This is a genomic window from Flavobacterium cryoconiti (assembly GCF_048158645.1).
Taxonomy (GTDB): domain Bacteria; phylum Bacteroidota; class Bacteroidia; order Flavobacteriales; family Flavobacteriaceae; genus Flavobacterium; species Flavobacterium cryoconiti.
The window spans coordinates 1-57671 of sequence record NZ_JBLNKW010000009.1; the positions used below are offsets into that span (position 1 = coordinate 1).

The 57671-nt window shown below is 33.3% G+C and carries 44 protein-coding genes (1 of these 44 running past the window's edge); 19 read left to right on the forward strand and 25 right to left on the reverse strand.

The window, feature by feature from the left end; all coding sequences use genetic code 11:
* Positions 1-1864: TonB-dependent receptor family protein (locus tag ACM55H_RS13310; protein WP_416836948.1), on the forward strand; the 1864-nt coding region annotated here is incomplete at its 5' end.
* A gap of 361 nt (positions 1865-2225) precedes the next feature.
* On the forward strand, positions 2226-4544 hold the full coding sequence (locus ACM55H_RS13315) for a TonB-dependent siderophore receptor (protein WP_416836949.1): 2319 nt from the start codon (positions 2226-2228) through the stop codon (positions 4542-4544).
* Positions 4545-4735: 191 nt separating this feature from the next.
* On the opposite strand, the gene ACM55H_RS13320 is transcribed toward ACM55H_RS13315, so the two are convergent.
* A complete protein-coding gene (locus tag ACM55H_RS13320; protein ID WP_416836950.1) occupies positions 4736-5113 on the reverse strand; it encodes a hypothetical protein in 378 nt (125 codons plus the stop codon).
* A gap of 276 nt (positions 5114-5389) precedes the next feature.
* Positions 5390-8023, reverse strand: a complete 2634-nt coding sequence (locus ACM55H_RS13325) for a valine--tRNA ligase (protein WP_416836951.1) — start codon at positions 8021-8023, stop codon at positions 5390-5392.
* Between the two features lie 217 nt (positions 8024-8240).
* Here ACM55H_RS13325 and ACM55H_RS13330 point away from each other — a divergent pair, with 217 nt between their 5' ends.
* Complete coding sequence (locus tag ACM55H_RS13330; RefSeq protein ID WP_416836952.1) at positions 8241-8630, forward strand: DUF1573 domain-containing protein; 390 nt, start codon at positions 8241-8243, stop codon at positions 8628-8630.
* Between the two features lie 59 nt (positions 8631-8689).
* Here the strand turns inward: ACM55H_RS13330 and ACM55H_RS13335 are convergent, their stop codons facing one another.
* Positions 8690-10024, reverse strand: a complete 1335-nt coding sequence (locus ACM55H_RS13335; RefSeq protein ID WP_416836953.1) for a retropepsin-like aspartic protease — start codon at positions 10022-10024, stop codon at positions 8690-8692.
* A gap of 126 nt (positions 10025-10150) precedes the next feature.
* Between ACM55H_RS13335 and ACM55H_RS13340 the strand changes: the two genes are divergently transcribed.
* The 5 genes from ACM55H_RS13340 to lgt all read left to right on the forward strand — a co-directional run bounded on the left by ACM55H_RS13340 (position 10151) and on the right by lgt (position 15204).
* Entirely contained in the window at positions 10151-11371 is a 1221-nt protein-coding gene (locus tag ACM55H_RS13340) for a pyridoxal phosphate-dependent aminotransferase (protein WP_416836954.1), read from the forward strand.
* A gap of 240 nt (positions 11372-11611) precedes the next feature.
* Positions 11612-12283, forward strand: coding sequence for a GTP cyclohydrolase I FolE (folE, locus tag ACM55H_RS13345; RefSeq protein ID WP_416836955.1), 672 nt, complete (start codon positions 11612-11614; stop codon positions 12281-12283).
* Positions 12284-12407: 124 nt separating this feature from the next.
* Positions 12408-13886: a cysteine--tRNA ligase gene (cysS, locus tag ACM55H_RS13350; RefSeq protein WP_416836956.1), complete on the forward strand. Its 1479-nt coding sequence runs from the start codon at positions 12408-12410 to the stop codon at positions 13884-13886.
* A 72-nt stretch (positions 13887-13958) separates the two neighbouring features.
* On the forward strand, positions 13959-14207 hold the full coding sequence (gene yidD, locus ACM55H_RS13355; protein ID WP_416836957.1) for a membrane protein insertion efficiency factor YidD: 249 nt from the start codon (positions 13959-13961) through the stop codon (positions 14205-14207).
* Positions 14208-14271: 64 nt separating this feature from the next.
* Positions 14272-15204: a prolipoprotein diacylglyceryl transferase gene (gene lgt, locus ACM55H_RS13360; RefSeq protein ID WP_416836958.1), complete on the forward strand. Its 933-nt coding sequence runs from the start codon at positions 14272-14274 to the stop codon at positions 15202-15204.
* 57 nt (positions 15205-15261) lie between these two features.
* Here the strand turns inward: lgt and ACM55H_RS13365 are convergent, their stop codons facing one another.
* The 12 genes from ACM55H_RS13365 to ACM55H_RS13420 form a co-directional block, all read right to left on the reverse strand.
* Positions 15262-17376: a T9SS type B sorting domain-containing protein gene (locus tag ACM55H_RS13365; protein ID WP_416836959.1), complete on the reverse strand. Its 2115-nt coding sequence runs from the start codon at positions 17374-17376 to the stop codon at positions 15262-15264.
* 82 nt (positions 17377-17458) lie between these two features.
* A complete protein-coding gene (locus tag ACM55H_RS13370) occupies positions 17459-18073 on the reverse strand; it encodes an acyloxyacyl hydrolase (RefSeq protein WP_416836960.1) in 615 nt (204 codons plus the stop codon).
* Between the two features lie 139 nt (positions 18074-18212).
* Positions 18213-21185 carry a protein translocase subunit SecDF gene (gene secDF, locus ACM55H_RS13375; protein WP_416836961.1) on the reverse strand — a complete coding sequence of 991 codons (2973 nt, stop codon included), beginning with the start codon at positions 21183-21185 and terminating at the stop codon, positions 18213-18215.
* A 226-nt stretch (positions 21186-21411) separates the two neighbouring features.
* Positions 21412-22347 (reverse strand): malate dehydrogenase, encoded by a 936-nt coding sequence (gene mdh, locus ACM55H_RS13380; RefSeq protein WP_416836962.1) that lies wholly within the window; start codon positions 22345-22347, stop codon positions 21412-21414.
* A gap of 79 nt (positions 22348-22426) precedes the next feature.
* Complete coding sequence (gene gyrB / locus ACM55H_RS13385; protein WP_416836963.1) at positions 22427-24370, reverse strand: DNA topoisomerase (ATP-hydrolyzing) subunit B; 1944 nt, start codon at positions 24368-24370, stop codon at positions 22427-22429.
* A 179-nt stretch (positions 24371-24549) separates the two neighbouring features.
* The gene (gene asnB, locus ACM55H_RS13390) at positions 24550-26166 is read right to left on the reverse strand and encodes an asparagine synthase B (protein ID WP_416836964.1); all 1617 of its coding nucleotides are present in this window, start codon (positions 26164-26166) and stop codon (positions 24550-24552) included.
* A 193-nt stretch (positions 26167-26359) separates the two neighbouring features.
* Complete coding sequence (locus ACM55H_RS13395) at positions 26360-27985, reverse strand: amidohydrolase (RefSeq protein ID WP_416836965.1); 1626 nt, start codon at positions 27983-27985, stop codon at positions 26360-26362.
* 184 nt (positions 27986-28169) lie between these two features.
* Positions 28170-29846: an asparagine synthase B gene (asnB, locus tag ACM55H_RS13400; RefSeq protein ID WP_416836966.1), complete on the reverse strand. Its 1677-nt coding sequence runs from the start codon at positions 29844-29846 to the stop codon at positions 28170-28172.
* Positions 29847-30084: 238 nt separating this feature from the next.
* The gene (locus ACM55H_RS13405; protein WP_416836967.1) at positions 30085-30534 is read right to left on the reverse strand and encodes a hypothetical protein; all 450 of its coding nucleotides are present in this window, start codon (positions 30532-30534) and stop codon (positions 30085-30087) included.
* Between the two features lie 105 nt (positions 30535-30639).
* The gene (locus tag ACM55H_RS13410) at positions 30640-32451 is read right to left on the reverse strand and encodes a TonB-dependent receptor (RefSeq protein WP_416836968.1); all 1812 of its coding nucleotides are present in this window, start codon (positions 32449-32451) and stop codon (positions 30640-30642) included.
* A 67-nt stretch (positions 32452-32518) separates the two neighbouring features.
* Positions 32519-33382 carry a PhzF family phenazine biosynthesis protein gene (locus ACM55H_RS13415; protein ID WP_416836969.1) on the reverse strand — a complete coding sequence of 288 codons (864 nt, stop codon included), beginning with the start codon at positions 33380-33382 and terminating at the stop codon, positions 32519-32521.
* 79 nt (positions 33383-33461) lie between these two features.
* Positions 33462-36476 carry a tetratricopeptide repeat protein gene (locus ACM55H_RS13420; protein ID WP_416836970.1) on the reverse strand — a complete coding sequence of 1005 codons (3015 nt, stop codon included), beginning with the start codon at positions 36474-36476 and terminating at the stop codon, positions 33462-33464.
* 248 nt (positions 36477-36724) lie between these two features.
* Here ACM55H_RS13420 and ACM55H_RS13425 point away from each other — a divergent pair, with 248 nt between their 5' ends.
* Together ACM55H_RS13425 and ACM55H_RS13430 are read left to right on the forward strand one after the other, a co-directional pair.
* A complete protein-coding gene (locus ACM55H_RS13425; RefSeq protein WP_416836971.1) occupies positions 36725-37411 on the forward strand; it encodes a cell division ATP-binding protein FtsE in 687 nt (228 codons plus the stop codon).
* Positions 37411-38301 (forward strand): glycosyltransferase, encoded by an 891-nt coding sequence (locus ACM55H_RS13430; protein WP_416836972.1) that lies wholly within the window; start codon positions 37411-37413, stop codon positions 38299-38301. Before ACM55H_RS13425 ends, ACM55H_RS13430 begins: the two co-directional genes overlap by 1 nt.
* On the opposite strand, the gene ACM55H_RS13435 is transcribed toward ACM55H_RS13430, so the two are convergent.
* Genes ACM55H_RS13435 through ACM55H_RS13445 form a run of 3 tightly spaced genes read right to left on the reverse strand, consistent with a single transcriptional unit; the run spans position 38302 to position 40891 of the window.
* Positions 38302-39387 carry a glycosyltransferase family 4 protein gene (locus ACM55H_RS13435; RefSeq protein ID WP_416836974.1) on the reverse strand — a complete coding sequence of 362 codons (1086 nt, stop codon included), beginning with the start codon at positions 39385-39387 and terminating at the stop codon, positions 38302-38304.
* A complete protein-coding gene (locus ACM55H_RS13440) occupies positions 39384-39788 on the reverse strand; it encodes a sugar 3,4-ketoisomerase (protein WP_416836976.1) in 405 nt (134 codons plus the stop codon). The genes ACM55H_RS13435 and ACM55H_RS13440 overlap by 4 nt, the downstream gene beginning before the upstream one ends.
* Before the next feature lie 8 nt (positions 39789-39796).
* Entirely contained in the window at positions 39797-40891 is a 1095-nt protein-coding gene (locus ACM55H_RS13445; RefSeq protein ID WP_416836977.1) for a glycosyltransferase, read from the reverse strand.
* Positions 40892-40943: 52 nt separating this feature from the next.
* Here ACM55H_RS13445 and ACM55H_RS13450 point away from each other — a divergent pair, with 52 nt between their 5' ends.
* Positions 40944-41840 carry a glycosyltransferase family 2 protein gene (locus ACM55H_RS13450; RefSeq protein WP_416836978.1) on the forward strand — a complete coding sequence of 299 codons (897 nt, stop codon included), beginning with the start codon at positions 40944-40946 and terminating at the stop codon, positions 41838-41840.
* 11 nt (positions 41841-41851) lie between these two features.
* On the opposite strand, the gene ACM55H_RS13455 is transcribed toward ACM55H_RS13450, so the two are convergent.
* From ACM55H_RS13455 to ACM55H_RS13470, 4 genes are read right to left on the reverse strand one after another with little or no spacing between them, the layout of a single operon-like run.
* Positions 41852-43126 carry an O-antigen translocase gene (locus tag ACM55H_RS13455; RefSeq protein ID WP_416836979.1) on the reverse strand — a complete coding sequence of 425 codons (1275 nt, stop codon included), beginning with the start codon at positions 43124-43126 and terminating at the stop codon, positions 41852-41854.
* A 1-nt stretch (position 43127) separates the two neighbouring features.
* Positions 43128-44270 (reverse strand): DegT/DnrJ/EryC1/StrS family aminotransferase, encoded by a 1143-nt coding sequence (locus ACM55H_RS13460; protein ID WP_416836980.1) that lies wholly within the window; start codon positions 44268-44270, stop codon positions 43128-43130.
* Positions 44267-45271: a GNAT family N-acetyltransferase gene (locus ACM55H_RS13465; RefSeq protein WP_416836981.1), complete on the reverse strand. Its 1005-nt coding sequence runs from the start codon at positions 45269-45271 to the stop codon at positions 44267-44269. The genes ACM55H_RS13460 and ACM55H_RS13465 overlap by 4 nt, the downstream gene beginning before the upstream one ends.
* A gap of 32 nt (positions 45272-45303) precedes the next feature.
* On the reverse strand, positions 45304-45906 hold the full coding sequence (locus ACM55H_RS13470) for a trimeric intracellular cation channel family protein (protein WP_416836982.1): 603 nt from the start codon (positions 45904-45906) through the stop codon (positions 45304-45306).
* A gap of 149 nt (positions 45907-46055) precedes the next feature.
* On the opposite strand from ACM55H_RS13470, the gene ACM55H_RS13475 reads away from it, so the two are divergent.
* The 7 genes from ACM55H_RS13475 (at position 46056) to ACM55H_RS13505 (ending at position 54207) form a co-directional block, all read left to right on the forward strand.
* Positions 46056-46841: a TrmH family RNA methyltransferase gene (locus ACM55H_RS13475; protein ID WP_416836983.1), complete on the forward strand. Its 786-nt coding sequence runs from the start codon at positions 46056-46058 to the stop codon at positions 46839-46841.
* 58 nt (positions 46842-46899) lie between these two features.
* Positions 46900-48447: a serine hydrolase gene (locus ACM55H_RS13480; RefSeq protein ID WP_416836985.1), complete on the forward strand. Its 1548-nt coding sequence runs from the start codon at positions 46900-46902 to the stop codon at positions 48445-48447.
* A gap of 99 nt (positions 48448-48546) precedes the next feature.
* Positions 48547-50769, forward strand: a complete 2223-nt coding sequence (locus ACM55H_RS13485; protein ID WP_416836986.1) for a RelA/SpoT family protein — start codon at positions 48547-48549, stop codon at positions 50767-50769.
* A 120-nt stretch (positions 50770-50889) separates the two neighbouring features.
* Positions 50890-51345, forward strand: coding sequence for a Fur family transcriptional regulator (locus tag ACM55H_RS13490; protein WP_035670620.1), 456 nt, complete (start codon positions 50890-50892; stop codon positions 51343-51345).
* A 58-nt stretch (positions 51346-51403) separates the two neighbouring features.
* The gene (locus ACM55H_RS13495; protein ID WP_416836987.1) at positions 51404-52675 is read left to right on the forward strand and encodes an adenylosuccinate synthase; all 1272 of its coding nucleotides are present in this window, start codon (positions 51404-51406) and stop codon (positions 52673-52675) included.
* 61 nt (positions 52676-52736) lie between these two features.
* Complete coding sequence (nudK, locus tag ACM55H_RS13500) at positions 52737-53318, forward strand: GDP-mannose pyrophosphatase NudK (protein WP_416836989.1); 582 nt, start codon at positions 52737-52739, stop codon at positions 53316-53318.
* Between the two features lie 7 nt (positions 53319-53325).
* On the forward strand, positions 53326-54207 hold the full coding sequence (locus ACM55H_RS13505) for a DMT family transporter (protein ID WP_416836990.1): 882 nt from the start codon (positions 53326-53328) through the stop codon (positions 54205-54207).
* 92 nt (positions 54208-54299) lie between these two features.
* On the opposite strand, the gene ACM55H_RS13510 is transcribed toward ACM55H_RS13505, so the two are convergent.
* From ACM55H_RS13510 to ACM55H_RS13520, 3 genes are all read right to left on the reverse strand, one after another.
* The gene (locus ACM55H_RS13510; RefSeq protein ID WP_416836991.1) at positions 54300-54938 is read right to left on the reverse strand and encodes a peroxiredoxin; all 639 of its coding nucleotides are present in this window, start codon (positions 54936-54938) and stop codon (positions 54300-54302) included.
* 278 nt (positions 54939-55216) lie between these two features.
* A complete protein-coding gene (locus ACM55H_RS13515) occupies positions 55217-56443 on the reverse strand; it encodes an MFS transporter (protein WP_416836992.1) in 1227 nt (408 codons plus the stop codon).
* A 27-nt stretch (positions 56444-56470) separates the two neighbouring features.
* Positions 56471-57382 (reverse strand): AEC family transporter, encoded by a 912-nt coding sequence (locus ACM55H_RS13520; protein WP_416836994.1) that lies wholly within the window; start codon positions 57380-57382, stop codon positions 56471-56473.
* A gap of 144 nt (positions 57383-57526) precedes the next feature.
* Here ACM55H_RS13520 and ACM55H_RS13525 point away from each other — a divergent pair, with 144 nt between their 5' ends.
* A protein-coding gene (locus ACM55H_RS13525) for an RrF2 family transcriptional regulator (protein WP_416836995.1) crosses the window boundary here: on the forward strand, positions 57527-57671 show its start. The gene runs 263 nt beyond the window's last position; the window shows 145 of its 408 coding nt (coding positions 1-145); the start codon lies at positions 57527-57529; its stop codon lies beyond the right edge, outside the window.

Below are 57671 nucleotides of genomic sequence, written 5' to 3' on the forward strand. Positions count from 1 at the left end.
ACGTGGGCTCAATCCATCCCAAAGTATCGAAATGAACACAAGACAAAACGGCTACAACATCAGTGCTGATATTTATGGTTATAATGAATCCTATTATATTCCACCAATGGAAGCCGTCAGTCGTATCGAAATGGTTAGAGGTGCAGCATCGTTGCAATTTGGATCACAGTTTGGTGGTTTAGTCAATTATGTTACTAAAGATGTTCCAAAAAATAAACCTTTTGAATTCACTACTTCACAAACCATAGGAAGTTATGGCTTATATAATTCCTTCAATTCTGTTGGCGGGAATTATAAAAAAATAAGCTACTATGGCTTTTTACAATACCGTAATATGGAAGGATACAGACCCAACAGCCAGCAATCACAAATTTCTGGATTTGGAAAAATACAATACAATCATTCCGACAAATTAAATTTTGGAGTTGAATATTCTTTACTTCGAAATAAAATAAAAATGCCGGGAGGATTAACCGATAGTTTATTCAATGCAAACCCAAAAACATCAACACGAGCAAGAAACTGGCTAAAAAGTCCATGGAATATCATAACGGCTTACGTCAATTATACGCCTTCGGAAAACAGCACTTTGAGCGTTAAGTCGACTTTTTTGTTTAGTAGCCGTTCTTTAGTTTGGAGAAATGAAGACGGTGGTGCAGCAGCTACTGACGACATTGATCTTACTACAAATACTTTTGTTCCCAGAGAAGTGGGAATCGAAAAAATGAATAACAGTACCACCGAAATACGTTTTTCACAAAATTATTCTTTAGGAAATCAAAAATCAACTTTTGCAGGCGGTGTTCGCCAGAGTTATGCTTGGTTTAAGCGTCAAGGTGGTGGAGAAGGAACGACAAATAGCGATTTTGATTTGTCAATTTCAGGAGATTGGGGATATGATTTGGATTTTGGCACCACAAATCTAGCTCCGTTTGTAGAAAACATTTTTAAACTCTCCAAAAACTTTACTGTTACCCCTGGCTTTCGATTTGAATATTTAAGAAGTACAGCCAAAGGACATAAAGAAGTAGAAGGCGACATTCAACTTACAGATGAAGTTAGAAATAGAACTTTTGCATTAGCAGGACTTGGATTGGAGTTAAAACCTGGAAAAAACACCAGTATCTATGCCAATATTAGTCAAGCTTATCGCCCTATAGATTACAGCCAATTAGAACCTTTTGGAATTAGCTCTAAAATTGACCCCAACCTAAAAGATTCAAAAGGATTTAACAGTGATTTAGGCTACAGAGGTACCATTAGAAACTACCTGAATTTTGACATTGGGGGATTTTATATGGCATATAACAAACGTATTGGCGTGACTTTAGCGACGGACCCTATCACTGGGGATTATTATTCTGTTAGAAAAAATATTGCCAACAGTGTACACCAAGGTATCGAAAGTTATATCGAGTTTAATATTCTAAAATACTTCAATTCACAATCTAATTTTGGTTTAAGTATTTTTAATTCCTTTGCCTATGTAGATGCAAAATATACCACAGGAGAATTTAAAGGGAAAAGAGTCGAAGCCGCCGCTAAAACCATAAATCGTGTGGGTTTAATTTTTAGCACTAATAAATTATCGACTACTTTACAGGTTAATTCTGTTGGAGATGCTTATGGAGACGCTTCAAATGCAACGAGCAGCGAAGATCCGGTTGCAGGTTATATTCCAGCTTACACTGTTTTAGACTGGAGTGCTTCCTACAAATTGAAAAATTTCGCAATTAAGTTAGGTGCCAATAATTTAACTGATAAATCATACTTTACCCGTAGAACAGATGAATATCCTGGGCCAGGGATAATCCCTGCGGTAGGAAGAAGTTTTTATTTAGGTTTTACAGCTAAATTTGAATAAATAATATTTATTTTTTCTTTTTTAAAGATAAAAATTCGTGACAAATTTACAGCTATTTTTTTTAGTATTCGTAACGAATAATCGTATAATAAAATTATCAAATCGCAACTTTTCATTAAACACATTTCATTTGGAGATGTGTTTTTTTTTGATAAAAAATATACCCTGAAAGATTAAATCAAAATAGTTTGGATTAATATCTAAATTATTTTTTGATTTTTAATTACTCATAAAAAACTAGTTATCAATAGTTTAAAATCATCTTTATTTTTTATCAATATTTAGTCTAAATAAGTTTTGATAAATCAAAAGCGGGTTATATATTTGCATTGTTATTTTTAATTATTCCAAATAAACAATCATGAAATATATTTTACTTCCTACATTAACCTTATTATTTAGCTTGAATAGCTTTGCGCAAGATATAGCTAGCACAGCGGAAAACACAAATACAACAGAAACATTTGATACCATTTCAGACACTATAAAAAACAAAAAAGGAGGAGTACTTAAAGAAGTTGTTGTTACAGTTAATAAAGAGAAAAAACCTGTATCTGTATTAAGATCAGGTTTAAAACCAATGGATGTACCACAAAGTGTACAGGTTATTGGTTCTGAAATTATTGAGCAACAACAAGCTATTCGTTTAAGTGATGTGATAAAAAATGCTAATGGTGTTTATGTAGGTTCTGCACGTGGTGGAGCTCAAGAGTCATTGTGGTCAAGGGGATATGACATGTCAGCCAACAATATGTTCAAAAATGGGTTTCGTTTTAATGCAGGTTCTATCCCAGAAGTATCTTCTTTAGAAAGAGTAGAGTTTCTAAAAGGAGGTTCAGCATTATTATTTGGAAACGTAACTCCTGGAGGAATCTTGAATTTGGTTACTAAAACCCCACAATTTACCCAAGGGGGTCAATTATCCATGCAAATGGGAAGCTATGCTTTTTACAAACCTGCGATTGATTTTTATGGACCAATAAACAAATCTATAGCCTATAGGTTTAATGCTTCCTACGAAAATTCAGAAAGTTTTAGAGATTTTGTAAAAAATGAGCGTATTTACATTAATCCTTCGGTTTTGTTTAAAATTTCAGACAAGACACAAATTACAGCACAAGGAGATTATTTAAGTGCTGATTGGACTCCTGATTTTGGTACAGGAATCTTTGGAAAAACCATTTTAGATATTCCAAGCAATAAATATTTTGGTGCACTTTGGTCAACAGGAAACACTAAATCATCTAGTGCATCGGTACTATTCAATCACGATTTTAACAGTAACTGGAAATTAGGTTTCAATTCTTCTTTTCAATCGTACCAGAGAACTCAAAAATCTACTGCACAGTTAAACACGATTGATGTTAATGGAAATTGGAAACGTGGTTTAACACAATCTGATGCTGCCGAAAAAATATTTGCAGATCAATTGAGTTTGCAAGGAACTTTCAAGACAGGAAGTATCAAGCACCAAATATTCACAGGAGTTGATTATGAAAATTCTTCCGCACCAAGTTATACTTATGGCTTTTATGCTACCCCAACAGGTACAACTGCTATCACTACCGAAAATACTGCTATAAATCTTTTTAATTACGATTATAGCACACAAAGTCTGAATGTGCCATACCCTACTAGAGCAACGCAACTAGCTACCACAGATACAGAACGTTTTGGTGTATATGCGCAAGATTTAATTTCGGTTAACAATTACATCAAAGTTCTTGCAGGACTGCGTTGGTCATGGCAAGAAAGTGATGTTACAACCTCCAAAGAAGTAATAGGAAAAATTAATGGAGTTGACACTATCACAACTACTCTTGAAAATGCAACTCCTACAACAGGAGTCAAAACTTTAAACAGAGCCTACTCTCCAAAAGCAGGATTGATAATTCAACCTAATAAAGATTTGTCTTTGTTTGCTAGTTACTCGAACTCGTTTACTCCTAATACAGGAACAACAGTAGATTTAAAACCATTAGACCCTTCTATCATAGACCAATATGAGGCTGGTATAAAAAAAGATTTCTGGAAAGGAATATTGAGCACCAATGTAACGGTATATCAAATCCAAAACAGCAATTTTGCTCAAACAGTTCAGTTTGGAGCAGATGGCATTTCGCCAAACGTAAACACCAATTTAAAAGAATTGGTTGGAGGAACAAAAGGAAAAGGAATTGAAGTAGATATTACTGCTAGACCAGTTTTAGGTTTGAACATCAATGCTGGATATAGCTTTAATGAAACCAAAATTTCAAAATCTTCAGGAACAAGCGGAAGCCTTGTAGTAGGAGATCTTTTAGCTAGAACTCCAAAGCATACAGCCAATTTAAGTTTTTTCTACAAATTACCAAGCGGCGCATTGAAAGGACTGACTTTTGGAGCTATCGGAAGTTATATTGGCGACCGTACAGGAGGTTGGAACGACCGTTATGTATGGACAGAAAACAAACCAGTAACTACTCCAAAAACATATACTGTTACTATTGAAGACCGAGATATTCCACTACAAGGTTACACCACCGTTGATGCTTCTGTAGGTTACGATTGGGAAAAAGTATCGATTTTGTGCAAAGTATCTAACATTACTGATGAATTGAACTATACCGTTCACGAAAATTACAGTGTGAACCCAATTGCACCGCGTCAAGTAATGGTAAGCTTAAAATACAAGTTATAGTTTAAAAATTTTAGTTTCATTTTTCTAAAAAATTTTCTGTCTCTTTCATTTTTTTAAAGCGGAAAAAAAAATTTGATTCTGTTTCGTTAAACAGCAACAACTTGCTATAAAAAATCCGTGTTGCCACGGATTTTTTATTTATACCAAAGATCTATTTATTAAAAAAAACAACAGTAAAACTGTAGAATATATTAATTGATTAGAATTCCATTTTCTTCAAGTATTTCAAAAAGGCTAATACTTAGATTTGGGTCGTATTTCTCAATACCACTTTGATACCATTTTTCTATCATATTAATTTGATGTGGAGTATACCCATCCGCTTCAAAAGGTAAGCCAAGTAAACCTGTAACAAGAAAATCTTCCAAAACTTTATCAGTAACAATACGTTGGGGAATTCCATTACTAATATATCCGTTCATTCGCTCATAATCTGATCTTCCGGAAGTAAATCCAGTAACAAAAGCTTCATTGTTTTTTACGCTGTTGAATTGCTGAAATGGATTCAAACCAACTGAATATCCTTTAAGATATTCTTGTCTATAAGCAGGACTAAATATTTTCTTCATTTTCTTATTAATGTAGTAATTGAGAATTCCGTCCCAAACATATTAACAATTTATCAGTAAATACGCAAAAATCGTTTAAAGGAAAAAATACCCTTTAAATCACATTTGCGATGACGTTCGTCGATAAAATATTATCGTGTAACTACCACCTAATTATTGACTTTCTCGGGCGTCTTGTCGTGACAAAAAACAAAATATTTAATTTTTCAAAAAAAAATCCCAATCCTGAAATTTCAGAATTGGGACTTTTGATTTTATAAATTGACTAATTAATCCTTATTTCAATCCAGCTAAACTATGTTCGATAGTTTCAATTTTAGATAAAGCATCTGCTTCTTTTTGTCTTTCATTTGCCAAAACTTTCTCGGGCGCACCAGCAACAAATTTCTCGTTCGCCAGCTTGTTTTGAACTGATTTCAAGAAACCTTGTGTATATACTAACTCCGCATTTAGTTTTGCAATTTCTTCTTCTACATTTATATTTCCTGTAATTGGAATGAAATATTCATTCGATTTTACACGGAAAGACAAAGCGCCATCCACTTTATCAGAAACATATTCTAACGAAGTGATGTTCCCTAATTTAGTGACTACCGAATCAAAATAAGTTGAAACTTTGTCATTATTCACCACTTTCAATTCAATAGTATCTTTGAACGGAATATTCTTGTCTTTACGAATCGTTCTAATTCCAGAAATCACTTCAATTGTATTTTCGAAATCAGCAATTAAACGGGCATTAAAAGACTTCATTTCTGGCCAAGTCGAAACAATCAACGCTTCCTCAGTAGTTCTCTCCGCAAGAATTTGCCAAATCTCCTCTGTCAAGAACGGCATAAACGGATGCAATAATTTCAAGTTATTTTCTAGCATTTCTATCGCTTTCGCAAAAGTCACGCTATCAATTGGCTGTTGGTATGATGGTTTTATCATTTCCAGAAACCAAGAACAGAAATCATCCCAAACCAATTTATAAATTCCCATCAAAGCATCGGAAATCCTGTATTTTTCAAAATTATCTTCAATTTCTAAAAGCGTTTGTTGTAATTTGGCTTCATACCATTCAATCGCTACTTTTGAAGATTCCGGTTGCGGTATTGCATCCGAAACTTCCCAGCCTTTTATTAGTTTGAACGCATTCCAAATTTTATTGGTAAATGCTTTTCCTTGATTACACAATTCTTCATCAAACATAATATCGTTTCCTGCAGAAGCGCTCAAAAGCAACCCTACACGAACCCCATCAGCACCAAATTTTTCGATTAAATCCAAAGGATCAGGAGAATTACCTAATGATTTAGACATTTTGCGTCTTTGTTTGTCACGAACCAAACCAGTCAAATACACATTAGTAAATGGTTTTTTTCCAGTATATTCATAACCTGCAATAATCATTCTCGCTACCCAGAAAAACAAAATATCCGGACCCGTTACTAAATCATTCGTTGGATAATAATATTTAAAATCTTCACTTTCCGGATCCATAATTCCTCCAAAAACGGACATTGGCCATAGCCAAGAAGAAAACCAAGTATCAAGAGCATCAACATCCTGGGTTAAGTCTGAAGTTGTAAGTTGTAAGTTGTTGGTTCTTTCTTTAGCCAAAACTAAAGCTTCTTCGATAGATTCAGCAACTACAAAATCCTCTTTTCCATCGCCATAGAAATAAGCCGGAATTTGTTGTCCCCACCACAATTGACGGGAAATATTCCAATCACGGATATTATTTAACCAATGAGCGTATGTATTATTAAAACGTGCTGGATGCAATTTAATTTCACCATCAACCAAAACAGATTTGATTGCCGGTTTAACCAAATCCTCCATTTTCAAGAACCATTGATCTGATAAACGAGGCTCAATTACTGCTTTGGTTCTTTCAGAAGTCCCTACTTTATTCAAATGAATTTCTGTTTTTGCTAAAGCACCAATCGTTTCTAATTCTTTGGCAATTGCCTCACGAACCACAAAACGGTCTTTTCCTTGATACTGCAATCCAAAACTATTCAAAGTAGCGTCTTCATTGAAAATATCAATAATTTCCAAATTATGCTTCTCCCCTAATGCTTTGTCATTCATATCGTGGGCAGGAGTTACTTTCAAACAACCTGTTCCAAATTCGATATCAACATATTCATCTTCTATAATAGGAATCACTCTTCCGCAAATAGGCACAATTGCTTTTTTGCCTTTCAAATGAGTAAAACGTTCGTCATTTGGATTAATACAAATTGCAGTATCTCCAAAAATAGTTTCCGGACGTGTTGTAGCTATCGTCAGAAAGTCTTCACTTCCTTCGATTTTATATTTTAGGAAATATAATTTCCCTTGTTGTTCTTCATAAATTACTTCCTCGTCAGACAAAGTAGTTTTAGCTTCAGGATCCCAGTTTACCATTCGGTATCCTCTATAAATCAAACCTTTGTTGTATAAATCTACAAAAGAACGAATTACAGATGCTGACATATCAGGATCCATAGTAAACTTAGTGCGTTCCCAATCACAAGAAGCACCTAATTTTTTCAATTGGTCCAGAATTACACCGCCATATTTGTCAGTCCATTCCCAAGCATGCGCCAAAAATTCTTCGCGTGTCAAATCGTTTTTATTGATTCCTTCTGCTTTTAATTTTGCAACAACTTTAGCTTCGGTAGCAATGGAAGCATGATCCGTTCCCGGAACCCAACAAGCGTTGAAACCTTTAAGACGCGCTCTCCTAATTAATACATCTTGAATGGTATTATTCAGCATATGTCCCATATGCAAAACCCCGGTAACATTAGGCGGTGGAATTACTATAGTATATGGCGTTCTATGGTCTGGCTCCGAGTGAAAATAATTATTCTTCATCCAGTAGTCATACCACTTATTCTCAATAGTTTTGGCGTCGAATTGTGCAGGAATTGTCATTTTATTGTGGATTCGTTTAATCGTTAAATTCGATTGTTTGTTTGTTCAGTTAAACAAATAACCAAATCAACAAATAACCTTTTAAAATTTGGTCTGATATTTGTAATTCTAATTGGGACAAAAGTAAATAATTAAGTACACTATAAAAAGAGAAATAAATATTTGTGCATTAATTAAAAGAAAGTACATTTACTTAACCGAATCAAAAAAAATTAAAATGAAAAAAATAATAACTTTAATAGCAATTGTATTTGCAAGCAGTGTAGGTTTTGCCCAATCTGGTGCTAAAATTGAATTTGCAGCTAAAGATAATACTATTGATTATGGTAGAATTTCCAAATCAAGCGATAATGGCATAAGAGCTTTTGAATTTACTAATACCGGAAATGCTCCATTAGTGATCACTTCGGTACAGTCGACTGCAAGCAGTACCATTTTATCGCAACCAAAAACAGCTATACAGCCCGGAAAAACAGGAAAAATTGAAGTAAAATACAATATGGCTCCAGGTCCTATCCGCAAAACAATTACTGTAGAATCTAACGCAGTGAATTACGAAGAAGGAAGGGTTGCTTTAAAAATTAAAGGAGAAGTAATACCTAATTAAGGTATTTTTAGATAAACTCAAAGCGCTTTTTGATACTCAATTTCAAGAAGCGTTTTTTTTTATAAAATATTTTGAAGCTGAAACCTAAATTTAAGAATTTTGCCATTTCGCTCAATTTCTAATACAATCCATTTTTCTTCTTCAGATTTAAAAAGAGAATTAATTTCCTGTAAAGAATATTTGTATCCAAAATTTTTATTTATTGAAACAATTACGTCTCCTTTTTGTAAACCACTATTTTCTGCAGGTGAATTTTTTCTAACATTAGCAATTTCATAAACTGGTTTTAAATTGAATTTATATTTAAAATCGCTGGTTTTCTTATCTGTTTTTGATGTAAAAGGATCATCCAAAACTACTGTAGGAACCGTCTGGAGGGCTACCGTTTCCTGCACCCATTGCAAACCATGATGCTGAATCTCAACACCACTTTTGTTATAATTAAAAGGAGAGTAATATTCTTTATTTTTCTTTAAATACAAAAATCCATTAGTATAGTCAAAAACAACTGCGAATCTTCTTAAAATTTCACCTCCCACAGAGCCAACTCTACCAGGAACCATTTTAACATTTCGCACTGAACTGGAATCTGGGAAAGCAACAATAGGATTATTAAATTCAAATTTCGACATTGTAAATTTTGAAATTTTTGCTCTTCTCCCTTCTACATCGCCGCTAAATCCTTTGCCCAAATAATCTTCAAAATTTTTAACAGGAACTTTTATCAATTTAGAGCGACTTTCAAAGAGCCAAAGTGCATCACTATTGCCAATATCTATTAATAATTTAGCAGGAAACGCAACAGAATCAATACTTATAGTATTTATGATGTATGGTTTTAGTTTTTCAATTGTAATAGCAACTTTCTCAAATTTTCTCTCTATTTTCTTTCTGTTTTTTTCAATGTCACTATGAACAATTATTCTTCTTTTTTCATAATCAATTTCTACCAAATTGTTTCTAAAAAACTGATATCCAATAATTCCGTTTACTGGAATTCCCACATGAGAAGACAAATTAAATTCCTGATCCAAAACAATGTATAACAAATGATTACTCGATTTCAATCCCCCTGCCTCTAAGACATTATTAGTCGATTTTAACCCTTCGATGGCATCTTCGCTTCCTAGACCGCGCAAAGTTATTTTTTCGACATTAGAAAATTCGATTTCTTTTTTATCTTCCAAACTAAACAAAATGGTTTCTTCAACACCAGAATCCAATAAAAAATTTAGCTCTACACCGTTGACCTTAATAGGAATGAAAATTAAATTATTAATAAATTTGAAAGGAATAGTCACTTTATCGACCTTTTTACTAAACTGAAAACCATCTTGTGCTAAAATAGTCAAGGTACTGAAAAGGAGAAAAAATAAAATAATTACCTTTTTCATTAAGAATTGTTTGTATAAAGTTACTAAAAATACAACATAATAGTGCGTTTTTGATACCAAATAGACTTATTAATTACAGTAAGTTTGAAAAAAAAATTGCAAATTTGCATTTCAATAATTTTAAACATGCCAAATATATCTAACAGAGGCAAACAAATGCCCGAATCACCAATACGAAAATTGGCTCCTTTTGCTGAAATGGCTAAAAAAAAGGGTCATAAAGTATACCATTTGAATATAGGTCAACCCGATATAAAAAGTCCAGAAGTCGCCATTAAAGCAATTAAAAATATTGATTTAAGTATTATTGAATACGGTCCTTCTGCTGGTTATGAAAGTTATAGAAAAAAATTAGCACAATTTTATACCAATCAGGATGTAAAAGTTTCTTTTGAAGACATCATGATAACTACTGGTGGGTCTGAGGCACTTTTATTTGCTTTAGGAAGTATTATGGATCAGGGAGATGAAATCATTATTCCAGAACCATTTTATGCTAATTACAGTGCTTTTTCGGCAGAATCCGGCGCTACAGTAGTTCCAGTAAATTCTGTTTTTGAAAGTGGTTTTACATTGCCTCCAATTGAAGAATTTGAAAAACTAATTACTCCAAAGACCAAAGCAATTTTAATTTGCAATCCAAGCAACCCTACCGGTTATTTGTATTCCGAATCAGAAATTTTGCAATTGGGTAAACTAGCTAAACAATACGATTTGTTCTTGATTGCTGATGAAGTATACCGAGAATTTATATATGATGAAGACATTCATTATTCTGTAATGAATCTTGAAGGACTGGAACAAAATGTCATCATGATCGATTCTGTATCTAAACGCTACAGCATGTGTGGAGCTCGAATTGGATGTATGGTTACAAAAAATAAAGAGGTAATTTCAGCAGCGATGAAATTTGCACAAGCACGTCTGTGCCCTCCAACAATTGAACAGATAGCTTGCGAAGCAGCCATCGATACTCCTCAAAGTTATTTTGATGAAGTAATTACAGAATATAAAGAACGTAGAGATACCTTAATTTCCGAATTAAATAAAATCGAAGGTGTAATCGTTACCAAACCTAAAGCTGCTTTTTATTGTATTGCACAACTTCCTGTTGACAATACAGATGATTTTGCACAATGGCTTTTAGAAAGCTATGATTTGAATGGTGAAACTGTTATGGTTGCTCCTGCTGCCGGTTTTTATTCGACTCCAGGAATGGGATTAAACCAAGTGCGTATTGCTTATGTTCTTAAAAAAGAAGATTTAATTAGCGCCGTTCGCATTCTAAAAGAAGCAATTCCAGTTTATAATTCAACTCGATTGAAAAAATTAATTGAAGTAGAATAATTACAAATCAAAAAAACATCTTTGTTATCGTATTGATAACCAAAAGATTTCAAATACTTTACAAAAGGCAGTAACCAAAAAGTTATTGCCTTTGTTTTTTTGAAGCAATTAGAAAATCCTACTTTGTCGATTATGGCTATAAAGTCATCATTAAATAGTATAAACGATAGAAATTCTTTAGTTTTTATTAATTATCTTTACCGCTTAAATTTACATACCCAATATAATAGTACCTTTTTGATGATAAATAACGAAGAATTTCAAGACGAGATAGGAAACAATCACATTAGTACCAGTGCAAAAAATCCATTAAGAGAAGATGCATTTGCTATTTCAGATGAAGAAAAAATAGAAAAAATTAAAAAAGACGTTGAAAATATTCTGATTACCCTTGGAATGGATTTGACGGATGACAGCATGAAAGGGACTCCAAATCGTGTTGCTAAAATGTTTGTAAAAGAAATCTTTGGAGGATTGAATCCTACTAAAAAGCCAAAAGCATCTACTTTTGACAACAATTACAAATACGGTGAAATGTTAGTCGAAAAAAACATTACTCTTTACTCTACTTGTGAACATCATTTATTACCCATTATAGGAAGAGCTCATGTGGCTTATATTTCTAATGGAAGAGTTATTGGGCTTTCTAAAATGAATAGAATTGTAGAATATTATTCCAAAAGACCGCAGGTACAAGAACGTTTGACAATGCAAATCGTTCAAGAATTACAAATGGCATTAGGTACTGAAGATGTAGCTTGTGTAATTGACGCTAAACACCTTTGCGTGAATTCAAGAGGAATCAGCGATATTGAAAGTAGCACAGTAACCTCAGAATTTGGAGGAAAATTTAAAGATGTTCAAACTAAGAGAGAGTTTTTGGATTATATTAAATTAGAGACAAAGTTCTAAAATACAAATAATTCTATTTAACCGATAAAGCCCTAGCCCTGATGGAAGCGGCATCCTTTTTATGGCTTTTTTAGCCATAAAAAGATATAGCGAACAGCGGGAAAAAGCTCCAAAAAAAATACAAATGCCATTATATAAAAGTCAAACTCTAAAAATATACAATTCTCTTTCGGGAGAAAAAGAAACATTTACACCTATTCATGAAGGCAATGTTGGAATGTATGTTTGCGGACCCACGGTTTACAGCAATGTACATCTGGGTAATGTGAGAACATTCATGTCTTTTGATGTCATATTTAGGTATTTTTTGCATTTGGATTATAAAGTTCGTTACGTTCGTAATATTACTGATGTAGGTCATATTGTGGATGATGTAGATGAAGGTGAGGATAAAATTGCTAAAAAAGCACGTTTGGAGCAATTGGAACCGATGGAAGTAGTACAGCGTTACACAGTTGATTTCCATGATATTTTGAATGCCTTTAACTTTTTGCCACCAAGTATTGAACCAACGGCAACAGGTCATATCATTGAACAAATCGAAATTATCAAGACTATTATTGACAAAGGAATTGGCTATGAAGCCAATGGATCTGTTTATTTTGATGTGGTAAAATTCAATGAAACCAACCATTATGGCAGATTAAGTGGTCGAAATATTGAAGACATGCTTGCTAACACCAGAGATCTTGACGGCCAAAGCGACAAAAGAAATCCGCAAGATTTTGCGCTTTGGAAAAAAGCTGAACCACAACATATTATGCGTTGGCCTTCGCCTTGGAGCGATGGTTTCCCAGGATGGCACCTTGAATGTACCGCTATGAGCACTAAATACTTAGGCAATCATTTTGATATTCACGGAGGTGGAATGGACTTAAAATTCCCACATCATGAATGTGAAATTGCTCAAAATGAAGCTTGTACCGGGCAAACTCCTGTAAATTATTGGATGCATGCCAATATGCTGACGCTAAACGGCAAAAAAATGGCTAAATCTACCGGGAATAATATTTTACCAAGAGAAATATTGACCGGAGAAAATACTATTTTAAGTAAAGCTTTTTCGGCATCAGTAGCGCGTTTCTTTATGCTTCAAGCCCATTATAGAAGTATTCTTGATTTCTCAGATGATGCTATTGTTGCAGCTGAAAAAGGATACAAGAGACTAATGGAGGCGATAGATGCTTCAAAAGATTTAAACGCCAGTCCAAACTCTACAATCGACATTGCTGCTTGGAAACAGTCCTGTTATGATGCTATGAATGATGATTTTAACACCCCTATTCTAATTGCACAATTATTTGAAGGCGTTCGTTTTATCAATTTATTAAAAGAAGGAAAAGAAACTCTAACTACCGAAGACTTAAAAACATTCACAGCTGCTATTAATGGTTTTGTATTTGATGTTCTAGGATTAGAGGATGAGAAAATTTCTGATAGTAATAATGATAAATTAGAAGGCACGGTAAATATGTTGATTGAAATGCGAAAACAAGCCAGAGACAATAAAAATTTCGCTTTATCTGACCAGATTCGGGACCAATTGATTGCTTTAGGTATTCAATTGAAAGATGGAAAAGAAGGAACTACATTTAGCATTTAAAAAACAGGTTCCAGAGTACAGATTAAAAAATTGATATTGAATGTTGAAGTTTTAAATCCGAAAACCAGAATCATGCTTTCAAGAATCCTAATTTTTCCATTTGTAGTTCTTGTTCGGTTTTATCAAACCGCAATATCTCCCTATACCCCTTCAGCCTGTAGATTTGAACCTACCTGTTCTTCTTATATGATTGGGGCACTACAAACACACGGATTACTTTATGGAGGTTTTTTAGGTATCAAAAGAATTTTAAGCTGCCATCCTTGGGGGAAAAGTGGTTACGATCCTGTTCCTGAAAAAAAATGCAATCATAAACATTAACTTTATATAAGTACTATTTTTACTTTAAATATATATTTTTACAATTCATAAAAAACAATATTAAATGACACACGCTTTGAACATAGTTTGGAATCCATCAGAAGGAATTGATTTAGGCTTTTTTGTAATACGCTATTATAGCCTGATGTTTGTAGTTGCTTTTGGATTAGGCTGGTACATCATGAAAAATATTTTTGAACGTGAAGGCGAATCCATAGAAAAATTGGATTCTCTTTTTATATGGACTGTTCTTGCAACATTGATTGGAGCGCGATTAGGTCATGTTTTATTTTATGATTGGGAATATTTTCGCAATCATTTACTGGAAATATTCTTACCATTTCGATTTTCCCCTAAATTTGAATTCACCGGTTTTCAGGGTTTAGCGAGTCACGGAGCTGCAATATCAATCATAATTGCTATGTATTTTTACAGCAAAAACATATTAAAAAGACCTCAATTGTGGATTTTAGATAGAGTAGTAGTCCCTGTTGCGAGTGGAGCAATATTTGTGAGACTAGGAAATTTTTTCAATTCGGAAATTGTAGGAAAAGAAACTACATCAGTATTTGGAATACGTTTTCTACGCGATAAATTTAGTCCTGCTGACGCAGTAAATGCAACTCAAATACCAAATCCAAAAGCTGCTTACCACGCTATAGCTACAGACCCAAAATTTTCAGCGTTGTTAGAACAAGTTCCCGCAAAGCATCCTACACAATTATATGAAGCGTTTTGTTATATTTTTGTATTTGCCATATTATTTTTCATGTATTGGAAAACAGAAGCAAGACTTAAATCCGGTTATTTATTTGGAATGTTTCTAGTGCTGCTATTTACAGTACGTATTGTTGTAGAATCTGTAAAAGAGAGTCAAGGCGGTTTTGAAAATGAACTGGGTTTACTTTCAACAGGACAATGGCTAAGCATTCCTTTTATCCTAATAGGATTGTATTTTGTTTTTACAGCCGAAAAGCCTGTTAAAGTAGAACATTAAGCCTTAAACAATATCACTAAAACAAAAAAGCTTCCAATATTTGGAAGCTTTTTTGTTTTATCTTTTTAAAGAAAAATGAGATTTAAATTTTTTAAGCACATCTTGTTCTGTGTATTCGACAGTAAACCAGTAATCATTCGCAGGCATTGGTTGTCCAATATAAGTTCCGTCCCAACCTAAACCATTTGGTCTTAATTCCTTCAAAAGTTTACCATAGCGATCAAATATTAGAATTTTAGAATTGGATTGATCTGCTAAGCTAAAAATATTCCAAGTGTCGTTATAGTTATCATTATTAGGAGTGAAAAATTTAGGATAATCAATTACCAAAACATTATTTCTTGTTATTGGAGGACTACAACCATTTTTATCTTGAACAGTAATGGAATGCGTACCTAAAGAAACATATTCAAAAATAGGACTTTCTTGAAATGGTCCGTCATCCAATTGATACAAATAGTCGCCAGCTACAGTAGCATTAATCGTAACAATTTGATTTTTGGAAAACGCCTCTGTAACTGTCCAATCTACATTAACAAGAGTGGATTGATTAACGGTCACATTTATCGTTTTTGAAGTCGCACATTGATTCGGATTTGGAGTAAATACATAAGCTCCACTTGTAGTATTATTAATGACTGATGGCACCCAGGTTCCTGTAATTCCATTTGGCGATATATTTTTCAAAATAGGAACTGCATTACCGGAACAAATTGACAAATCAGTAAAACTGGGCTGAATTAAAGGATTTACAACTACAGATAAAGTTTGAGTTGTGGCACATTCCGTTGTATTTGGCGTAAAAACATAACTTCCGCTTGTAGTATTACTAATTGTTGCTGGTGACCAAGTCCCACTTATTCCATTTGGAGAAGTGGAAGCTAAGGACGGCGCGGTAGATCCTGAGCAGAATGAAGGAATCGCTACAAAATTTGGTGTCGTTTTTGGTATTACAACTACGTTCAAAGTTTGAGTTGTTGCACATTGATTCGCGTTGGGTGTAAATACATAAGTACCATTAGCTACATTATTAATATTTACCGGAGACCAAGTTCCAATTATCCCATTGGGTGATGTATTGGTTAAAAGTGGAGCTGTAGAACCAAAACAAAAAGGAGGAATATTTGCGAAATTAGGTGTTACAACAGGCACAATATTTATTGTGACAGTAGATAGCGTCAATGAAGTACATTGGCCAGCATTAGGGGTAAAACTATAAGTAACCGGACCCAAAACTGCTGTATTAACTGAAGCTGGACTCCAAGTACCAGAAATAGCCGTTGTATTATTTGAATTTAAAGGCAAAATTGGCGGTGTTGCATTCTGACAAACAGTAGTTGGAATTCCAGTGAAGGTTGGTGTAGCTAATGGTGTAACCGTTACATTCAAAGTTTGTGTTGTAGCACAAGGAAATAATACAGGATCTGGTGTAAACACATAATTACCACTTGTTGTGTTACTGACAATAGCTGGAGACCAAGTACCTGTTATATTATTAGGAGATATAGGACCTAAGGTAGGAGCTACAGTTCCTGAACAAAAAGGAGCAATCGCGGTAAAATTTGGAGTTACAATACTGGCTGGAGAACATATTGTAGTGCAACTTTCTGTTTGGGAAGTCACACAAGGTTTTGCACCAATTGCCGTAAGAGTGAATACTACTGTTTGCTTTTCATTCAACCCTGCTACTGTAAAGTTAGAAGGAGCATTATGTGTACCTGTAATAGGTAATCCACCATCTATTGTATAACTATAGGTAAAACTAGATTGTCCTGTATTTGCAAAGTCAAATTTAATAGAATTTGGTGTTACTGTTTGGCAGTATAAATCTAATTGTTGATTGACGTATACATATATTGGAGTTCTAGGAGTACTTTCAACTCCACTTACTAACTGCGTTACATAATAAGTAATCGGACTACCTCCAGTTGCAGCTGTAGCTGTCGAAGGAGTTGGAGCAGTGATTGAAAATGCCCCTCCTGTAACTGCTGTATACCATCTTAAAGTCCCTCCTCCAGAAGGTACTGCAGATAAAGGAGTTGCAGTTTCATTCAAACAATAATACAGATATTGCGGATTTGGAGTTGGAGGTGGAGTTTGACCAAAAATACTGGAACCAAGAAACAAATCAGCAAAACAAACAAAGACTAATAAAATTATACCCTTTTTCACTGTTCAAATTTTTAAAATAGATTGGATTAAGGTAAATATATTAAAAATAAAGTTTTATTGAAATTAATTGTAAAAAAAAAGTTCATAAATTATAGAAAATACCAAATTCAATATTAGTAGTATTAAAACCCAAGTTTGGACTGTTTAAGCCTGCATTGGAAACATGGCGAAAACTAGGCCTAATTTCAAAAATAAATTTGTTAATTTCTAAATCAATACCTACAGCTAAAGTATTTGATAAAGCAAATCCTTTAGCCAAACGTTCGGTTTCTGCATTAGATATCAATGGACCAGTGCTTCCTAAAATAAAAATACTAAGTGTATTAGAAATTGGCTTTCTTATCAGAATACCTAAATTTAAAATGTATTGATTGACATTATTCGTTTTGGAATAATATTCCCGTTTCATTATATAATCAGGATCATCAGAAGTAATAAAAAAAGGATTAATAAGTTTATGTTCTCCAAAATTAATCTCTGGCTCAACTACTAATTCCCATGTATATCTTTTAGTTTTTTTAATTACACAACCAATATGTATTTTATAAAACTGATTATCAAAAGTGTAGTTCTTATTTTTAAATTCATGTCCAAAACCATACAAAAACCCCATCACTAAATCATTCTTATTTTTTTGAGAAAAAGAAGCATGAAATAAAAAAAACAATAACAGTGTGAAAAGTATTTTTCTACCCATAATCAATTCATTTAAAAGAGATTAAATTAAATACCAATACTAAAATTAACTATTATAATTGAATAAATACTAATATTTATCACAAAAAAAAGATCCAACTTTCGTTGGATCTTTTCCTTAACTATGATTAAAATAAATCTTAAACTTCTGAATGTTGCTTTTCGATTAATTTTTTATCTTCTCTTGAAATCGTATCTACCAATACTGGTGTAGCGATAAACAATGATGAATATGTTCCTACAATAATACCTACTAGCATTGCAAAGATGAATCCTCTGATTGATTCACCACCAAAAACAAACATGATTAATAATACACCAATCATTGTTAATGACGTATTGATTGTTCTGGACATTGTTGAATTAATTGATTTGTTTACAATTTCTCCAAAATTACCTTTAGTTTTTCCGTCTAAGAATTCACGAACTCTGTCAAATACAATAACGGTATCATTCATAGAATACCCAATAACAGTAAGAATCGCAGCAATAAAATGTTGGTCGATTTCCATACCGAAAGGCATAAATTTATAACACAAAGAATAAATTCCTAATACGAAGATAACATCATGCGCTACAGCAGCAATCGCTCCTAAACCATATTGCCATTTTCTAAAACTAATAAACAAATATAAAAATACAATTAACATTGCTCCAAGAACAGCCCAATATGCATTCGTTTTAATATCTTCTGCTACAGTTGGCCCAACTTTTGAAGCTAGCATAATACCTGATTTTTTACCCTCGTATGCATTTACAAATTTATCATACGTTAAACCTGTAGAGAAATGTTGTTTTAAATTATTATACAATAACTTATTTACTTCTTGATCAGCTTGAGTTCCGTGTTCTTCTACTTTATATTTAGTAGTAATTTTTAATTGGTTATCATTACCAAATATTTTTACTTCAGCACTTCCTTCAAATACTTTGGCTAATTCCGCTTTTACTATTTCAGCACTAACTGGTTTTTCAAAACGCACCTGAAAAGTTCTACCCCCTACAAAATCTACACCTTGATCTAAACCATTTGTAAATAAAGAAACAAAACTAACAATAACTACAATTGAAGAAAAAGCATAAGTCCATTTTTTTACACCTAAGAAATCAAAATGAAAGTTAGTAAAGAAGTTTTTAGAAAAATTAGTTACAAATGACAAATCATTTTTACCAGCGATATTCTTGTCTATAAAAATTCTTGCAATAAAGATTGAAGTAAATAATGAAGTTATAATACCGATAAGTAACGTTGTTGCGAAACCTTTGATTGGTCCTGAACCAAAAATAAACAATACTGTACCAATTAAAATATGCGTAACGTTTGCATCTACAATAGAACGCATAGCACCTTTCCAACTGTAAGAAGCAATTACCGCTTCACCCAATGTTTTTCCTGCTCGTAATTCTTCTTTTGCTCTTTCATAGATGATGATATTCGCATCAACTGCAGTACCCATCGTTAAAACGATACCGGCAATACCTGGTAATGTCAATACAGCACCTAAACTTGCTAAAATACCGAATAAGAATAATAAGTTAACTGCCAATGCAATATTTGCATACCAACCTGCTTTCCCATAATAAACAATCATCCAAAGTGATACTAAAAGTAATCCTACAAGTGCAGAAGTTGTTCCATTATCAATTGCTTCTTGACCTAAGGATGGTCCTACTACCTCTGATTGAACTATATCTGCTGCAGCTGGTAATTTACCTGCTCTTAAAACATTTGCTAAATCTTTAGTTTGAGTTACATCAAAAGTTCCTGAAATTTCAGATCTACCTCCAGCAATTGGACCACTAGAAACTCCTGGCGCAGAATATACAATATCATCCAAAACAATAGCGATATTGCTTTTTTGTGTATAAGCTCTACCTGTCAGTTCTTCCCAAACTTTTGCTCCTTGGTTATTCATTTGCATAGAAACAGCTGGTTTTCCTGATTGATCAAAAGTATCTTTTGCATCAGTAACTACACCACCTGCCATTGCAGGAATATTATCTCTATTTCCTTTTAAAGCATATAATTCTACCGCATCAACATCTTTCCCTTTTGCATCTTTAATAGCTGAAGGAATACCCCAAACAAATTTAGCATAACGTTGATCTCCTGTCAATAGAACTCTGATGTCTGCTCTTTTTAAATATCCATTTACAACAGCAGTATCTTTTGGTGAGAAAAGACCTAAAACTGGTCCACCACCTTGACCTATCATTTTATCCAATAAAGGATTATTTCCTTTTTTAGTTGCTGCCGAATCTTTTCCATCTGTTAACAAAGCACTCAAAGAATCTTTCGCAACAGTTTTAACCTCAACTTTATTAATTTCAGTTTTTTTCAATGACTCATTTGCAGCCATTAAAAAATTACCAATTTCATCAATTTTATACGTTTCCCAAAACTCTAATTGAGCAGTACTTTGTAATAATTTTTTTATTCTGTCAACATCTTTAGCACCAGGAAGTTCAACTAGAATTCTTCCAGATTCTCCTAATTTTTGAATATTCGGTTGTGTTACACCAAATTTATCGATACGCTTTCTTAATACACCGAAAGCACTTTCTACAGATTCATCAACTTTTCTTTTGATTACTTTTTGAACTTGCGCATCAGTCATCTGAAAATCTACTCCACCTTCACCTTGCAAACTTCTGTTTGCAAAAATATCAGGAGAAGCTAATTTTACAGTTCCTTTTGAATTTGCTTCAAAAGCATCAAAGAACTTGTCTAAATACGATTTATTTCCTTGTAAATCTGCAGTAGCATCAGCCAAAGATTTATTGAAAACTGGATTTTTAGAATTGTTGGATAATCCTTTCAATATATCTTTAACAGAGATTTGAAGTATTACATTAATACCTCCTTCTAAGTCAAGACCTTTATTAATTTGCTTATCACTTACTTCATTAAAAGTAAAATCAGTAAATCCAAGATTAAATACTTTTTCTTTACCGATAGAATCTAAATATTTAACTTCTTTCTCAGTATTCCCATTAGCAAAAGATTTTGCATCGTTTTTTACTTTACTTGCGACAAAAGTGAAAGAAAGTTGGTAAATACTTACCAATGCAAATAGAATTGCGAAAAATTTAATAAGTCCTTTATTCTGCATTATTACTAAAAATTAATTATTTTTTATTTATTTATTTTTGCTTTAAACCTTATAGAGTAAGACTTGCCATCAATTTTTGAAACCAAAAAAGAATATCAGGAATTACATCAATTTTTTTAAACCGAGCAAATATATAATTAACGTTAAGATTAACCAATTTATTTATTGATTAATCTCAAAAAAAAGACTGCTAAAGTGCAGTCTTCTCTCTTTTATAATTAAAATATTATGCTAAAATCGATTTTAAGGCATCATTCATTTGTCTAACAGCATCAGCACTTTTAGCAAACAATGCTTCTTCTTGCTCATTTAGTGCAATGTCAAGAATTTCTTCTACTCCATTTTTACCAATAATACAAGGTACACCTATACAGATATCATTTTGACCATATTCTCCTTCGACAAAAACAGAACAAGCGATCATTTTCTTTTGATCATTCAAAATACTATCTACCAAATAAGCAACTGAAGCTCCAGGAGCATACCAAGCCGAAGTCCCTAAAAGACCTGTAAGTGTAGCCCCACCTACCATAGTATCAGCAGCTACCTTTTGCAGAACTTCCTCAGAAAGAAACTCAGTTACCGGAATTCCATTATAAGATGCCAAACGTGTTAAAGGAATCATAGTAGTATCACCATGACCACCTATCACCATTGCCGAAATATCATTTGCAGGTTTGTCTAAAGCCAAAGACAAATACGTTCTAAAACGAGAGCTATCCAATGCTCCACCCATACCTATAATTCTGTTTTTTGGCAATCCTGTAGATTTCAAAGCCAAATAAGTCATTGTATCCATAGGGTTAGAAACTACCACTATAATAGTATCTGGCGAATGTTTCAATACATTTTCAGCAACCGTTTTCACGATTCCTGCGTTGATACCTATTAGTTCTTCACGAGTCATTCCTGGTTTTCTAGGAATTCCGGACGTAATTACCACTACATCGCTTCCTGCTGTTTTAGAATAATCGTTAGTAACACCTGATACTTTGGTATTAAAACCTGTATTTGTAGCACATTGCATAATATCCAAAGCTTTACCTTCCGCAAAACCTTCTCTGATATCCAATAATACTACTTCGCTAGCAATTCCTCTATAAGAAATTACATCTGCACAGGTTGCACCTACATTCCCTGCTCCTACAATGGTAACTTTCATATTTTTATGTTTATTCGGTTATTTGTTTAGCCGTTGAATCGATTAAACAAATAACCAAATCAACGAATAAACTTTTTAATTAAGCGTCTATATTAGCGTAAACTGCATTTTTCTCAATGAATTCTCTTCTTGGTGGTACTTCGTCACCCATTAACATAGAGAATACTCTATCGGCTTCCGCCAAACTGTCAATAGTTACCTGTCGTAAAGTTCTAAATCCTGGATCCATTGTAGTTTCCCATAATTGCTCCGCATTCATCTCTCCAAGACCTTTATAACGCTGAATTCCTGCGCTTCCGCCCATTCTTTCATTCGCTTGATCACGTTGTACATCATTCCAAGCGTATTCTTTTTTGTTTCCTTTTTTAACTAAATACAAAGGTGGTGCTGCAATATATACGTGGCCTTCTTCGATTAATTCCTTCATAAATCTAAAGAAGAACGTCAAGATTAAAGTAGAAATGTGACTACCATCGACATCGGCATCACACATAATAATTACTTTATGGTAACGTAATTTTTCAATATTCAATGCTTTACTATCTTCTGCAGTTCCAATTGTAACTCCAAGAGCAGTAAAAATATTTCGAATCTCTTCGTTTTCAAAAACTTTGTGATGCATTGCTTTTTCTACATTCAAAATCTTACCACGTAATGGTAAAATAGCTTGAAACGCACGATCACGACCTTGTTTTGCAGTTCCACCTGCCGAATCTCCCTCGACAAGATATACTTCACACTTTGCAGGATCTTGTTCAGAACAATCAGAAAGTTTCCCTGGTAATCCACCTCCACCCATTACGGTTTTGCGTTGTACCATTTCACGCGCTTTTTTGGCCGCGTGACGCGCTTGTGCTGCAAGAATTACTTTTTGAACAATTATACGAGCATCATTTGGATTTTCTTCCAAATAATTTTCAATCATTTCACTCACCGCTTGACTTACAGGCGAAACAACTTCTCTGTTTCCAAGTTTAGTTTTGGTTTGCCCTTCAAATTGAGGCTCAGCAACTTTTACAGAAATAATAGCTGTCAATCCTTCACGAAAGTCATCTCCAGAAATATCAAATTTCAGTTTGTCTAACATTCCCGAAGCATCTGCATATTTCTTTAACGATCTGGTAAGACCAGTTCTAAAACCTTGCAAGTGTGTCCCTCCTTCGTGAGTATTAATATTATTTACATAAGAAAAAATATTTTCCGTGTAACTTGTATTGTAAATCAATGCCACCTCAACAGGAATTTCTCCTTTTTCGTTATCCATAGAAATAACGTGTGCAATAATCGGCTCACGGTTCCCATCTAAATAACGGATGTATTCTTTTAAACCTTCATCAGAATGGAAAACTTCTGATACAAAATTCCCGTCTTTATCTAGTTCTCTTTTATCTGTAAATGTGATTGTAATTCCTTTATTCAAGTATGACAATTCACGCATACGAGCGGACAAAGTATCATAAGAATATTCAATTGTTTGCGTAAAAATACTTGGATCCGGATAAAAAGTAACGATTGTTCCTCTTTTTGTAGTTTCCCCAATTTGTTTAACTGGATATAGCGCTTTTCCCTTTTCATATTCTTGCTCATATACTTTTCCATCACTACTATGAACGGTAGCTCTCAAATGGTTTGACAATGCATTTACCACCGAAACCCCAACACCGTGAAGTCCTCCAGAAACTTTATAAGAATCTTTATCAAATTTTCCTCCGGCACCAATTTTAGTCATTACAACCTCAAGCGCCGAAACTCCTTCTTTTTTATGAATTCCTACTGGAATACCACGTCCATTATCCTCAACAGAAACTGACCCGTCTTCATTTATATCAACTATAATCGTATCACAATGGCCTCCCATTGCTTCATCGATAGAGTTATCTACCACTTCATAAACTAAATGATGGAGTCCTCGAACACCCACATCTCCAATATACATTGATGGACGCATTCTTACGTGCTCCATTCCCTCTAATGCTTGAATACTATCTGCTGAATAATTGTCCTTCTTGATTTCTTCGCTCATATATTTTATTCTAAAAAAATGTAATTTTTGTCTAACACGCAAATATATAAAAACGCAAATTATATTACCGTTAAAATCACTTTTTAAGCAGTTAAGTTATTAACATTATGTTGATTTTTTAACATAAAAAAACGCCCTCAAAATGGAGAGCGTTCTTATTTAAGTGAAATCTAATATTTTTATACCTTAATTCCAGTTCTTGCAATTTCAGTATCCGCCTGAACGTGAGCAGCATTAGCTCTTCCGCTTGGATCTTGGTTTTCCTGCCATTTTGGAATCCATTTTCTAACGGTTTGAGCCGCACTTACCTGAGGATAATATTTATTAAATATTGATCTGTAAAAATACGCTTCTTTTGTAGTTGGCGTATTGTAAACAAATTCAGTTGCCGCACCAGCTAATTGTCCGTCAGTTACTTGCGAAGAACAATATTCAATCAATTCATCAATCCAGTTGTACCCTACCCCATCAGAAAACTGTTCTTTTTGTCTCCATAAAACAGCAGTAGGAAGATAAGGATTGTCAGGCGTATCAAATGCTTTTCTTAGAATGTATTTTTCTTTTCCATCGTACGTTTTAGGCATCTTTTCTTCCGCTTTAATACGAACCGCCACATCAAGAAAAGCTTTGTCTAAAAACGGAACTCTTGCCTCTAATCCGTGAGCCATAGTTGATTTATCTGCTCTTAATAAATCGGCAGTAAATAATTTTTGAACTCTTTCAATCGTTTCTTTTTGGAAATCTTCTGCTGATGGTGCATTTCTAAAATATAAATACCCTCCAAAAATCTCATCAGCTCCTTCTCCTGAAAGCACTACTTTTATCCCCATATCTGTAATCGCTTTCGACAAGAAATACATTGGTGTGCTTGCTCTAATCGAAGTCACATCATAGGTTTCAAGATGCCAAATCAGTTTATCCAATATTTCTATACCTTCTTCAATTGTAAAGTGAATTTCGTGGTGTTCTGTACCTAAATACTCCGCCACTTTTCTCGCTGCCACAGCATCTGGCGCATCAACATCTAATCCAATAGAAAAAGAATGTAATTTTTTACCGCTTTCCGCCAATAATCTAGAAGCAATTGCCGATGTCAAAGAAGAATCTAATCCTCCTGAAAGCAATACCCCAATTGACACATCACTCATCAAACGCTTGCGAGTCGCTTCAGTCAAAGTCTCTCTAATTAAAGCTAAATCTAAATCTTGGTCAGCTTTTAAATAATCTTCATATTCTGGTTGGTAGTATTTTACAAAACCTGTTTTTTGAGTGTAATAGTGTCCCGGAGGAAATGTTGAGAATGTTTTACATTGATCCGCAATAGGTTTCATTTCAGATGAAAAGTAAATTCTTCCCCTTTCGTCTAAACCGTAATATAATGGTTTTACTCCCATTGGGTCTCTACCTGCAATAAAATCATCGCCGTCAACTATAACAAAAGCCCAGTCCCCATCAAGCATATTACAAAAATCATATCCAAATTCTTCATACAAATGAACAATAACCTCTGAATCTGATTTAGTTCTAAAAGTGTGTTCTTTCAAAACACCATCTCTCAAATCTTGATGATTGTATATTTCGCCATTATGAATCATATAAGCCGTTTTTGTGCCCTGTATCGGTTGTTTTCCTGAATGCAAATCAACGATTGACAAACGTTCATGACTTAAAATAGAGCCTTTCCCCATAACATGCAAATCACTTTCATCAGGACCACGGTGTCCCATTCTTTTAGAAAGCTCTCTTACTAGTTTTTCATCTTTTCCTTTTCCAATAATGGCCAATATTCCGCACATAATATATGATTTTATTTTTTTGCTTATTTCACTAAGACAAATATGAAGTAACAGTTACAAATATAAAACACAAAGCGATATTTTAGTTTAAAATTAAAACAAAATAAACCTATTTACACATAAAATGTAATTTATAAGTTTAAAAACTAAAGTTTTACGTTATAAATTGTAAACAAGCACTTTAAACAACAATTCATTTCACTTTATACCCTTTCAAATAAGTGCTGGAAGCCTTCATTTTAACGATTTGATTCTCATTAATCTTCATTAAATCTTTATCATAAACTACAAAATCAGCCCATTTACCAACTTCTAAACTTCCTTTTTCCTTTTCTTCGAAATTTGAATAAGCTGCCCAAATTGTCATTCCCTTTAAAGTCTCTTCTCTACTCAATGCATTTTCCATTTGAAAACCTCCCTTTGGATAGTTCTTACTGTCTTTTCTTGCCACTGCAGCGTGAAATGTCAGCATTGGGTTCACTTCTTCTACAGGGAAATCAGTCCCAAGAGCTACAATTCCAGCTTTTTGAAGTAATTTTTTATAAGCATAAGCATTTTTTATTCTTTTTTTTCCTAATCTTTCTTCCGCCCAATACATATCTGAAGTGGCATGCGCAGGTTGTACCGAAGGAATGATTCCCAATTTAAAATAATCAAAATCTTCTTCGCGCAAAACCTGAGCGTGTTCAATCTTCCATCTTCGGTCTTTTTTACCAGCTAAAACTTCCTTATAAATTTTTAATAAAACCGTATTTGCCGAATCACCTATGGCATGTGAATTCAATTGAAAAGGAGAAGCTGCAATTTGTTTTGCGATAGCTTTTAAGTCTGAAATAGGAGAAAGCAACGCTCCAAATTGTTTTGGCATATCAGAATAGCCTTTGTGCAAACAAGCGCCACGAGAACCCAAAGCACCATCGCCATACATTTTAAAGGAACGTACATCTAAATTATCCGTTTTATAAATTCCTTTTTTTAGATATAAATCGATGTTTTTTTGATTTGCCGTGATCATAGCATACACATTAAGTTTCATCACTTTTGCTTTTTGCAAACTGTCGATTAAGTTAATAATATCCGGATCTAAACCTGCATCATTTACTGTTGTCAACCCATAATCAAACATTACTTTTTCTGCATCCAATAAAGCTGCAATTTGTATTTTACGACTTGGTTTTGGAATTATTTTAAAAACCAAATCCATTGGATTATCTATTATGATTCCGGTTGGTTCTCCATTTATCATTTCAATCTGACCACCAACAGCTTTTGTATCTTTTGTAATTCCTGCTAACTTCAAAGCTTTACTATTCACAAGTATTGCATGACCATCAACTCTATTTAACATAACAGGAATGTTTGGAAACTCCGCATCTAAATCTGCTTTTGTCGGAAACTTTTTAACTTCCCAATCATTTTGATCCCAACCATTACCAACGATAAACTCCGGTTTTTTTTCTTTTTGAAAAATCTTTATACGTGTTATTACTTCACTCATATTTTTGGTACCGCGTAAATCAACTTCCTGCAGACTAAGTCCAAAACTGTAAAAATGACAATGCGCATCAAACAAGCCGGGGTAAATGAATTTCCCTTTAGCATCAATATTCTGCTCAGATTCATATTTATTTGTGATTTCATCATTAGTCCCAATAGCCACAATTTTACCGTTACTAACAGCCATAGCAGTTGCAGTGCCAAATGTTTTATCAACTTTATAAATAGTAGCATCCGAAATAATTACATCAACTGTAGTTTTATTTTTTTTGAGACAAGAAACAAGTGAAAATAAAGCAAAAACTAGAATATAACGTTTCATAATGTGATGTTTAGATAGGCTAATATAAAAAACTGTAACCAATTATTTTAGACAATGACCAATTATAAAGTTTTTAGTAATTCTATATTTTCGAATAAATGCGCTCAGCTATGAAACAAAAAAAAAGACGCCCTCAAAATGGAGAACGTCTTAGTCTATTTATAAAATCTTAATTAAATTGTGCTTATGCTTTTACGTATGCATCATCATGTACACTAGCAACCGCTCTTCCTGAAGGATCATTCATGTTTTTGAATGCTTCATCCCACTCTAAAGCAATTTTTGTACTACACGCTACACTTGCTTCTTGTGGAACACATAAAGCTGCAGCATCACTTGGAAAATGATCGTGAAAAATAGAACGATAATAGTATTCTTCTTTAGAAGTTGGTGTTTGCAATGGAAATCTATATTTAGCATTTGCTAATTGCTCATCTGAAACCGCCTCAGCAACCACAACTTTCAAAGAATCAATCCAACTATAACCAACACCATCACTAAATTGTTCTTTTTGTCTCCATGCCACACTTGCTGGAAGCATATCTTCAAAAGCTTTACGAACTACCCATTTTTCCATTGGATGTTCTTTGTTTATCATTTTATCTTGTGGGTTGATTCGCATTGCCACATCCATAAATTCTTTATCCAAAAACGGAACGCGTCCTTCAATACCCCAAGCAGCTAAACTTTTGTTAGCACGCAAACAATCGTACATGTGTAATTTACCTAACTTACGTACGTTCTCTTCATGAAATTCTCTTGCGTTTGGCGCTTTGTGAAAATACAAGTACCCTCCAAAAAGTTCATCCGCTCCTTCACCTGACAAGACCATTTTAATACCCATTGATTTAATAACTCTCGCCATTAACCACATAGGTGTTGATGCTCTAACAGTAGTCACATCATAAGTTTCCAGACTATAAATCACATCGCGAACGGCATCTAATCCTTCTTGAATAGTGAATTTAATTTCGTGGTGAATGGTTCCAATATGATCTGCAACTATTTGAGCTGCCGCTAAATCTGGAGAACCATCTAATCCTACCGAAAAAGAGTGCAATTGAGGATACCAAGCATCAGCAACATCACCAGATTCAATACGTTTTTGCGCATATTTTTTGGCTACAGCCGAAGTAATAGAAGAATCTAAACCTCCAGAAAGCAATACTCCATAAGGCACATCACTCATCAATTGTCTGTGAACCGCTGCTTCTAGCGCAACTTTAATTTCGTCTATGCTGGTTACGTTGTCTTTTACGGCATCATAATCAACCCATTCTCTTTTGTACCATTGTACAAATTCTCCGTCTTTACTAGACAGATAGTGTCCTGGAGGAAACAATTGTATTTTGGTACAATATCCTTCTAGTGCTTTCAATTCTGAAGCTACATAAAAAGTACCGTGTTGATCCCAACCAATGTATAATGGAATAATTCCCATATGGTCACGAGCAACAAAATACTCATCTTTTTCTACATCATAAATAGCAAATCCAAAAATTCCGTTCATTTCATCTATAAAATGAGGTCCTTTTTCTTTGTAAAGTGCTAAAATAACTTCACAGTCACTTTCCGTTTGAAAGTTATATTTTCCTTCAAATTGTTTACGCAATTCTCTGTGGTTATAGATTTCACCATTTGCTGCTAAAACAAGTTGTTTATCTTCACTAAATAAAGGTTGTTTCCCTGAAGCTGGATCAACAATTGCCAAACGCTCATGAGACAAAATAGCTTTTTCATTACTAAAAATTCCACTCCAGTCCGGTCCACGGTGACGGATAATTTTAGACATTTCTAATACTTGTGGTCTTAAAACTTCCGCTTTTTGTTTTAAATCAAAGGCACATACTATTCCGCACATAACTATATATTTTTATTGTTTTATTTATTTTGATAGGGCAAAGATGCGATAACAGTTACATTCATAAAACACAAATAGCAATTTTAGTTATAAATTAAAAACAAATACTGCATTTTACAATTAAAATGTAATTAAAAAACAACAAAAACAGTTTTTGAAGTTGAAAACTTTAATTTGATCCCAATCAAAACAGCTTTATTAAAATCTAACGCAACTAAAACATGTTAAATGAAAGTATTTACAGAATCTCTTCAATCAAATACTTTGTAGTATTAATTTCGAAGGTAAACCCAATTGTATTTCCCATTAGTTTATTCCCTAAAGGCGATTGTGGTGATAATGCAATAATATTGATTCCTTCAACACTAATTTTGGGAAGCGCCACACTCAGGTATAAATAAATCCCGTTTGCCTTTACTAAACTGCCAACAATAATTGTTTCGGCAATTGTAGTGGCATCAATTTTGTCTAAAACAGCTTTTTGAGTCAATACTTCTCTAAGTTTTGTATTGAGTTTCTCTTGCTCAATATGCATCATAGACAAGGCCGTTTCGTGTTTATCTCCCGCAGAACCTTTGGCATCGTTCTTAGAATCTTCGGTAAGTGCAACTATCATGTCTTTGAAAACGTCAATTCGATCCTGAACTAATTGCAGATAATGGGTATGTATTTTTTGTTTGAAAGTCATAGGATTTTGCCACTAAGGCGCTAAGCCGCGAAGTTTTTTAATACAAAAGTAATTATTGTTGTTGCGTTTCGGCTCCCTCCCCTTCGGGGAGGGCTGGGGTGGGGACTAAAAATCAAATTTATAGTTCGCTCCTAAAATCACTTGAAAACCTTGAACTGGATAATTCAACCATTTTTCATAGGCTTTATTGGTAATATTATTGGCTTTTAAAAAGGCTGTCAATCGGTCGCTGTATTTGAATCCAACATTTGCATTCACATCAAAATAGGAAGGTAAAGTAAAAGGACCTGGTTGAACTACATATACTACATCAGTATTCAGCTTTTGATCTTTTCGTTCCCCTACATAAAACACATTTGCACCAGCGAACCATTTTGGCGTAATATTAAAATTAATGTTTGAATTTAATTTTACAGTTGGCAAATTCCAAGCTTCACTTTGAAAATCATTGGTATAACTATTAAAAGTCCCGTTGATTCCAAAAGATACACTTTCTGAAAAATCAGCTTTTAATTCCCCATAAAAACTTAGTGTTCTCATATCGTCATAAACCACTTGAAAGGAATTCCCAAAAGCGTAGTCCTGATTTGCAGCATTTTCATTATAATCATTGCTTTTAAACAACGCTTTATTTCTTTCATTCACATACGAACCTTTAATATTATAACTCACGTTGTTAGTCAATTTTCCTTTTAATCCTGCAAAAATATCATATTGCTTATCTGTTGGCGCAATATTTAATGTTGGCGATAGAAACGGATTTTCATTGACAAAATCCATATAAGAATTCTGTTCCAGATTTCCTTCGGCTCCTGCGTAGAAAATCATCAAATCGCCAACTACTTTGTAAGAAGCATTGAATTTTGGATAAACTAAAAATTTATTATTGCTGTTTTGATTGTCCAAACTATAAAACACAGCCGCTCCAATATTCAGTGTCCAATCCTCTTTTTGCATTACAAAACTTGGCGCAATACCAAAATTAGTAAAACCATATTTCACAGGTTGTGTGTTCGTATTCGAATAATCTTTCTTGAAGCTTCCGCCAACATAATCAACAATTAAATCTGTTTTCACTGCGCTTTCCATCACATCAAACTGCACTGTTGGTTTCACATAAAATCTATTTTCAGAAGATCCATAAACATCCGAAAAATGATTAAATTTAACACTCATTTTATTTAAAATACTCTCGTTAAAATCTATTTTTCCACCAAGCGAGATTGTATTATAGGTTTGTTGTGGATTGATTCCATTAATCAACACCCTCCTATCCTGAGGTGTCAAAGTAGTACCGAAACCAGCTGGTAAACCATACCAATTATAAATTTGATTTTGATAACCCAAATCTAAATTCCATGACACATTTTTTTGATTGGATCCGTACGTTAAATCAATCGCAGTATCATAAAAACGATCATCTAATGCTACACTTTTTATACCGCCTTGTGACGAATGATGACGAAACATTCCGCTAACATAATCTGTACTATTCAAATCGTGATTTACAAATAATTCCCCAATGAAGGTTCCGTAATTCCCCACGCCAAAAGTGGCATAATTTTTAAATAAATGTTCCTGTTTTTCTTTCTCCACTCCTTCTGCTTTCCCTTTAGATGGAGTAAAAGTCGATGCCACCGGAAAAGAGAAAATGGTGTATTTTATCGTTTCTTTTTTAGCATTCCCTTCCTCTTCAAGTGCAGGCGTTTCTTTTACTTTGAAAGCATCCGAAATTGTTGGTGTATAAGGCTTCACAACATTTACTGTTTCTGTTCCAATTTGTTCTTTTTTTTGTGCAAACGAAAATTGAGAAAGTAAAAGAAATAGAATCCCCACCCCAACCCTCCCCGAAGGGGAGGGAGCCGAGAACGTTAATATATTATTTATAAACGATATTGCTTTATTTTTAAATGTCATGTTTTATTTTTTTTTACTTCTATCCTCTAACCTTTTTACTTCTTAATTCTAAACCCTAACCTAGTAATTAAACTTCCCATTCGCCTTTTGCAATAAATTGCGTCTTCCCACCAATCTTTATATCAAAATGATTTTCAGCAAATTTTCCATCAAAATAAATTCGAGATGATCTATTAATAAAATCTCCCTGATGATTGACAATCTGAATATCCGGTGAATGATATTTTAAAAGAAAAGCTTGTAAACAAGTACTGGCACTACCAGTAGCAGCATCTTCTTTAAGCTGATTCTCTTCCACATACAACATTCTACTGATGAGCTTTGTTTCTTCTAAACAATAAAAATACAAGGCTCTATGATTTGTTTTACAATGCCCATGCAACCATTCATTCATTTTAACCTTGTCAAGAATTAAATTCTCCAATGCTTTTTTATTTTTAAGAGGAACAATCACAAAAGCACTTCCTGTAGTAACCTCTTGAATGGGAAATTCAATATCAAAATCAGCACGGCTTAAATTGCTGAAGGTTAAAAAATATTCTGCTGAAAAAGTATCCAAAAACTGGGGTTGAGCCGCCTGCAACCATACCAAATCTCCCGATTGATGAATAGGAATTTCGCCGATTGGAACTGACAACGTAATCTTTTCAGGTTGATTTTCAAATATCCTATTCATTAAAACCCAAGAAGTTCCTATGATTGGATGTCCAGCAAACTTCATTTCATGCTCTGGAGTAAAAATTCTGATTTCTGCAACGTTATTTTCTGGCTCAAGCTTAGTTATAAAGGTGCTTTCCGCAAAGTTGATTTCACGGGCAATTTTCTGCATCTCTTCAGCACTTAATTCATCAGCTCCTAAAAAAACAGCCAGTTGATTGCCTGCGTATTTTTTCTCTGCAAAAACATCAACGATGTAAAAAGGTATATTCATTCCGTATGTTTTTTGGCTTTCAATTATTTTAAATTATATGCCGTTTTTTTTTATTTTCTAAATCCTATTTCCAACTACGTTATTTGATAATAGATGAATTTGTTTTAGATTCTTCAGATTTAATAGCGTCTAATTCTGTTTGCGCTTCTGAAACAACATCTGGAAAATCAGTGAAATTTTGAATCACATTTTCTAAAATATAAGTTGCTTGATAACTGTCTTTCAATCCGTAGAAGTTTTTCGCCATCAAGACTAATCCTTTGGCTCCAAAATATTTATAACTCGAATAATTCTTCGCTAATTTTTGAACCGCAACATTTGACACTTCAAATTTTCCATCCTTGTTTTTAAAATAAGCGTCATAATACAATGCTTCGGCAGCTAGTTCTCCTTTGGCAATCGTCATTAGTTTTGCGTAAGCAGTTCGGGCTTTTGCTTCATCACCCGTCTGAATTGCGGCTCGGGCGATTATAATTTGCGCATCACTTTTTACATTATCATCCGTTTTAGGATTCATTAAAACCTTCTCAGCGTAAATAACTGAATTTGGATAATCTTTCTTCTCATAAAACGACTTCATCAAATTCGATTGCGCAAATGTTTTATTCTGAGAAATGTCAGCTTCAGTTTCTAAACGAGATAATACCGGTATTGCTTTATCATAGTCTTTATTTTTAAGAAAAATTTGAGCCAATCTCGACAAAGATTGTTCTGTATATTCGCTTCTGGATTGTGCAATTACAAATTCATAATTAGGAATAGACTTGCTTTCTGACCCATCTGAAAAATAAGATTGGGCTAAGTAATAATTAGCCTGCAAAGCATGAATCCCTCGTGGAAATTTAGAAACATAACCACTAAATCCTGCAATCGCCTGTTTTGTGTTATTCTGTTGAAATTGTTTTTCAGCAGCTTCATAGGTATCATTATCAAGTTCCGCATCAGTAACTGCGACAAAATCCAAAGTACGAACCCAATTCGCATATTCATCCACTCTTCCGCTATCTACATAAATCAAACGAGCAGTTGCAACAGCTTCCAATGCTTCCGGAGTTTTAGGAAAATCAGCGGCTACTTTTTTAAATTTCACCAATGCTTGTTCGTCTTTATCTGAATTATAATACACTAAACCTTGACGTAAAATTGCTCTGGAAGTAAAAGAACCTCTTTTGAATTCCGTATTTAATCGGTCGTATGTTTTTACCGCAAGATCCGTTTTATTCTCGGCTACATACGTATTTCCAAGTTCAAAAAGAGCATCGTCTCTGTATTCTGATTTTGGATACAATTGTAAAAAAGCGTTTAACTCCTCGATTTTCTTATCATTTTTAGCAATAAATCCGTAACAAATTGCTTTTTGAAAATACGCATAATCAGCATCTACACTTTTGGATTCAATCACTTTAACATACGCATCCATCGCTGGTCCGTATTTTGAAGTTACAAAACGACAATCCGCTAAACGCAAATAAGAATCATTCAAACGCACTTTATCGTCTTTCACTTTTTCTATTTGACTTTGAAAATAATTCCCAGCTTGGTCGTACTCTTTCAATTTGAAATACGTGTAGGCAATATTGTAATTACTGTTCTTATATTCCGGTGTTGTTGCGGCTTGAGATGAAGCTACAAATTGTTTAAAACTCGACAAAGCACTTTTGAAATCATCCAAAACATATTCTGTTTCTCCCTTCCAGAAAGTGGCTCTAGCAGTAAAAACAGCATCTCTTTGTTCGTTAATAGATTTTGAAAACATTTTCAATGCTTCTTCATAATTCCCATCAGTATATAATTCCAAACCTCTGTAAAAAAGCACTTTTTGGTAGGCTAATTTATTTTCGGGTGTTTTATTTCTTTCCAATAAAACTAAGGCTTCTTTGTAGTTTTTAGAAGAAATATACGAATCAATCAATAATTTCTCAATCTCCGAACGGCTGGCATTATCTGGATATTTTTTCAAAAAAGCTTGCAAAACTGCTGGCACACTCTGATAGGAATTCCCTAATTCATAACTCAATTTCGCATAATTCAAACTCGCATCTTCTTGAATAGCAGCATCAAAATTCATTTCAGAAGCATTTTTAAACGCATTCAAAGCTTGTTGTTTCTTATCGGTATTCAGGTAACTTTCTCCCAAATGATAATACGCATTTTGAGCCACAAAATCTTTCCCTCCTATAATTTTATTAAACTGAGAAATCGCGTTTTCGTAGTCTTTTTGTTTGTAATACGCATAGCCTAATTGGTAAAAATCGGTATTACTCCATTTTCCTTTTTTCCCTTTATAGGCTACTAAATATGGAATTGCAGTGTCGTATTTTTTTAAATTAAAATAGCTTTCGCCAATAATTTTATTCAATTCTGATTTTTCAGCAGGATTTGATTTAGCCATTGCTTTTTCACCCAAATCAATTGCTTTTTGAAAATTTCCTAATTTGAAATTCATATCGGCTTGGTAATACGAAAGCTTCTCTTTGTATTTTTCTTCGCCTGAAACTTCATCAAAATATTTCGTGGCTTGTTTGTAATCGTCTCCTTCATAAGCCATGAATCCTAAGTAATATTTAGCCTGAGAACCATATTCAGCAGAATTGACCACTTTATTCAAATAGACTGTTGCTTCTTTTTTCTTTTTGCCATTAAAAAAACTATAGCCTTTTTGGAAGTTAAATTTATCTCGGTCGCTAGCACTCAATTGGCTTTCATCCACTTTATCAAACCATTGTAAGGCTTGCGGATAATTCCCTTGATCAAAATGATAATGAGCTACTTCTATATACGCCTGATTCTGTTTTACGCTCGTTGGATAATCCGAAACAAATCGTTCCATCAACTCATCAGCGTTCGTTTGATTGGTTCGAATAGCACAATTAGCAGCATAATACGCACAATCTGATTGCAGTTCTTCAGTAATTGCCGTTTCTTTTACTTTATTAAAAATAATTTGTGCCGATGCATATTGCCCATCTTTAAACAAAGCAACCGCTTTATTAAAATCTTTTGAATCGCTAGTATAAATAGTTGATTTTTGTGCAAAAACTGTGGTAGTTATAATAAAAAGAAGAAAGAATGAGGGCCAGGAAATTTTACGCATTGTGATTTTATTTTAATAATTCAAATGTATCATATTCTGAACTCTATAACGAATCGCTATTCGCTTTTATTATGAACATTTTTCTTAACACCGTAAAATTTAACTTTCATTGCTACAATATTCATCGCCTCAAACTTCTAGATTTACTTGCATAAATTATAATTATCAGAATTCTATTTAATTGAATAGAATTTATTTTGAATAGAAGCGTTATCTTATTACTTTTACCCCATAAACAAACGCTAATTATGTCACAATCCGTACTGTCTTTAAAAAATGTAAACATTTATCAAGAAGGTAAATCTATTTTATCCCACGTAAACTTAGATGTAAAACATGGTGAATTTCTTTACATCATTGGAAAAACAGGTTCCGGAAAAAGTAGTTTAATGAAAACTTTATATGGTGATTTACCTTTGACTGAAGGAGAAGGAAATATCGTAGATTTTGATTTGGCGGCTTTGAAAGAAGATGACATTCCATTTTTAAGAAGAAAGATTGGAATCGTTTTTCAAGATTTCAAATTACTGCCGGACAGAACTGTAAAAGACAATATGCTATTTGTTCTCAAAGCTACAGGCTGGATTGACAATGACGAAATGCAACGAAAAATTGACGAAGTTTTAGATAAAGTAGGCATGAAAGAATTTGGCAATAAAATGCCTCATCAACTTTCTGGTGGTGAACAACAACGTGTGGCAATCGCACGAGCTTTACTTAATGATCCTGAACTTATCCTTGCTGATGAACCAACAGGAAACCTTGATCCTCAAACCAGCGCAGAAGTATTGGAAGTATTAAAAAACATCAATGCCAACGGAAAAACCATTATTATGGCTACTCACGATTATGCTTTATTAATGAAATTTCCTTCGAAAACATTGAAATGTGAAGATGAAAGAATTTTTGAAGTAGTTCAGCAGCGAACTGCATAATGCTTTCTATTCTTGTTCCAATATACAATTACAATGCTTTTCCTTTAGTATTGGAATTGCATCGACAATGTACGGATTGCGGTATAGATTTTGAGATTTTGTGTCAGGATGATCGTTCAAATGAATTTCTAACTAAAAACCAAAACATTAACAGTCTGGAAAATTGTAAATTTTCATCAAATAATTCTAACATTGGTAGAGGAAAAAACATCAATTTACTTGCTAAAAAATCGTCATTTAATTGGTTGCTTATTTTAGATTGTGATACATTTCCAAAAAGTAAAAAATTCATCAAAAATTACTTAGATATAATCAAAAATAATGATTCCGCAGTTGTTTTTGGAGGTATCATTTACGAAACTAAAAAACCACAAAAAGAAAAACTGCTCCGTTGGGTTTACGGTAATAAAAGAGAAGCACTTTCAGTGGAACAACGAAACAAAAAACCAAACAGTCGCGCATTGACTTCTAATTTATTAATAAAAAAAGAAATTTTTATACAAAACCCTTTTGATTCGGCAATAATAAAATATGGCTATGAAGATTTATGTTTTCTTACCGTATTAGGAGCAAAAAAAAATAAGGTTTCCCATATAGACAATCCTACTTTCCATCTCAATTTAGAAACCTCATTGTTTTTTTTAAACAAGACCAAAATCGCTCAGGAAAACTTAGCTTTTATCCTTGATTCTGAGATTTCGCCTTCTATTGAGAGTAAAATAATTTCGGCTTATAAATTATTAAAAAGACTAAGACTTGTCAAAATGATGGCTATAATTTTTAAAAAATCAGAAGATAAAATCACCTCAAATTTACTTTCAGAAACCCCTTCTATCTTACTATTTGACATCTATAAATTAGGCTATTTTTGTTCTATTAAATCAAAATAATTATTCTCCTATTACTAAACTTTCAAAAAGGATTTTCCATTGTTTCATAATCTCATCTAAATCATAAACAGTAACACTTTCTTGAGCTTTTTTGCCTAACCGTTTTCTTAAATCTTTATCTTCAATCAAAAGATTTAGTTTTTCAACAAACAAATCGACATTCCCATCTTCGATTAAAAATCCATTTACATTGTCTTTTATGATCGCTCTTGGCCCACAAGGACAATCATACGCAATACATGGTAAACCCGAAGCCATTGCTTCTATTAACACCATTGGAAAACCTTCGGTACGAGAAGTCATTACATAGATAGAAGATTCTAAATATTTCTCGTGGATATTTTTTATAGATTGATTAAAATTGACTTTTAATTCAATTCCAAATTTAACCGCCTGTATTTCAAGAGCATCAATTTCTTTCCCATAAATATCTAAAATCCAATTCGGATGTTTTTGCAACACTTTTTCCCAAATAAAGAGTAATCTGTCCAACCCTTTTTCATAAGAATTTCTAGCTACAACAATTACTTTTTTAGATTTTAATTCTGCTGGAATATCCGTTTGCAACCAGCATGGATTAGAAATTACAGCACCATTTTTCACATTCCATTCTTCCAAACTTTCATTCGACAATGCAATCAGGTTAGTATATCTTTTAGCTCCGAAGTTTTTTAGTTTATATTTTAATTTTTGAAAAAAAACATGCGCTGATTTACGTTCCTCAATATATTTAGAACCATGACATTCAAGGATAATTGGAATATTTTTTTTGAGTATAAAAGGAATCGTGTATGCTTTAAGACCATTATCACAAACTATAATAACATCTGGCTTTATAGCTTCAACATTTTTTTTTAATGAAGTCCGATAGGTATTAAAAAACTTAAAAACGTTACCTTTCAAAATCAAATCATGAAATACAATATTTTCATTAAAGGAATAGAATAAAGGAAAACTCCCCTTGTTTTGAGTCAGAATATGGATTTGATATTCAAATTTTTCAATAAGATAATTTGTTTTTATAGAGAGTACTCTGGCAACTCCTCCTTCATGATTTATACTTGGAACTATATAGAGTAGTTTCATATTTTTGATTTCAAAAATTGATCAAAATCCCTGATATAATCGTCTTCATTATAAATATCAGATGCAAAAACTAAACAAACTGCTCCGGATGAAAAATTTTCCAACTCGCGCCACATTCCCGTTGGAATGTACAATCCAATATTTGGTTTATTCAAAAGAAATGATTTTTTTTCGAATCCGTCATTTAGAACAACTTCAAAACTTCCGCTCAAAGCAATTAGAACTTCACTTTGATTTATATGAGAATGACTTCCTCGAAAGGAATTGCTGGGCACGTCAAAAAGATAATAAACACGCTTAAATTCAAATGGCAAAACATCATTTTGAATAAATGCCAAATTCCCGCGTGTATCCTCTACAACTGGGATTTTAAGTGATTGTATATCTTTTAATGTTGTCATAAATTCTATTATAAACTAATTTCCATTAAATCTAACCATTTTTGACCTATTGTATCTAACAAAAATGGCGTAACGCTTTCCTGTGCGTTCTGTTTGCAATATCGATATAAAGCTTCATCTGACACCAATAAATTCATTGCTTCTGTAAGTTTTTGCAAATTTTGATCTTCCACTAAAATTCCATTTTTTAAATTAATTATAGTTTCTTTTGGTCCAGAAGGACAATCAAATGCTACAACTGGAGTACTACATGCTAAAGATTCCAAAATCACATTCGGCAAACCTTCATTTTTACTGCTAAGAACTAAAAATCTGGATTGTTTCAGGTATTTAAAAGGATTGTTTTGGTATCCTAAAAAATGAACAAAATTCTCCACCTTGTTATCTTTTGCTGTTTTTTCTAAAAGTGCTCTCTGCCCATTTCCTAAAATTACAAGATGAATTTGTTTATCGGGTAGAATCGAATTCGCATAACTCAAAATTAACTTATCAAATTGCTTTATGGGATTCTCATATTGACCTATTGCAATGATGTAATCAAAATTAATGTCTAATGCTTCTTTGCACTTTTCATTCGCTTCATCCAGATTAATAGGATTAAAAATAGTCACAACATTTTTTAAATTATGCTTATTTACAATTAGTTCCTTCATGCTATTAACAATGGCCACATTGGCATAACAATGATTGTAGATTAATCTTGTCAACCAAGAATTATTAGGCATATAATGATCTATCAAAAAACTATGAACTGTAAATATTGTTTTTGTATTATAAATCAATCTTGCTAAAATTAATTCTTGAATAAATTTAGTTCGAAAACGAAAATCTATGATGTAATCAAAATCATTAGCTTTCAAATGTCTACGCATTGCTATAAACCGCTTACACTTGTTAACTAATCCGTTGCTCTTATTTTTCAATAATCCCAAATTAACAAGCTTTCCTGAATACGGAAATGAAACTTCATCTAAAACAATTATATTGTGAACTTCAATTCCCATTTTTTCAAAAAAAATGGATAATGTTGCCATAACCTTGTCACTACCACCTCCACTCAGACGGTAGCCAATTAAAGCAATTTTATATTTTTTGTTGGACAATATCAATATCGATTTCTTATTTTCGTATCAAATATAACTCTTTTAAAAAAATATGCAAGACAATCCATTGGTTACCATTATTTGCTTATGTTACAACCAGAAAGATTATGTCTTGGAGAGTTTATTTTCTGCAATGAATCAGAATTACCCATCTGTGCAGCTTATCATTGTTGACGATTACAGCACAGATAATTCTAAAATGGTAATTGAAAAATGGCTTGTTGACTATCCCAAAATTTTATTTATTGCAAACGAAACTAACTTAGGAAACACAAAATCGTTTAACAAAGCACTAAAAAAAGCCAAAGGAGAATACATCATTGACTTGGCTGCAGATGATGTTTTAATGTCCAATTGCGTTACTTCACAAATAAATGCTTTCAAAAATACAATCTACAAAAACCTTGGAATTGTATATGGAAATGTAGCATTAATTACTGAAAAAGGCGAATTTCAATCTTATTATTTCCCTGTAGATAATTCTAAAAAAGTGATTAAAAAAAGAACAACAGGTGATATCTATATGTCAGTTCTTTCCGGCGGAGACAGCATTTGTTCCGTTTCATCAATGGTAAAAAAAACTGTTTTTGATCATTTAAATGGTTATGATGAAACGCTGGCTTACGAGGATTTGGATTTTTGGATACGCGCTTCCCGAATTTATGATTTTGATTTTATCGATGAAGTTCTAATGCAGAAAAGGATTGTCACCAATTCTTTAGGAACCGATTTTTTTAAGAAAAATGATGCAAGAGCCAGAAAAATTAATCACTCCACCTATTTGATATTAAAAAAAGTAATCAATTTAAATAGGACAAAAGAGGAAGATTTGGCAATCCAGAAAAGAATACATTTTGAAATCAAACATTGTTTGAGAAACAACAACTATGGTTTATTATTTAAGAATCTTAGCCTTAGATTTTTATTATCTTTGAGAAACAAAATTTAATTGATTAAAAACTAAACCAAACTCTTTCTAAAATAAACACACAACACTAACAAATAAATAAAATTATCAAAAGCTTGTGCCATTACTATTCCTTGAATTCCAAATTCATTAATAAAATAAAGACTTGAAAAATACAAAACTGCAAGAGAAAATAACTCTGAGATTATAAAGGCTATTGTTAACTTTTTTGCAAAAAATTGATATCCTAAAATTAAGGAAGCCACCTTTAAAACATCGCCTACCAACTGCCAAAAAAACAAAGTCGTAACTGGAAGAAATGCATTAGTAAAAAGCAAATTAACAATAAAAAATCGCAAAAAATAAATTACCGATAATACAATTATAAAAACGGGCAAAATCATTTTATAAAAACTCCAAAACACTTTTTTAGTCTCCAGATTATTCTTGGCAACAACCAATTTTGGCAAAAAATAAACACTCAAAATTGTGGTGACAAACAACATATAATAAGTTGAAATTCGGGTTATTGTTTCCCAAAAACCAGCTTGTTCTAATCCAACAATTGCAATTACATTTTTTCTGATGGCTAAAAAAACCAAAGGTCCCAAAACCGATGAAACCAAAGCCATCAAAGAATACGATGACAAATTCTTTATGATTTTAAAATCAAATTGATGAAACCGAATTGTTTTGAAAAAATTGATTTCCTTGTTTATAAAATAAAATGTCACGAAAAATAACAATGCTGGTGTAATCACCAACGAAAGTAAAGCACCCAACGTTTTATAATTGACAATCATACTAATTGACACCAATAACCCAACTGCATTTCCTATTATATTAATCCAAATCACTCTTTTGAATTGCCCTAAACCGTTAATTATCGAAAGCAAAAAAACAGAAATTGCATACCAAGGCAAAGCCAATCCTAACGCCCTAAAAACAAACGGATAGTCAAAATTACCTCCAAATATTTCTTTATTCCAAAATGTGGCAAAAAAATACAAAACACAACTTAAAACAATAGCAATACCTGACAAACTGATAAAAACCGTTACAACTATCTTCTTAAGCTGATTTTCATTTTTTTCGTTTTCAGCAACGTATTTTATAATTCCGTTTTGAAATCCTAAAGTCGAAATACTTTCTAACGAGGTTAAAAAATTTCTAAGATTTCCCACCAAAGCCATTCCACTTGGCCCTACAAATACAGCTAATAATTTTGAAGTTATTAATCCAACTCCAATTTTTAGAATAACACTTAAACTATTTAAAGATGAAATTTTAAACAGTTGAGTTTTGGTTATTTTTTTAATAAATTCCAACTTAATACTTATTTAAAATTTTCACAACACAACTCACTTCATCCATTGTCAAAACGGGACTCATAGGCAAACTTAATACTTCATTATGAATTTTTTCGGTGATTGGAAAAGACAAATGGTTCCAAAATGATAAAGCCTTTTGCTTGTGAGGGGGAATTGGATAATGGATAACCGTTTCTATTCCATTTTCATGTAAATAGTTCTGTAAATCAAGTCTGTTTTTTATTCGAATCACAAACAAATGAAAAACATGATTGGATTGCTTCGTTCCTTGCGATGCTACTGTTGGAAGAATTATTTTATCATTATTAATTTCAGATAAATAGCGTTTAGCAATTACTCTTCGCTTTTCATTATCAGCGTCTAAATTGGGTAATTTTACATTCAGGAAAGCGGCTTGCAATTCGTCTAATCTAGAATTTATACCAATGTGATCATTATGATATTTCGTTTCTGAACCATAATTTCTAAGCGATTGAATCACTTTGGCTAATTCCAAATCATTTGTTGTAACAGCGCCAGCATCTCCTAATGTCCCTAAATTTTTCCCGGGATAAAAACTATACGCTACGCTTGATTTTTGATTGCTGATTACTTCGTCAGTTCGACCTGCGGTCTTGGGTGTTGATTCTTGATTTCTGATTGCTCCATGAGCCTGAGCCGCATCTTCAATAACCAGTAAATCATTTGCAACAGCAATTTTATTTATCTTATCCATTTCAGCCAATTGTCCGTAAAGATGAACCACTAAAATTGCTTTTGTTTTTGAGGTGATTTTTTCTGAAATTAAACTGGGGTTGATATTGTAGGTTTCCAGCTTTGGCTCGACCAAAACAGGAATTAAATCTGCTTGTAAAATAGCCAGAATACTGGCAATGTATGTGTTTGCAGGAACAATAACTTCGTCCCCTTTTTGTAATTTTCCTAATTGTATGTAGCCTTTAAAAATCAAAACTAAAGCGTCAAAACCATTTCCTGTCCCGATGCAATAGTCTGTTCCGCAATACTTGGCAAAATTGGCTTCAAATTCTTTGACTTCATTCCCTAAAATATACCAACCCGTTTCTAAAACCGATTTCAATTTTTCTTGAAAAGCGGTTTCATAAGGCTCGTTTACTTTTTTTAAATCAAGAAATGGAATCATTGAGTCAGTCTGTTTTTTGATTTTGAAAAAAAGGAATCCAGCTTCACATAATTTGCGGTTTGTACTTCGTAAAAATCGTGCACCATGGTACTGGCTCCAAAACTTTCTTTCCAATACGATAAGCCTTCATTCAATTTTTTCCCTTGCGATTCATTGGAAATTCCGAAATCAAAAAATCGTTTATCGGCAAATGTCTCGGTAATTAAAAAATGATACAAAAAGTCTAAACTCCCCAGGTCTTCTTCCTCTTCATATTTAGAAATGTATTGGCAATGCGCTACAGTTTCAGTTTCGAAAACAGTAGTTCCTGCAACAATTTTATCTTTATGATACACATTAAACTGTCTGATATTGGTAGGAAAAAGACTTTTCAAAACCTTCATTTCTTCTAAAGAATGAACGGGTTTTGCTTTATGCCTTTCTTCTAAATTCGGAATTAATATTTCATCCCAAAAAGATTCAAAATCAGTTTCTTCTTTGATTATCAATCCGTTTGTTTTTCCTTTCTGAATCCCTCTTTTTCTGATTTTTGAAAAAACATATAGCTGAGATAAATCAATTACTGATAAAGTGTCTCTTCTGACTAATTGGGCTTCCGCCAAAAACAAAGCATATTGAATTTCCTCTGCAGGTTTACTATGATAAATAGATGGAATCGTTTTTAGATGCAATTTTTCAATTCCATCAGCTTCCAAAAACAACAAAACGGCTCTAAAAGCATTAACTATAGTCGTTAATTTTGATTGTTCATTATAAACTAATCCGCCATAAGTCAATCCTTGATGTGAAAAAATTTCATTTCCCACTCTATTCGCCGGTAAAACCGCAACTAACTTTTTATCATCAAAAATCATCAACGAGAAATCCTCGAATCGATCTTTGTGGTATTCCATAAAATCACGGTGAAATAAAAAGGTAGCATTTTTGGCTTGACCAATAAAGGTATTCCAATTTTCATAATCGCTTTCTTGGTATTGTTTAACAGAATAATTTTTCACCATTTGGTTTTAGACTTCGTGAAATTAAGCATTTTTTATTTATGTTCTAAAGTAGGCAAATACCATTTGTATTTCACGGCCATCAAGCGAACTGAAATGATAACTAAAGAAGTGGTCAAGTATAAAATATCATTATCTAAATTCAATTTTCGAAGGAGAAAAAAAACAATTCCACCCAAAATACAAATCGTGGCATAAATTTCTTTTCTGAAAATAACCGGAATTTCAGTACATAAAATATCGCGAATAACACCTCCAAAACAGGCCGTCATGGTTCCTAATGCAATACATATAACTGGATGAAGTCCAATATTTATTCCTTTTTCAAGACCAATTAATGTAAAAACACCCAATCCAATCGTGTCAAATAAAAATAAAGAAGTTCGCAAACGATCGAATTTTTTTCTGAAAATGATGGCTAAAACAAAGCCCATGATTATTACATAAACATACTTCAAGTCCAGCATCCATCCAACCGGTGTTCTACCAATCATGATATCCCGCAACGTTCCTCCGCCCACAGCAGTTACAAAAGCAATAATAAAAACGCCAAAAGGATCCAGCTTTTTATTCATTGCGGTCAACGCCCCTGACATGGCAAAAGCCATCGTACCGATAATATCTAATAGATGAAACACTTGTTATTTAGGATTTAGATTTTTACAAATTTAAAGAAAATACTCCTTAATAACTGCAATAACCGCGTTTTCTAATACAGCAGTTATTGCATTTTAGAATTTAAAAAAAGGTAGTAACTTAGCACCTTAGTAACCAAGCGACTTTTCCATTGAAACAAATTTCTTCCGTACAAAATCCATTTATAAAATCTTTAGTGTTATTGCAGGAAAAAGCAAAAGCACGCAAACAATCCGGAACATTCTTAATTGAAGGAAAACGTGAAATTTCGATTGCCACAAAAGGCGGGTACGAAATGGAAACGCTATTATTTTTACCAGAAATTTGTTCGGAAACTGAAGCTCGTCAATTATCCAAAAGTGCTGATTTAATAGAAATCAACAAGGAAGTCTATCAAAAACTGGCCTATCGTGATACTACCGAAGGTGTTTTGGCTGTGGCCAAAACCAAATCGTTACAATTATCCGATTTAAAATTATCAGAAAACCCATTGATTCTTGTTGCAGAAGCTCCCGAAAAACCAGGAAATATTGGTGCTTTATTACGAACTGCCGATGCCGCCAATCTGGATGCCGTGATTATTGCCAATCCAAAAAGTGATTTATACAATCCAAATATTGTGCGTTCCAGCGTAGGCTGTTTGTTCACCAATCAAATTGCTACCGGAACAACATCAGAAATTATTGCATTTTTGAAAGAAAGAAAAATCAACTTTTATTGTGCTACCTTACAAAATTCGACCTCGTATCACACGCAAGATTACACTACGCCAACGGCTTTGGTTGTGGGTACGGAAGCAACTGGTTTGACAGAAGAATGGCGAAAAGAAGCGACCCAAAATATTATAATTCCAATGCAAGGCGAAATAGATTCCATGAATGTTTCAGTTGCAGCAGCGATTTTGATTTTTGAAGCCAAAAGACAAAGAGGGTTTTAGATTTAAGATTGCAGAATTTAGATTACAAGTTTTCGATTAAAAAAAGAAAAATAATACTATGAAAAATAAATTATTCGTTGCAATAACGTTAATCGCAACTACATTTTCTTTCGCACAAATCAGTTCTTCACAAGTCGATGAATTAGTGGAACGTTCCTTAAAAACATTCAATGTTCCTGGAATTGCAGTTGCTATTGTAAAAGACGGAAAGATAATTCACGCCAAAGGATATGGAGTAAAATCAATTTTGACAAACGAAAAAGTCGATGCAAATACCCTTTTCGGAATTGCTTCAAACAGTAAAGCGTTCACAAGTGCTGCTTTGGCAATGCTTGTTGATGAAGGAAAAGTAAAATGGGATGATAAAGTCATCAAATACCTTCCTAATTTCAGAATGTATAATGACTATGTAACCAACGAATTTACGATTCGGGATTTATTGACACACCGCAGCGGATTGGGTCTTGGCGCAGGCGATTTAATGATTTGGCCTGACGGAAGCAATTTCACAGCGCAAGATATTATTCAAAATTTACAATATTTAAAACCAGTTTCAGCTTTCAGAACTAAGTATGATTACGATAACTTATTATACATTGTTGCCGGCGAAGTTGTTGCTAAAATAAGTGGTCAAAGTTGGTGTGATTTCATAGAAGAACGCATCATGAAACCATTAGAAATGAATCAAAGCGCAGCCTCCTTTTTACGATTAAAAGACACTACAAATATAATTGCTCCTCATGTTCCTATTGACGGAAAATTAAAAGTAATCAAGCGTTATCAAAACCATCTTTTTGATGCGGCTGCCGGAATTTATTCCAGTGTAAATGATTTGAGCAAATGGGCTATTATGCAAATGAATAATGGAAAATATGGTAGTGACAACAAGCAGTTATTCTCAGAAAAAGAGCATAACGAAATGTGGCAATTACAAACCATAATACCAGTAAATACAAAACCTCCATATAACACTCATTTTAGCGGTTATGGACTGGGTTGGTTTCTAAGTGACATCAAAGGATACAAACAAGTTACTCACACAGGCGGATTAGAAGGAATTGTCACCCAAGTTACATTACTTCCGGAACTCAATTTAGGAATTATTGTTTTAACAAACCAACAGTCAGGAGCAGCTTTTACTGCTATTACAAATACGATAAAAGACAGTTATTTAGGGATAAAATCAGACGATTATATCACAATTTATAGCAACCGATTAAAATCGAATGTAGCAACTGCCGACAAAGTTACTGATGAAGTTTGGGCAACCGTAGCAAAAAATAAAAAGGATAAAATCAAAATAGACTTCAATAATTTTACTGGGACTTACAAAGACAACTGGTTTGGAGATATTACACTTTCGCAAAAAAAAGGAAAATTATATTTTGCATCAAAACGTTCTCCTCAACTTACTGGTGAAGTTTTTTTCTACAAAGAAAACAATTTTGTGGTAAAATGGAATAATGCCTATTTTCATGCAGATGCGCATCTGTTTTTCGAATGTGACGCAACTGGAAAAGCAGTAACTATAAAAATGAAGCCAATTTCTGAATTAACTGATTTCAGTTATGATTTTCAGGATTTGGATTTCAAAAGAGTACAATAATAACCTCAGTAATTCAATTTTGGATTTTATACTCCAAACCCTTTTTTACTTGCATATCTCCTAACTAATTTCTATTTTTAGGAATTGAACCATGCCGTTATGATAGAAATAGATATAGAAAAAGAAAATAAAGCAATTGCTCAAGAATACAAAGAGCTACTTCGCATCAGTTATCAAACCCTGACTGATGAAGATAAAAAACTCATCCGTAAAGCTTTTGACGTTGCTGTAGATTCCCATAAAGAACAACGAAGAAAATCAGGCGAAGCCTACATTTTCCATCCTATAGCTGTGGCAAAAATTGTCGCTTCCGAAATAGGCTTGGGAGCAACATCTATTGCTGCTGCATTGTTGCACGATGTAGTCGAAGACACTCCAATGACAGTCCAAGATATTGAACGTTTATTTAATCCTAAAGTAGCACAACTTGTAGAAGGATTGACAAAAATTTCCATGGTACAGAAGGATTTGAATGCATCAATACAAGCAGAGAACTTCCGTAAAATGATTTTGACTCTCAATGATGATGTACGTGTAATTCTTATAAAATTAGCCGATCGTTTGCACAATATGCAAACAATGGATTCGATGCAAGAAGACAAACAAACCAAAATTGCATCTGAAACTTTATACATATATGCACCACTTGCTCATCGATTGGGTTTATACAACATTAAAACAAAACTCGAAGATTTAGGATTAAAATATACAGAACCCGCTATTTACAACGAAATTGTAAGCAAGATAAAAGAGACCAAAGAGGAACAGGATGCCTACATAAAAGACATTTCTGATGTGCTAAAAACAGCATTGGACGCCGAAGGAATCGATTATATCATAAAAGGTCGCCCAAAATCAATCTACTCCATTCGAAGAAAAATGAAAGCGCAAAACGTAAGCTTTGATGAAGTTTATGATAAGTTTGCTCTTCGTATTGTATACAAATCAACTCCACACGAAGAAAAATTTCTTGCTTGGAAAATCTATTCCATAGTAACTGATTATTACAGACCGAGCCCCAGTCGTTTACGCGATTGGATTTCTTCACCTAAATCTACCGGTTATGAAGCCCTGCACATTACTGTTATGGGACCAAAAGGGCGCTGGGTAGAAGTTCAGGTGCGTAGTGAGCGTATGGATGAAATTGCCGAAAAAGGCTACGCAGCACATTATAAATATAAAAATGGAGCTACTGAAGAAAATGAACTCGATGCATGGCTGAATTTATTAAAAGAAGCTTTAGAAAGTTCAGAAACCAACGCGGTGGATTTTGTGGAAGATTTCAAAATGAATTTATATGCAAAAGAAATCTTTGTATTTACTCCAAAAGGAGAAATAAAATCATTGCCAAAAGGCGCCACTTCACTTGACTTTGCTTTCAGTATCCACTCGGAAATAGGAATTCGCACCCGAGGAACGCGTGTCAATGGAAAATTAGTTCCTTTGAACTTCGAATTAAAAAGCGGAGATCAAATTGAAGTCATCACCTCTCAACATCAGAAACCAACAGCTAACTGGCTTGATTACGTTACGACTTCGAGAGCAAAAACGAAAATTAAAAACGTTCTAAACGAAAATACCAAGAAAATTGGTGAAGAAGGAAAAGAACTGCTTACCCGAAAATTAAAGCATTTAAAAATAACGTTAAACGAATCCGTTGTTAATGAGTTAGTCAATTTTTTCAAATTAAAAACAAGTTTAGATTTATTTTACAGAGTTGGAATTGGTGCGATAGAAAATCAACAACTCAAGGATTATGCAGCTCAAAAAAGCAACACTTTTATTAATTTTTTCAAAAATAAAATAAAACGTTCCGCAAGCAGCACTGCCGATGAAGACATTCATAGACCAATAATAAGCAGTAATTACGATTTGCTTGTCTTTGGCAAGGAACATGACAAACTCGATTATAAATTATCTCCGTGTTGCAACCCAATTCCCGGTGATGACGTATTTGGTTTTGTAACCATCAATGAAGGAATAAAAGTGCATAAAAAAGATTGTCCAAACGCTATAGGGATGCAATCTAATTACGCTTACAGAATAATGACCGCTAAATGGATTGACTCTTCACAAGAAGAATTCAAAGCCATAATAAACATAACCGGAATGGATGTTTTAGGACTTACGAACCAATTAACAAAAGTAATTTCGAACAATATGCATGTTAATATTCAGAGCATTTCTTTGAGTACCGATGCAGGAATTTTTCATGGTCAAGTGGCAGTAATTGTTCAAAACAATACGATTTTGAAGAAAATGATCAACAACATCAAAAAAATTGATGGAATCGATAAGGTAACAAGAGTATATAAAACGTAGAAAAGTTTCAAAAAAAATTATTTCAAGTTACCCGTTTTTCCACTTAAAACTAAAAAAACTTGAAACTAAACAAAGCTGAAACTTTAAACTTTAAACTAAAAAATTTATCTTTGCCCGCATATGACACTCATTTCCACAGATAACACCAAAAACCAAGAAATTGTAAAAAATGTTTTTACAATGTATCTTGAAAAAAAAGGACATCGCAAAACTCCTGAACGTTATGCTATCCTTCAGGAAATATACGATAGCGAAGAACATTTTGATGTAGAGAATCTTTATATCAAAATGAAAAATAAAAACTATCGTGTCAGTAGGGCAACACTTTACAATACTATTGAATTGCTATTGGATTGTGCTTTAGTTCGTAAACATCAATTTGGACAAAATCAGGCACATTACGAAAAATCGTATTTTGACAAACAGCACGATCATATTATTATGACAGATACTGGCGAAGTAATTGAGTTTTGTGATCCAAGAATTCAAAGTATTAAAAAGACAATCGAAGAAATATTCGACATAGAAATTACCAATCATTCCTTGTATTTATACGGAATTAAAAAACAAAAATAGTACGACAGCTTGCCAGTTGTCTTTGGAATATAAAAATTAACTACAAATAACACATAGAATGACCGCAGATTTATTACTAGGATTACAATGGGGAGATGAAGGAAAAGGAAAAATTGTTGATGTTCTTACTTCAAATTATGATATTATTGCTCGTTTTCAAGGTGGACCAAATGCAGGACACACTTTGGAATTTGACGGAATAAAACATGTTCTTAGAACTATTCCTTCTGGTATTTTTCATAAAACTGCCATAAACATTATTGGAAATGGAGTTGTAATAGATCCTGTAGTTTTTCAAAAAGAAATTGAAGGTCTTGAGAAATTTAATTTAGACATCAAAAGCAAATTAATCATTTCAAGAAAAGCCCATTTAATTTTACCAACACACCGTTTATTAGATGCAGCTTCTGAGGCATCTAAAGGGAAAGCAAAAATTGGTTCTACATTAAAAGGAATTGGCCCAACTTATATGGATAAAACCGGAAGAAACGGTCTTCGTGTAGGAGATATTGAATTAGAAGATTTTGCAGATCGTTATAGAGCTTTGGCTGACAAGCATGAAGCTATGATTAAATTCTACGATGTTGCTATTCAATACAACTTAGAAGAATTAGAAAAAGAATTCTTTGAAGCAATCGAAGAAATAAAAAAACTAGATTTTATTGATAGTGAAGAATATTTACACCAAGCTCAAAAAGCGGGTAAATCAATATTATGTGAAGGAGCTCAAGGTTCGTTATTAGATGTTGATTTTGGAACTTATCCATTTGTAACTTCATCAAATACAACTGCCGCTGGTGCCTGTACTGGTTTAGGAATTGCTCCAAATAAAATAAAAGAAGTATACGGGATTTTCAAAGCGTATGTAACACGTGTAGGAAGCGGCCCATTTCCAACAGAACTTTTTGACGAAGATGGTGCAACTATGGCACGTGTAGGAAATGAATTTGGATCTGTTACAGGAAGACAAAGACGTTGTGGATGGTTAGATTTAGTGGCGCTTAAATATGCTGTTCAAATTAATGGTGTAACACAACTGATGATGATGAAAGGTGATGTACTTTCAGGATTTGAAACTTTAAAAGTTTGTACGGAATACAACTATAAAGGAAAAAATATCGCTCACTTTCCTTATAACATCGAACCGGAAAATGTAACTCCAGTTTACCAAGATTTTAAAGGATGGCAAGCTGATTTGACTGGTATGACAACCTATGATGAATTACCGATTGAATTGAAAGAATACATTGAATTTATAGAAAAAGAAGTTGAAGTTCCTATCAAAATTGTCTCTGTTGGACCAGATAGAAAGCAAACTATTCTAAAATAATATCACTTAACGCTCTGAAAATTCAGAGCGTTTTTTTTAGTTCATAAACCAATCCAAACGAATGAAAAATCCAGCTATTAAAATCCAAAAAACCGAATTACTTTCTGATAATTGGTACATTTTAAACAAAGTAACTTTTGATTATCAAAAAAAAGACGACTCTTGGATTACCCAAAAAAGAGAAGTTTATGATCGAGGAAATGGTGCTGCCATTTTACTATACAACACCCAACAAAAAACTGTTATTCTAACCCGACAATTCCGCTTGCCAAGTTATCTTAACGGAAATGAGACAGGAATGATGATTGAGGTTTGTGCGGGACTTTTGGACGCAGATCATCCGGAGCAATGCATCATTCGAGAAACCGAAGAAGAAACAGGATACCGCATTACTAAAGTTGACAAAATAATGGAAACGTATATGTCTCCAGGAGCAGTAACTGAAATTTTATATTTGTTCGTCGGAGAATACGATGAATCCATGAAAGTAAGTGACGGTGGTGGAGTTGAACATGAAGAGGAAAATATAGATGTCTTAGAAATGACCTATGACGAAGCTTACGCTATGATTGAATCTGGGGAAATAAAAGATGCCAAAACGATCATGTTGCTACAATATGCAAAAATAAAAAACCTCGTTTAATTTAACAATGAGCAATCAAACTAAAGGAGCGTTTTTCGCTTTATTAGCCACTCTACTTTGGTCCGTAAATATGGTAATTGCCAGCGGTATTAAAGGACACATTCCTCCTATTGGACTGGCTTTTTGGCGCTGGACAATCGCTTGTATTGTTTTGGCTCCATTTGCAATTAAAAGTACCATTGAAAGTTTTATCGTTATAAAGAAACACATTCGGTATCTCATGGGTACAGCGGTATTAGGCATCACTATTTTTAATACACTGATTTACTTTGCAGGAAAAACAACAAGCGCTGTCAATTTATCATTAATAGCCATTTCGATACCGTTATTTATTGTTGTTCTCTCCAGAATTATTTTTAAAGAGAAAGTGTCCACTATAAAAATAGTTGGAATTGTAACCATAATTACAGGAGTTTTGGTTCTTATTACCAAAGGGTCTCTAGAAGCATTGCTGCATATCAACTTTACAATTGGGGATTTGTTGATGCTCGTGGCCTGTTTCTTTTTTGCCTATTATACGATACTAGTTCGACAAAAACCAGATGAGTTAACCGCAAAAGTATTTTTATTTAGTGTCTTTGTTATTGGCACAATTTTCCTTCTTCCGTTTTATATTTGGGAACATTTATTTTATAAAAAAGTAATTTTTGATACTAAAACAGTATTGGCAACCACTTATGTCGGCATCTTTGCTTCACTGGTTTCCTATTATTTGTGGAACGAAGCGATTCGGTTGATAGGCACCTCAAAAACAGCATTAATTTATTATTTAATCCCTGTATTCAGTGGAATTTTAGCGTATTTTTTTCTGGGTCAGGCTATTGTAATCACTCAAATTATAAGCATGGGAATCATTATTACCGGTTTATTGATAACCAATAGGAAGTAACTATTTTATAGCTACAATAGAAATAAAAAAGGTGTAATGAAAATATTTTCATTACACCTTTTTTATGTTAAAGTCTTATCCGAGAAAAATAATTACTTATTCGGTTGCGGAGTCATTCTTAAATATGGTTTTACTCTTTCATATCCTTTTGGAAATTTTGCTGCAATATCTTCATCCTTAACCGCTGTTGAAATCACCACTTTTTCTCCATCTTTCCAGTTTGCCGGTGTTGCAACACTATAATGAGCTGTCAACTGTAAACTATCGATTACACGAAGTAATTCATCAAAATTTCTTCCGGTTGAGGCTGGATAAGTCAATGTTAATTTTATTTTTTTGTCTGGTCCAATTATAAAAACGGAACGAACTGTAAAACTTTCATTGGCATTAGGATGAATCATATCATACAATTGTGCTATATGTTTGTCTTCGTCAGCAATAATTGGAAAGTTAACCGTAGTATTTTGCGTTTCATTGATATCTTTAATCCATTCCACATGAGAATCTAATCCGTCAACGCTTAATGCGATTACTTTTACATTTCTCTTTACAAATTCAGGATAATAATTAGCCACAGTCCCTAATTCAGTGGTACAAACTGGTGTAAAATCAGCAGGATGCGAAAATAACACACCCCAAGAATCTCCTAACCATTCATGAAATTTTATCTTTCCTTGTGTAGTTTCTGCTTCAAAATCTGGAGCAATATCGCCTAATCGTAGTGTTGCCATAATAATTTCTTTTTTTTGATTATTAACAGTCCTAAGTTATTGAATTAAGAGTAATAAAAATTAAAAGAAATCTTAAAATTGTAATAAAAATTTAACAAGAGGAAGCTGAATATTATTCTCTGTTGCAAAAAACATCTAGGTACCCAAAAAACATTTTGAGACCGAAATCCCTAGCCCCGATAAAAGTGAAAATCCTTTATAGCAGTAAATCCTGGAAGGTTTACTGCTATAAAGATTGTAACGGATAGCGGGAAAAAGCTCCAAAAAAAAACAAATAGTTAAGAAGGATTATTTTTTTTCATATTGGGTAAGAAATATGTAAAAACACCAATAAGCGGTAGAAAAGAACTTAATTTATAAACGTATTCAATACTGGTTTGATCCGCAACATAACCCAAAATTGCCGAGCCTAAACCTCCCATACCAAAGGCAAAACCAAAAAACAGTCCGGAAATCATTCCCACTTTTCCTGGCATTAATTCTTGTGCAAAAACTAAAATTGCTGAAAACGCCGAAGCGATAACAATTCCAATGATAACCGACAATACTCCTGTCCAAAATAAATCGGCATAAGGCAATAATAAAGTGAATGGCGCAGCTCCAAGTATCGAAATCCAAATGATATATTTTCTACCAAAACGATCCCCTAACGGACCGCCTATTAATGTTCCTGCCGCTACCGAAGCTAAAAACAGAAACAAATGAAACTGCGATTCTTGTATCGTCAACCCAAATTTATGCATGAGATAAAAAGTAAAATAGCTTGACATACTCGCCATATAGAAAAACTTGGAAAATATCAACAACAATAAAACTGCTAATGCTATATTAATTTTTCTTTTGGACAATGGAACAGCGACCTCTTCCGTATTTATTTTTTTTGCAGCTCTAAGATTCAAATGATTTTGATACCACAGCGCGATTTGGGACAAAATAATAATTCCCAAAATACCCACTATTACAAACCATATTATATTTGATTGTCCAAAAGGAGCAACAACCAACGCTACTAATAAAGGACCAATTGCACTTCCTGAATTTCCGCCCAATTGGAAAATAGATTGCGCCAAACCTCGCTTTCCTCCTGAACCTAAATAAGCAACACGAGACGCTTCCGGATGAAAAATGGAAGAACCAATCCCTACAAAAGCTACTGACACCAACAACATCCAAAAAGAAGTTGAAATCGATAAAAATCCCAATCCGGTAATAGTAAATAACATCGCAATTACTAAAGAATATGGTTTTGGGTATTTATCCGTATAAAAACCGATAAAAGGCTGCAGAATGGAAGCTGTAAGTTGGAAAACGAATGTTATCAATCCAATTTGAGTGAAACTAAGATTAAAATTCTCTTTTAATATTGGATAGGTCGAAGGAATAACTGATTGCATTAAATCATTTAACAAATGAGCAAAAGCTATTGAAAATAAAACCGAATAAACTGTTTTTTGGACGATTGGAGCGTTGATGGTTTGTGACGCTGTTGCTGAAGAAATATTCATATTGTAATAATAAAAGGGTCTAAAAAATTAAATAAACTGTGCCACGAAATACCAAAACACCAATGTCACGAATGACAATGGTATTCCAAAACCAATCATCATACTACTCAATCTGGGTTTTAACCCATGTGAAGTAGCCAAAATACTTGCTGTAATCATTGGAGCCATAGCAGCCTCCATGATGGATACTTGAATCGTTTTTGAATTTTGGTCTAAAATTACGACATACAATAAATATATTAAAGCCGGAGTCAATATTAATTTGTACAAAAGTCCCAATCCCAAAAATTTCCAATGTTGGCTTTTCCTATCAAATCGCAATTGCAATCCAACAGAAAGCATTGCCAATGGAGTCATTACACTTCCTACTTTTTGTAAACCAAACTGAATATATTCATTAAAATCAAAATCGAATACATTCATTAAACAAGCCAACAGAAAAGTAATAAATGGAGGAAAGAATAGTATTTTTTTTGCGATATGAAATCCGCTTGGGCTTCCACTAGAGAATAATGTAGCTACAAGAATTCCTAATGTTGAAAGCACCACAAAAGTACCCGGCTGATCAACTAAAATGGCAGTTTTTAAGCCATCTTCACCATATAAAGCTTGGATAATTGGGAAACCTAAAAAAGAAGTATTTCCCAAACCAGCGGTTATAATTAAACAACCCGTGAGTTTTTTTGACCATCCAAATCTATTTCCCAAAAAGCTGAAAAACAAATACGAAACTGTAAAACCAATCCATGTTACACCAATAGGAAACAACAGCTTATTATCCCATTCTATTTTTGGGATATAATACAACGCCAAAGCAGGAAGACAGATATAAATAACCACATTATTTAAAATCTTGTAGGTGTTGGACGGAAAACGTTTCACTTTTTGCAATACGATTCCAAGAAATAGACAAACGAAGATTAGGATAATGTTATTCATAGTGTAGGATTGAATGCAAAAATACTATTTAAATTTATTTAGAAAAGAAGGAAATCACCATTTTGATTTTTCATTGTATAAAAAAAACAAAAAACTTGCTAATTTCAATTTTACTTGTATATTTGTAATATATTTTATTACAGTATGATTTCAGGTAAATTTGCAATAACAATCCATATCCTTACATTACTTTCTAAATTTCCGGAGGACTATTTATCTTCTGAATTTATAGCGGGAAGTATGAATTTACATCCAGTTTTAATAAGAAAGGAAATAGCAAACCTGAAGA

What these genes read in the sequence shown, in the direction of transcription:
- ACM55H_RS13315 (WP_416836949.1), top strand. Translation starts at nt 2,226, where the DNA reads ATGAAATATATTTTACTTCCTACATTAACCTTATTATTTAGCTTGAAT.
- ACM55H_RS13320 (WP_416836950.1), bottom strand. Translation starts at nt 5,113, where the DNA reads ATGAAGAAAATATTTAGTCCTGCTTATAGACAAGAATATCTTAAAGGA.
- ACM55H_RS13325 (WP_416836951.1), bottom strand. Translation starts at nt 8,023, where the DNA reads ATGACAATTCCTGCACAATTCGACGCCAAAACTATTGAGAATAAGTGG.
- ACM55H_RS13330 (WP_416836952.1), top strand. Translation starts at nt 8,241, where the DNA reads ATGAAAAAAATAATAACTTTAATAGCAATTGTATTTGCAAGCAGTGTA.
- ACM55H_RS13335 (WP_416836953.1), bottom strand. Translation starts at nt 10,024, where the DNA reads ATGAAAAAGGTAATTATTTTATTTTTTCTCCTTTTCAGTACCTTGACT.
- ACM55H_RS13340 (WP_416836954.1), top strand. Translation starts at nt 10,151, where the DNA reads ATGCCAAATATATCTAACAGAGGCAAACAAATGCCCGAATCACCAATA.
- folE (WP_416836955.1), top strand. Translation starts at nt 11,612, where the DNA reads ATGATAAATAACGAAGAATTTCAAGACGAGATAGGAAACAATCACATT.
- cysS (WP_416836956.1), top strand. Translation starts at nt 12,408, where the DNA reads ATGCCATTATATAAAAGTCAAACTCTAAAAATATACAATTCTCTTTCG.
- yidD (WP_416836957.1), top strand. Translation starts at nt 13,959, where the DNA reads ATGCTTTCAAGAATCCTAATTTTTCCATTTGTAGTTCTTGTTCGGTTT.
- lgt (WP_416836958.1), top strand. Translation starts at nt 14,272, where the DNA reads ATGACACACGCTTTGAACATAGTTTGGAATCCATCAGAAGGAATTGAT.
- ACM55H_RS13370 (WP_416836960.1), bottom strand. Translation starts at nt 18,073, where the DNA reads ATGGGTAGAAAAATACTTTTCACACTGTTATTGTTTTTTTTATTTCAT.
- secDF (WP_416836961.1), bottom strand. Translation starts at nt 21,185, where the DNA reads ATGCAGAATAAAGGACTTATTAAATTTTTCGCAATTCTATTTGCATTG.
- mdh (WP_416836962.1), bottom strand. Translation starts at nt 22,347, where the DNA reads ATGAAAGTTACCATTGTAGGAGCAGGGAATGTAGGTGCAACCTGTGCA.
- gyrB (WP_416836963.1), bottom strand. Translation starts at nt 24,370, where the DNA reads ATGAGCGAAGAAATCAAGAAGGACAATTATTCAGCAGATAGTATTCAA.
- asnB (WP_416836964.1), bottom strand. Translation starts at nt 26,166, where the DNA reads ATGTGCGGAATATTGGCCATTATTGGAAAAGGAAAAGATGAAAAACTA.
- ACM55H_RS13395 (WP_416836965.1), bottom strand. Translation starts at nt 27,985, where the DNA reads ATGAAACGTTATATTCTAGTTTTTGCTTTATTTTCACTTGTTTCTTGT.
- asnB (WP_416836966.1), bottom strand. Translation starts at nt 29,846, where the DNA reads ATGTGCGGAATAGTATGTGCCTTTGATTTAAAACAAAAAGCGGAAGTT.
- ACM55H_RS13405 (WP_416836967.1), bottom strand. Translation starts at nt 30,534, where the DNA reads ATGACTTTCAAACAAAAAATACATACCCATTATCTGCAATTAGTTCAG.
- ACM55H_RS13410 (WP_416836968.1), bottom strand. Translation starts at nt 32,451, where the DNA reads ATGACATTTAAAAATAAAGCAATATCGTTTATAAATAATATATTAACG.
- ACM55H_RS13415 (WP_416836969.1), bottom strand. Translation starts at nt 33,382, where the DNA reads ATGAATATACCTTTTTACATCGTTGATGTTTTTGCAGAGAAAAAATAC.
- ACM55H_RS13420 (WP_416836970.1), bottom strand. Translation starts at nt 36,476, where the DNA reads ATGCGTAAAATTTCCTGGCCCTCATTCTTTCTTCTTTTTATTATAACT.
- ACM55H_RS13425 (WP_416836971.1), top strand. Translation starts at nt 36,725, where the DNA reads ATGTCACAATCCGTACTGTCTTTAAAAAATGTAAACATTTATCAAGAA.
- ACM55H_RS13430 (WP_416836972.1), top strand. Translation starts at nt 37,411, where the DNA reads ATGCTTTCTATTCTTGTTCCAATATACAATTACAATGCTTTTCCTTTA.
- ACM55H_RS13435 (WP_416836974.1), bottom strand. Translation starts at nt 39,387, where the DNA reads ATGAAACTACTCTATATAGTTCCAAGTATAAATCATGAAGGAGGAGTT.
- ACM55H_RS13440 (WP_416836976.1), bottom strand. Translation starts at nt 39,788, where the DNA reads ATGACAACATTAAAAGATATACAATCACTTAAAATCCCAGTTGTAGAG.
- ACM55H_RS13450 (WP_416836978.1), top strand. Translation starts at nt 40,944, where the DNA reads ATGCAAGACAATCCATTGGTTACCATTATTTGCTTATGTTACAACCAG.
- ACM55H_RS13460 (WP_416836980.1), bottom strand. Translation starts at nt 44,270, where the DNA reads ATGATTCCATTTCTTGATTTAAAAAAAGTAAACGAGCCTTATGAAACC.
- ACM55H_RS13465 (WP_416836981.1), bottom strand. Translation starts at nt 45,271, where the DNA reads ATGGTGAAAAATTATTCTGTTAAACAATACCAAGAAAGCGATTATGAA.
- ACM55H_RS13480 (WP_416836985.1), top strand. Translation starts at nt 46,900, where the DNA reads ATGAAAAATAAATTATTCGTTGCAATAACGTTAATCGCAACTACATTT.
- ACM55H_RS13485 (WP_416836986.1), top strand. Translation starts at nt 48,547, where the DNA reads ATGATAGAAATAGATATAGAAAAAGAAAATAAAGCAATTGCTCAAGAA.
- ACM55H_RS13490 (WP_035670620.1), top strand. Translation starts at nt 50,890, where the DNA reads ATGACACTCATTTCCACAGATAACACCAAAAACCAAGAAATTGTAAAA.
- ACM55H_RS13495 (WP_416836987.1), top strand. Translation starts at nt 51,404, where the DNA reads ATGACCGCAGATTTATTACTAGGATTACAATGGGGAGATGAAGGAAAA.
- nudK (WP_416836989.1), top strand. Translation starts at nt 52,737, where the DNA reads ATGAAAAATCCAGCTATTAAAATCCAAAAAACCGAATTACTTTCTGAT.
- ACM55H_RS13505 (WP_416836990.1), top strand. Translation starts at nt 53,326, where the DNA reads ATGAGCAATCAAACTAAAGGAGCGTTTTTCGCTTTATTAGCCACTCTA.
- ACM55H_RS13510 (WP_416836991.1), bottom strand. Translation starts at nt 54,938, where the DNA reads ATGGCAACACTACGATTAGGCGATATTGCTCCAGATTTTGAAGCAGAA.
- ACM55H_RS13515 (WP_416836992.1), bottom strand. Translation starts at nt 56,443, where the DNA reads ATGAATATTTCTTCAGCAACAGCGTCACAAACCATCAACGCTCCAATC.
- ACM55H_RS13520 (WP_416836994.1), bottom strand. Translation starts at nt 57,382, where the DNA reads ATGAATAACATTATCCTAATCTTCGTTTGTCTATTTCTTGGAATCGTA.